This is a genomic window from Methylobacterium sp. ARG-1 (assembly GCF_001262595.1).
GTDB classification, from domain to species: Bacteria; Pseudomonadota; Alphaproteobacteria; order Rhizobiales; family Beijerinckiaceae; genus Methylobacterium; species Methylobacterium brachiatum.
This window is the reverse complement of sequence record NZ_LHCD01000006.1, coordinates 1-55,594: the sequence shown is the minus strand read 5'-3', so window position 1 is coordinate 55,594 and position 55,594 is coordinate 1. Positions and strand designations below refer to the sequence as shown.

55 protein-coding genes, 1 tRNA gene and 1 other annotated feature (1 of these 57 cut by a window edge) are annotated in these 55,594 nt (G+C 69.8%); of the genes, 35 read left to right on the top strand and 21 right to left on the bottom strand.

What is annotated here, in order from left to right; genetic code table 11:
* The 6 genes from hslU to AKJ13_RS08730 form a co-directional block, all read right to left on the bottom strand.
* Positions 1-193 carry the start of an ATP-dependent protease ATPase subunit HslU gene (gene hslU, locus AKJ13_RS08755; RefSeq protein ID WP_050732993.1) on the bottom strand. 1,121 nt of this gene lie to the left of the window's left edge, so 193 of the gene's 1,314 nt are visible here — the first part of the coding sequence; it begins with the start codon at positions 191-193; the stop codon falls past the left edge of the window.
* 118 nt (positions 194-311) lie between these two features.
* Positions 312-1,808, bottom strand: a complete 1,497-nt coding sequence (locus tag AKJ13_RS08750; RefSeq protein ID WP_050732992.1) for a SulP family inorganic anion transporter — start codon at positions 1,806-1,808, stop codon at positions 312-314.
* Between the two features lie 63 nt (positions 1,809-1,871).
* Positions 1,872-1,927: a sequence feature (sul1 is cis-regulatory element that is thought to sense ions involved in sulfur or methionine metabolism; They are found in Alphaproteobacteria), on the bottom strand.
* 52 nt (positions 1,928-1,979) lie between these two features.
* Positions 1,980-3,650, bottom strand: a complete 1,671-nt coding sequence (locus AKJ13_RS08745; RefSeq protein WP_050732991.1) for a HAMP domain-containing methyl-accepting chemotaxis protein — start codon at positions 3,648-3,650, stop codon at positions 1,980-1,982.
* Positions 3,651-3,757: 107 nt separating this feature from the next.
* Entirely contained in the window at positions 3,758-4,288 is a 531-nt protein-coding gene (hslV, locus tag AKJ13_RS08740) for an ATP-dependent protease subunit HslV (protein WP_050733083.1), read from the bottom strand.
* A 112-nt stretch (positions 4,289-4,400) separates the two neighbouring features.
* Positions 4,401-5,135 (bottom strand): GDSL-type esterase/lipase family protein, encoded by a 735-nt coding sequence (locus tag AKJ13_RS08735; protein ID WP_244471564.1) that lies wholly within the window; start codon positions 5,133-5,135, stop codon positions 4,401-4,403.
* Between the two features lie 253 nt (positions 5,136-5,388).
* The gene (locus tag AKJ13_RS08730; RefSeq protein ID WP_144426214.1) at positions 5,389-5,838 is read right to left on the bottom strand and encodes an anaerobic typically selenocysteine-containing protein; all 450 of its coding nucleotides are present in this window, start codon (positions 5,836-5,838) and stop codon (positions 5,389-5,391) included.
* Between the two features lie 337 nt (positions 5,839-6,175).
* Between AKJ13_RS08730 and AKJ13_RS08725 the strand changes: the two genes are divergently transcribed.
* The 3 genes from AKJ13_RS08725 to AKJ13_RS08715 all read left to right on the top strand — a co-directional run bounded on the left by AKJ13_RS08725 (position 6,176) and on the right by AKJ13_RS08715 (position 8,083).
* Positions 6,176-7,402, top strand: coding sequence for an MSMEG_0565 family glycosyltransferase (locus tag AKJ13_RS08725; RefSeq protein WP_050732989.1), 1,227 nt, complete (start codon positions 6,176-6,178; stop codon positions 7,400-7,402).
* Entirely contained in the window at positions 7,395-7,673 is a 279-nt protein-coding gene (locus AKJ13_RS08720) for an MSMEG_0570 family nitrogen starvation response protein (protein WP_050732988.1), read from the top strand. The genes AKJ13_RS08725 and AKJ13_RS08720 overlap by 8 nt, the downstream gene beginning before the upstream one ends.
* A 110-nt stretch (positions 7,674-7,783) precedes the next feature.
* Positions 7,784-8,083 (top strand): hypothetical protein, encoded by a 300-nt coding sequence (locus tag AKJ13_RS08715; protein WP_050732987.1) that lies wholly within the window; start codon positions 7,784-7,786, stop codon positions 8,081-8,083.
* A gap of 16 nt (positions 8,084-8,099) precedes the next feature.
* Here the strand turns inward: AKJ13_RS08715 and selB are convergent, their stop codons facing one another.
* Positions 8,100-10,046 carry a selenocysteine-specific translation elongation factor gene (gene selB, locus AKJ13_RS08710; protein WP_050732986.1) on the bottom strand — a complete coding sequence of 649 codons (1,947 nt, stop codon included), beginning with the start codon at positions 10,044-10,046 and terminating at the stop codon, positions 8,100-8,102.
* A gap of 338 nt (positions 10,047-10,384) precedes the next feature.
* Between selB and AKJ13_RS08705 the strand changes: the two genes are divergently transcribed.
* The 10 genes from AKJ13_RS08705 to AKJ13_RS08660 all read left to right on the top strand — a co-directional run bounded on the left by AKJ13_RS08705 (position 10,385) and on the right by AKJ13_RS08660 (position 20,812).
* Positions 10,385-11,899 (top strand): CYTH and CHAD domain-containing protein, encoded by a 1,515-nt coding sequence (locus tag AKJ13_RS08705; RefSeq protein WP_082316894.1) that lies wholly within the window; start codon positions 10,385-10,387, stop codon positions 11,897-11,899.
* A 428-nt stretch (positions 11,900-12,327) separates the two neighbouring features.
* Positions 12,328-12,789 (top strand): tellurite resistance TerB family protein, encoded by a 462-nt coding sequence (locus tag AKJ13_RS08700; protein WP_050732985.1) that lies wholly within the window; start codon positions 12,328-12,330, stop codon positions 12,787-12,789.
* Positions 12,790-12,889: 100 nt separating this feature from the next.
* Positions 12,890-14,170 carry a Zn-dependent hydrolase gene (locus AKJ13_RS08695; RefSeq protein WP_050732984.1) on the top strand — a complete coding sequence of 427 codons (1,281 nt, stop codon included), beginning with the start codon at positions 12,890-12,892 and terminating at the stop codon, positions 14,168-14,170.
* Positions 14,167-15,459 carry an allantoate amidohydrolase gene (locus AKJ13_RS08690; protein WP_244471554.1) on the top strand — a complete coding sequence of 431 codons (1,293 nt, stop codon included), beginning with the start codon at positions 14,167-14,169 and terminating at the stop codon, positions 15,457-15,459. Before AKJ13_RS08695 ends, AKJ13_RS08690 begins: the two co-directional genes overlap by 4 nt.
* The gene (locus AKJ13_RS08685) at positions 15,456-16,739 is read left to right on the top strand and encodes a beta-ketoacyl-ACP synthase (RefSeq protein WP_050732983.1); all 1,284 of its coding nucleotides are present in this window, start codon (positions 15,456-15,458) and stop codon (positions 16,737-16,739) included. The genes AKJ13_RS08690 and AKJ13_RS08685 overlap by 4 nt, the downstream gene beginning before the upstream one ends.
* Positions 16,736-17,494, top strand: a complete 759-nt coding sequence (locus AKJ13_RS08680; protein WP_050732982.1) for an SDR family NAD(P)-dependent oxidoreductase — start codon at positions 16,736-16,738, stop codon at positions 17,492-17,494. Before AKJ13_RS08685 ends, AKJ13_RS08680 begins: the two co-directional genes overlap by 4 nt.
* A gap of 111 nt (positions 17,495-17,605) precedes the next feature.
* Entirely contained in the window at positions 17,606-17,896 is a 291-nt protein-coding gene (locus AKJ13_RS08675; RefSeq protein ID WP_050732981.1) for a peptide-binding protein, read from the top strand.
* Positions 17,897-17,904: 8 nt separating this feature from the next.
* Positions 17,905-18,927, top strand: coding sequence for a zinc-binding dehydrogenase (locus AKJ13_RS08670; RefSeq protein ID WP_050732980.1), 1,023 nt, complete (start codon positions 17,905-17,907; stop codon positions 18,925-18,927).
* Positions 18,928-19,014: 87 nt separating this feature from the next.
* Positions 19,015-20,031, top strand: a complete 1,017-nt coding sequence (locus AKJ13_RS08665) for a lipid A biosynthesis lauroyl acyltransferase (RefSeq protein WP_050732979.1) — start codon at positions 19,015-19,017, stop codon at positions 20,029-20,031.
* A gap of 7 nt (positions 20,032-20,038) precedes the next feature.
* The gene (locus AKJ13_RS08660) at positions 20,039-20,812 is read left to right on the top strand and encodes a DUF1223 domain-containing protein (RefSeq protein WP_050732978.1); all 774 of its coding nucleotides are present in this window, start codon (positions 20,039-20,041) and stop codon (positions 20,810-20,812) included.
* A gap of 10 nt (positions 20,813-20,822) precedes the next feature.
* Here AKJ13_RS08660 and AKJ13_RS08655 read toward each other — a convergent pair whose 3' ends face one another.
* On the bottom strand, positions 20,823-21,044 hold the full coding sequence (locus AKJ13_RS08655) for a hypothetical protein (RefSeq protein ID WP_050732977.1): 222 nt from the start codon (positions 21,042-21,044) through the stop codon (positions 20,823-20,825).
* Between the two features lie 183 nt (positions 21,045-21,227).
* Here AKJ13_RS08655 and AKJ13_RS08650 point away from each other — a divergent pair, with 183 nt between their 5' ends.
* Together AKJ13_RS08650 and AKJ13_RS08645 are read left to right on the top strand one after the other, a co-directional pair.
* Entirely contained in the window at positions 21,228-21,944 is a 717-nt protein-coding gene (locus AKJ13_RS08650; protein WP_050732976.1) for a DUF1194 domain-containing protein, read from the top strand.
* 134 nt (positions 21,945-22,078) lie between these two features.
* Positions 22,079-23,602, top strand: coding sequence for an altronate dehydratase family protein (locus AKJ13_RS08645; protein ID WP_050733080.1), 1,524 nt, complete (start codon positions 22,079-22,081; stop codon positions 23,600-23,602).
* Positions 23,603-23,746: 144 nt separating this feature from the next.
* On the opposite strand, the gene AKJ13_RS32590 is transcribed toward AKJ13_RS08645, so the two are convergent.
* Both AKJ13_RS32590 and AKJ13_RS32585 read right to left on the bottom strand, forming a co-directional pair.
* Positions 23,747-24,403: a hypothetical protein gene (locus tag AKJ13_RS32590; protein ID WP_244471553.1), complete on the bottom strand. Its 657-nt coding sequence runs from the start codon at positions 24,401-24,403 to the stop codon at positions 23,747-23,749.
* 69 nt (positions 24,404-24,472) lie between these two features.
* Positions 24,473-24,793: a saccharopine dehydrogenase NADP-binding domain-containing protein gene (locus AKJ13_RS32585; protein WP_244471552.1), complete on the bottom strand. Its 321-nt coding sequence runs from the start codon at positions 24,791-24,793 to the stop codon at positions 24,473-24,475.
* Between the two features lie 2 nt (positions 24,794-24,795).
* Between AKJ13_RS32585 and AKJ13_RS08635 the strand changes: the two genes are divergently transcribed.
* Complete coding sequence (locus AKJ13_RS08635) at positions 24,796-26,346, top strand: aldehyde dehydrogenase family protein (protein ID WP_244471551.1); 1,551 nt, start codon at positions 24,796-24,798, stop codon at positions 26,344-26,346.
* 57 nt (positions 26,347-26,403) lie between these two features.
* On the opposite strand, the gene AKJ13_RS08630 is transcribed toward AKJ13_RS08635, so the two are convergent.
* The 5 genes from AKJ13_RS08630 to AKJ13_RS08610 form a co-directional block, all read right to left on the bottom strand.
* Positions 26,404-27,996 (bottom strand): ABC transporter substrate-binding protein, encoded by a 1,593-nt coding sequence (locus AKJ13_RS08630; protein ID WP_050732975.1) that lies wholly within the window; start codon positions 27,994-27,996, stop codon positions 26,404-26,406.
* Positions 27,997-28,396: 400 nt separating this feature from the next.
* Entirely contained in the window at positions 28,397-28,690 is a 294-nt protein-coding gene (locus AKJ13_RS08625) for a DUF2218 domain-containing protein (RefSeq protein WP_039902563.1), read from the bottom strand.
* A 386-nt stretch (positions 28,691-29,076) separates the two neighbouring features.
* Positions 29,077-29,931 (bottom strand): Brp/Blh family beta-carotene 15,15'-dioxygenase, encoded by an 855-nt coding sequence (locus AKJ13_RS08620; RefSeq protein WP_050732974.1) that lies wholly within the window; start codon positions 29,929-29,931, stop codon positions 29,077-29,079.
* Between the two features lie 104 nt (positions 29,932-30,035).
* The gene (locus tag AKJ13_RS08615) at positions 30,036-30,785 is read right to left on the bottom strand and encodes a bacteriorhodopsin (protein ID WP_050732973.1); all 750 of its coding nucleotides are present in this window, start codon (positions 30,783-30,785) and stop codon (positions 30,036-30,038) included.
* A gap of 716 nt (positions 30,786-31,501) precedes the next feature.
* Positions 31,502-32,926 carry an FAD-binding oxidoreductase gene (locus tag AKJ13_RS08610; protein ID WP_050732972.1) on the bottom strand — a complete coding sequence of 475 codons (1,425 nt, stop codon included), beginning with the start codon at positions 32,924-32,926 and terminating at the stop codon, positions 31,502-31,504.
* Between the two features lie 139 nt (positions 32,927-33,065).
* Between AKJ13_RS08610 and AKJ13_RS08605 the strand changes: the two genes are divergently transcribed.
* The 3 genes from AKJ13_RS08605 (at position 33,066) to AKJ13_RS08595 (ending at position 34,419) form a co-directional block, all read left to right on the top strand.
* Positions 33,066-33,761, top strand: a complete 696-nt coding sequence (locus AKJ13_RS08605) for a fumarylacetoacetate hydrolase family protein (protein WP_050732971.1) — start codon at positions 33,066-33,068, stop codon at positions 33,759-33,761.
* A 10-nt stretch (positions 33,762-33,771) separates the two neighbouring features.
* A complete protein-coding gene (locus AKJ13_RS08600) occupies positions 33,772-34,236 on the top strand; it encodes an NUDIX domain-containing protein (protein ID WP_050732970.1) in 465 nt (154 codons plus the stop codon).
* 108 nt (positions 34,237-34,344) lie between these two features.
* Positions 34,345-34,419: transfer RNA gene (locus tag AKJ13_RS08595), tRNA-Gly, on the top strand.
* Positions 34,420-34,603: 184 nt separating this feature from the next.
* Here the strand turns inward: AKJ13_RS08595 and AKJ13_RS08590 are convergent.
* Positions 34,604-34,804, bottom strand: a complete 201-nt coding sequence (locus AKJ13_RS08590) for a hypothetical protein (RefSeq protein ID WP_050732969.1) — start codon at positions 34,802-34,804, stop codon at positions 34,604-34,606.
* A gap of 252 nt (positions 34,805-35,056) precedes the next feature.
* On the opposite strand from AKJ13_RS08590, the gene AKJ13_RS08585 reads away from it, so the two are divergent.
* The 3 genes from AKJ13_RS08585 to AKJ13_RS08575 all read left to right on the top strand — a co-directional run bounded on the left by AKJ13_RS08585 (position 35,057) and on the right by AKJ13_RS08575 (position 36,920).
* Complete coding sequence (locus AKJ13_RS08585) at positions 35,057-35,299, top strand: hypothetical protein (RefSeq protein ID WP_050732968.1); 243 nt, start codon at positions 35,057-35,059, stop codon at positions 35,297-35,299.
* A gap of 40 nt (positions 35,300-35,339) precedes the next feature.
* Complete coding sequence (locus AKJ13_RS08580) at positions 35,340-35,555, top strand: hypothetical protein (protein WP_007561630.1); 216 nt, start codon at positions 35,340-35,342, stop codon at positions 35,553-35,555.
* Positions 35,556-35,639: 84 nt separating this feature from the next.
* Complete coding sequence (locus tag AKJ13_RS08575) at positions 35,640-36,920, top strand: O-acetylhomoserine aminocarboxypropyltransferase (RefSeq protein ID WP_050732967.1); 1,281 nt, start codon at positions 35,640-35,642, stop codon at positions 36,918-36,920.
* A 92-nt stretch (positions 36,921-37,012) separates the two neighbouring features.
* Here the strand turns inward: AKJ13_RS08575 and AKJ13_RS08570 are convergent, their stop codons facing one another.
* A complete protein-coding gene (locus tag AKJ13_RS08570) occupies positions 37,013-38,800 on the bottom strand; it encodes an acyl-CoA dehydrogenase C-terminal domain-containing protein (protein WP_050732966.1) in 1,788 nt (595 codons plus the stop codon).
* A 290-nt stretch (positions 38,801-39,090) separates the two neighbouring features.
* Here AKJ13_RS08570 and AKJ13_RS08565 point away from each other — a divergent pair, with 290 nt between their 5' ends.
* Complete coding sequence (locus AKJ13_RS08565) at positions 39,091-42,291, top strand: SEL1-like repeat protein (RefSeq protein ID WP_050732965.1); 3,201 nt, start codon at positions 39,091-39,093, stop codon at positions 42,289-42,291.
* Between the two features lie 190 nt (positions 42,292-42,481).
* Positions 42,482-42,919 carry a DUF3429 domain-containing protein gene (locus AKJ13_RS08560; protein WP_050732964.1) on the top strand — a complete coding sequence of 146 codons (438 nt, stop codon included), beginning with the start codon at positions 42,482-42,484 and terminating at the stop codon, positions 42,917-42,919.
* 72 nt (positions 42,920-42,991) lie between these two features.
* On the opposite strand, the gene AKJ13_RS08555 is transcribed toward AKJ13_RS08560, so the two are convergent.
* The gene (locus tag AKJ13_RS08555; protein ID WP_050732963.1) at positions 42,992-43,222 is read right to left on the bottom strand and encodes a hypothetical protein; all 231 of its coding nucleotides are present in this window, start codon (positions 43,220-43,222) and stop codon (positions 42,992-42,994) included.
* A gap of 202 nt (positions 43,223-43,424) precedes the next feature.
* On the opposite strand from AKJ13_RS08555, the gene AKJ13_RS08550 reads away from it, so the two are divergent.
* The 3 genes from AKJ13_RS08550 (at position 43,425) to AKJ13_RS08540 (ending at position 45,073) form a co-directional block, all read left to right on the top strand.
* A complete protein-coding gene (locus AKJ13_RS08550; protein ID WP_244471550.1) occupies positions 43,425-44,114 on the top strand; it encodes an autoinducer binding domain-containing protein in 690 nt (229 codons plus the stop codon).
* 153 nt (positions 44,115-44,267) lie between these two features.
* Complete coding sequence (locus AKJ13_RS08545; RefSeq protein ID WP_007561654.1) at positions 44,268-44,891, top strand: acyl-homoserine-lactone synthase; 624 nt, start codon at positions 44,268-44,270, stop codon at positions 44,889-44,891.
* Between the two features lie 14 nt (positions 44,892-44,905).
* Positions 44,906-45,073 (top strand): hypothetical protein, encoded by a 168-nt coding sequence (locus AKJ13_RS08540; protein WP_244471549.1) that lies wholly within the window; start codon positions 44,906-44,908, stop codon positions 45,071-45,073.
* A 301-nt stretch (positions 45,074-45,374) separates the two neighbouring features.
* Here the strand turns inward: AKJ13_RS08540 and AKJ13_RS08535 are convergent, their stop codons facing one another.
* Entirely contained in the window at positions 45,375-46,589 is a 1,215-nt protein-coding gene (locus tag AKJ13_RS08535; RefSeq protein WP_050732960.1) for an NADP-dependent isocitrate dehydrogenase, read from the bottom strand.
* 197 nt (positions 46,590-46,786) lie between these two features.
* Here AKJ13_RS08535 and AKJ13_RS08530 point away from each other — a divergent pair, with 197 nt between their 5' ends.
* Positions 46,787-47,560, top strand: a complete 774-nt coding sequence (locus AKJ13_RS08530; protein ID WP_082316893.1) for an RNA methyltransferase — start codon at positions 46,787-46,789, stop codon at positions 47,558-47,560.
* Here the strand turns inward: AKJ13_RS08530 and AKJ13_RS08525 are convergent, their stop codons facing one another.
* A complete protein-coding gene (locus AKJ13_RS08525) occupies positions 47,561-47,743 on the bottom strand; it encodes a hypothetical protein (RefSeq protein WP_050732959.1) in 183 nt (60 codons plus the stop codon).
* A 107-nt stretch (positions 47,744-47,850) separates the two neighbouring features.
* Between AKJ13_RS08525 and ccmA the strand changes: the two genes are divergently transcribed.
* The 6 genes from ccmA to AKJ13_RS08495 all read left to right on the top strand — a co-directional run bounded on the left by ccmA (position 47,851) and on the right by AKJ13_RS08495 (position 53,692).
* Positions 47,851-48,486 (top strand): heme ABC exporter ATP-binding protein CcmA, encoded by a 636-nt coding sequence (ccmA, locus tag AKJ13_RS08520; protein WP_050732958.1) that lies wholly within the window; start codon positions 47,851-47,853, stop codon positions 48,484-48,486.
* On the top strand, positions 48,483-49,151 hold the full coding sequence (gene ccmB / locus AKJ13_RS08515) for a heme exporter protein CcmB (RefSeq protein WP_050732957.1): 669 nt from the start codon (positions 48,483-48,485) through the stop codon (positions 49,149-49,151). The genes ccmA and ccmB overlap by 4 nt, the downstream gene beginning before the upstream one ends.
* A gap of 236 nt (positions 49,152-49,387) precedes the next feature.
* The gene (gene rpsT, locus AKJ13_RS08510) at positions 49,388-49,654 is read left to right on the top strand and encodes a 30S ribosomal protein S20 (protein ID WP_007561677.1); all 267 of its coding nucleotides are present in this window, start codon (positions 49,388-49,390) and stop codon (positions 49,652-49,654) included.
* Between the two features lie 487 nt (positions 49,655-50,141).
* Positions 50,142-51,635, top strand: coding sequence for a chromosomal replication initiator protein DnaA (dnaA, locus tag AKJ13_RS08505; RefSeq protein WP_050732956.1), 1,494 nt, complete (start codon positions 50,142-50,144; stop codon positions 51,633-51,635).
* Between the two features lie 217 nt (positions 51,636-51,852).
* Positions 51,853-53,061, top strand: a complete 1,209-nt coding sequence (locus AKJ13_RS08500) for an acetyl-CoA C-acetyltransferase (protein ID WP_050732955.1) — start codon at positions 51,853-51,855, stop codon at positions 53,059-53,061.
* Between the two features lie 121 nt (positions 53,062-53,182).
* On the top strand, positions 53,183-53,692 hold the full coding sequence (locus AKJ13_RS08495) for a hypothetical protein (RefSeq protein WP_007561698.1): 510 nt from the start codon (positions 53,183-53,185) through the stop codon (positions 53,690-53,692).
* Positions 53,693-53,725: 33 nt separating this feature from the next.
* Here the strand turns inward: AKJ13_RS08495 and AKJ13_RS08490 are convergent, their stop codons facing one another.
* Positions 53,726-54,505, bottom strand: coding sequence for an EAL domain-containing protein (locus tag AKJ13_RS08490; RefSeq protein ID WP_050732954.1), 780 nt, complete (start codon positions 54,503-54,505; stop codon positions 53,726-53,728).
* A 113-nt stretch (positions 54,506-54,618) separates the two neighbouring features.
* Between AKJ13_RS08490 and AKJ13_RS08485 the strand changes: the two genes are divergently transcribed.
* A partial coding sequence (locus AKJ13_RS08485) for an enoyl-CoA hydratase-related protein (RefSeq protein WP_200905606.1) occupies positions 54,619-55,594 on the top strand: 976 nt, incomplete at its 3' end.

Genomic DNA, 55,594 nt, shown 5'->3' with positions numbered 1-55,594 from the left:
CGGTCTTGCCGCAGCCGGTCGGCCCGATCATCAGGATGTTCTTGGGCGCCACCTCCTCGCGGAGCGGGCCGGTGAGCTGCTGGCGGCGCCAGCGGTTGCGCAGGGCGATCGCGACGGCGCGCTTGGCGTCCTGCTGTCCGACGATGAAGCGATCGAGTTCGGACACGATCTCGCGCGGAGAGAACGTCGTCACCGCTGGGCCATCCTATTTTTTTCCCGGCCCGACGAAACCACGAGCCCAGGCCGGGAATGGGGTCGCGGCGCGCGCGACGCAAGAGGCGGCGCGCGGCCGCAGGGGCCAGCTTACCGGCTCAGTGTCCCGCCGGCGACGCCGCGGCGCCGGGCTTGTCATGCGTTCCGAATCGCTCGACCAGCGTCGCGCTGGCTGCGTTCAGGCCGACGACCTCGACGATCCGCCCACGGCCGCGCGCCTTCAGGACCACGCGGTCGAGGGCGGTGACCGCCGAGATGTCCCAGAAATGCGCGTCCTGCACGTCGATGACGAGGCGATCCACCGGCTCCAGCACGTCGATCGCTTCCGAGAAGGTGCTGGCCGAGGCGAAGAACACCTGCCCGGTGACCCGGTAGGTCCGGGTCCAACCATCCTCCGAGAGCGTCGCGGTGACTTTGCTAAGCCTCGACACCTTGCCGGCGAAGAATACGCCGGACAGGAGCACGCCGGCCAGGACGCCCTGGGCCAGGTCCTTGGTCGCGACCACGACCAGCACGGTCGCCAGCATCACCGCCGAGGAGGGCAGGGGGTTGGTGCGCAGCTGCGCCAGCGACCGCCAGGAGAAGGTGTTCAGCGAGACCATTATCATCACCGCCGTCAGCGCCGCGACCGGCACCACCGCCAACAGGTCCTGCAGCGCGACGAGGAGCAGCAGCAGGAAGGCGCCCGCGACCAGCGTGGACAGCCGGCCCCGCGCCCCCGAGGAGACGTTGATGACCGACTGCCCGATCATCGCGCAGCCGCCCATGCCGCCGAACACGGCCGACGCCATGTTGGCCGCGCCCTGGCCCATGCATTCGCGGTTCTTGTCGCTACCGGTATCGGTCAGGTCGTCGACGATCTGCGCGGTGAGCAGGCTCTCCAACAGCCCGACGGCGGCGAGCGTCGCCGCGTAGGGCAGCAGGATCCGCAGGGTCTCGAAGGTGAAGGGAACGTCCGGCAGGGCGAAGCTCGGCAGCGTCGAGGGCAGGGCGCCCAGATGCGAGACCGTGCGGACGTCGAGGTGGAAGATCGCGGTCACCGCGGTCAGGACCGCGATCGCCACCAGGGGCGAGGGCACCGCCCGGGTGATCCGCGGAAAACCGTAGATGATCGCGAGCCCCAGAGCGATCAGCCCGTAGGTCGCCGGCGTCACGCCCGTGAGCTCGGGCAGCTGGGCGAGAAAGATCAAGATCGCCAGGGCATTGACGAAGCCCGTCATCACCGATTGCGAGACGAACCGCATCAGCCGGCCGAGCTTCAGCAGGCCGGCCAGGATCTGGATCACGCCCATCAGGATGGTGGCGGCGAACAAGTATTGGACGCCGTGCTCGCGGACGAGGTCGACCATGACCACCGCGGTGGCGGCGGTGGCGGCCGAGATCATGGCCGGGCGCCCGCCCGCGAAAGCAATCGTGCAGGCGATGACCACCGAGGCGTAAAGCCCGACCTTGGGATCGACCCCGGCGATGACCGAGAAGCCGATCGCCTCCGGGATCAGCGCCAGGGCGACGACGATGCCCGACAGGGTATCGCCGCGGATATTGGACACCCACGACCCGAGAGGGCCGCCGGTTCCGGTTGTGCTGCGTTGCATGTGATGAAAATCCGCACGAGACGCGCGTCCGCTCAAGGGGCGGATCGTGTGGCGTCTCGGATGCGTGGTCCGGCGGATCGGCGGCCGGAAGAGCCACCCGGGCTTTCACCGGGTCCTTGCGAATGGCTCAGACCCTACGGGTCCTGGCATCGCGATGCAACATCGGCGGCATCAGGCGGCCCGCACCTGAGCCACGAAGCCCGCGACCTCGCCGCCAAGCCCGTCGGACCGGCGGGCGATGTCGGCCGCCGCGTCGAGCACTTGGCCCGCGCTGGCCCCGGTCTCGTGGGCGGCCTCGAGCACCAGCGACATGGTCTCGGTCACCGCGCGGGTCCCGCTCGCCGCCTCGGCGACGCTGCGGGCGATCTCTTGCGTCGCGACCTGCTGTTGCTCCACGGCCGAGGCGACCTCGATCGCGATGCCGTGGACCTGCTCGATCGTGCCGCCGATTTCTTCGATCGCGGTGACCGCCTCGTGGGTCGCCGCGCGCATGGCGGCAATCTGCCCGGCGATCTCGTCGGTGGCCCGGGCGGTCTGGGTCGCCAGGGCCTTCACCTCGGTGGCGACGACCGCGAAACCGCGCCCGGCCTCGCCGGCGCGGGCCGCCTCGATCGTAGCGTTCAGTGCCAGCAGGTTGGTCTGGCCGGCGATGGTCGAGATCAGCGACACGACCTGCCCGATGCCGTCGGCGGTGCGGGCCAGGGCCTGGACGCTCGACCGGGTCCGCCTCGTCGCCTCGACGGCGCCGGCTGCAGCCTCGGAAGTCTGCGAGACCTGGACACCGATCTCGCTGGCGGTAGCTGCAAGCTCTTCCGTGGCGGCGGCCACAGCCTCGACATTGTGCGCCGTTGTCTCTGCGGCGCGGGTCACGGCCCGGGATTGCTGGTCGGTGCGCTCGGCATTGCCGGCCATCGCGGCGGCGGCCCGCTCCATGTCGGCGGCGGCGCTGGCGAGATGCCCGACCAGACCGCCGATGCTGCCTTCGAACTGGTTGGCCAAGCCGACCATTTCGGCGCGCTTGCGGGTGGCCGCCTCGGTGCCGGTCCGCTCACGGTCCAGGCGCAGGGTTTCGGCCTCCCGCATTGTCCCAGCGAAGACCGCCATGCTCGTCCAGATCGCCCCGATCTCGTCGCGGCCGGCCTTGACCGCCGGGAGGGTCAGGTCGCCCCGCGAGAGGCGCTGGATCGCCTCCGAGACCGCCCGCAGCGGCCGGGCGATCTGGCGTTGCCCCACGAGGAGCCCGAGGGCGGCGCAGGCGAGGGTGCCCAGGAAGGCGAGCCCGAGCAGGAGGCGGGTACGCGCCACGAACAGATCCTGCGTCTGCGCCTTCACGGTCGCCATCTCGGCGCGTCCGCGGCCTACCAGCGCGTCGATGCCGGCCTGGAACGCCTTGCGGTTGGCCCGGTTCGCGTCGTTGAAGCCGAGATCGGCAGCGGCGCGTGGGCCGATCGTCTCGCCGGCCTGCGCGATCGCGGTCCGCATCGTCCGGTAGGCGTCGGCGTTGCGTGCCATGGTCTCGAAGAGTGGCCGCTCGTCCTCTGTGACCAGCGGCTCCCAGGCGGCGCGGAGCGCGTCCATGTCGGCGAGGCCCTTGCGGACGCCGGCGGCATACTTGGCGGCGTCGGTGGCGTCGGCGGCCGCGTAAACGCCGCGGGAATCCATCGTCACTTCGGCAGCGAGGCGATTGAAGTTGGCCGCGTAAAGCGCGCGGGTCGAGGCACCCTCCACCTGCGCCAGCGAACGCTCGAAGCTCTGCAGCGTGGCGACGCTCACGCCGGCAACGACCAGCGTCGTCAGACTGCAGGCGCCCACGAAGGCCAGGAGTTTCCCGCCGATGTTCATTTTAGTTCCAGTCCGAGCATGCGCGGGCCGAAACTAAGCAGCATTGTTCAATGTCGCGTTAAGCAGCCCCGATCGCGGTTCACGCCCGAATCGTGGGCGGGAGTCGATCAACTCTGGTCGAGCGCTTCGATCACCAGATTCCCGTTGGTGTAGACGCAGATCTCGGCGGCGATCGCCATGGCCTTGCGCACGATCGCCTCGGCGTCGAGGTCGGTATCCTCGAGGGCGCGGGCGGCCGCCAGGGCGTAGTTGCCGCCGGAGCCGATCGCCATGACGCCGCTTTCCGGCTCCAGCACGTCGCCCGAGCCAGACAGGAGCAGGCTGACGTCCTTGTCGGCCACCACCATCATCGCTTCGAGGCGGCGCAGGTAGCGGTCGGTCCGCCAATCCTTGGTGAGCTCGACGCAGGCCCGGGTGAGTTGGCCAGGATACTGCTCCAGCTTGGCCTCCAGCCGCTCGAACAGGGTGAAGGCGTCAGCCGTGGCGCCCGCGAACCCGCCGATCACCGCGCCCTTGGCCAGGCGCCGGACCTTGCGGGCATTGCCCTTCACGATGGTCTGGCCGAGGCTCACCTGCCCGTCGCCGCCGACGACGACGCGGCCGCCCTTGCGGACCATCAGGATCGTGGTCGCGTGCATCTGGGGCACGGAGCCCCGCTCGTCGTACCTGAAGGCGTCGTGGCTCAAGGTTTCAGCTCCGATCTCGGTCCGGCCGAGATGGGGAGCTTTGCCGGCCGCGTCCAGCCGTTGGCTACTCGGCAACCGCCTCGGCGGTGTGGACCGAGCCCGCATCGGTGAGGATCGAATCCGCCGCCGCCTGGGCGAGCAGGGCGTAGCCGCCATCGGCCATGTGCAGCCCGTCCGAGGCGAAGAGTTGCTTGGCGGTGAGTTTCCCTTCGCGGACCCAGCCATGCATCAGGTCGGCCCGGCGGATCACCGGCACGTCGAGCTCATCCCCGATCGACCGCACGGCATCCCGGAACCGCGAGGAGCCGGGCGTCGAATCGAGCTTCGGGCACCATTGCGGCTCCATCAGCACCACGTCGATGCCGGCTTCGCGGATCCGACGGATGGCCGCGGCGGTGGCGTCGCGGAAATGGTCGAGCGAGACACCGCGCAGCGGGTCGTTGCTGCCGGTCTGCCAGATCACGAGCTGCGGCTCGGCCGCGATCACGTCGCGATCCAGGCGCTTCAGCATGTCGTCGACATGCTCGCCGCCGATGCCCCGGTTGATCACCGAGACATCCATGCCGCGCAGTTTCTTGCGCAAGTCGACCTGCAGGCGGGACGGGTAGGAATTGGCCGGGCTCGAGGCGCCGATACCCTCCGTGGAGGACGAGCCGAAGGCCACAATCTTGAGCGGCGCGCCGATGGCGATCTGCCGGGCGACATGCGGCAGGTCGGGGCTCTCGCTCAGATCGATGCCGAGCAGGTCGAGCGAATCAGGCAGCAGGTCCGCGTAGGCGAGCACCGCGGTGGGCACCATCAGCAGGCCGCACAGAATCAACACATCCCGAAGCCGCTTACGGCGCGGCTTGGCGGGACTGAAAGATGTCGGTTTCTGGGACACGGGACCGATTGCTCCGCCGCTCGTAAACGACAGATACATTCTGACACAGGGACTTGAAAAGAGCCGTTCCGCCGGTCCCTTGAAGGCAAAGTGAATTCGTAACGCAAAATTAATAGCGGACGACCGCGCGGCCGGAACCGCGCGGCGGCATAAGCAGACGCGTAAGGCTTCAGCCGGCCGGGGGGGACAGAACCATTTTGCCGACGAACGGCGCGTCCCGCTTGTTGTTCGCGGTGCAGCCGTAGCTGTGCTCGCCGGCATCGAGGGTGCGCAGCTTGAGCGTGCCGCGGCCATTGGCCTTCACGGTGTAGCCCTTCTCGCTCATGACGTGGACGAGATCGCCGTCGGCGTGCAGCAGGTGGCCCTGCTCGAACTGGCCCTCTGCGGTGATCGTCACCGGCACGTTGGCCTGGCTGACGACCTGAAGCATCACGTTGGTGTTGGCCGGCAGGCGGATCTCGGCAGGCGCGCAGACCGGCTTGCCATCCTGCAGGGTGATGGTCAGCTCGACCGGCGGCAGGGCGTTGCTCGACGGCTTGCCGAGTTGCGGGTTGTCGGCGGCGCCCGCCGAACCGGCGAGCAGCGTGGCCATGGCCGCGGCGATGAGGGTGTTGCGCAAGGCTGGGATTCTCCACCGTCTCCCGCGACCCGAACATCGTCCCGAAAGGGGTATACCCTCTTTCGGAGCAAGACGATGCCCTCGTTGCCCGGGTGTCTCCCCGGCAATGACGCCGCCGGGCCACGGTTCCGGTGCGCGACGCCGTAGCTCAGACCAGGGGGCGTTATTGCGAGGACAGCGAAACCTGACGTTTTATTGCCGATGCCACCGAGCGGGACCGCGTTCGGCACGATCGATGCGTTGCGTCGGCACGGGTCCCCGAGAGGGCGGCGGGGATCCTGGTCCGGGACGTCGAGCGCGATGTCCGAACCGGCTGCAGGCCTCGGTGAGCCGTCCCATGGTCGCCCGCTTGCGCATTGCAATCCTGACGCACTCGACCAATCCCCGCGGCGGCGTGGTCCATGCCCTGGCGCTCGGCGAGGCCCTGTGCAGCCTCGGCCACGAGGCGGTGGTCCACGCCCCCGATCCCACCGGCCGCGGTTTCTTCCGGGACGCGCGCTGCCCGGTCGTGTCGGTGGCGGCCAAGCCGGTCGCCGAGCCGACGGTGGCGATGGTCCGGTCCAGGATCGCCGACTACCTGTCGCATTTCTCGACGCCGGCAGCCTGCGATTTCGACGTCTTTCACGCCCATTGCGGGATCAGCGGCAACGCCCTCGCGACACTGACCCGACGGCGGCTGATCCCCGGCTTCGTCCGCACGGTCCACCACATCGACATGCTTCCGGATCCGCAGCTCAGCCAGTGGCAGGATCGGGCCATCCTCGATGCCGGACGGCTGCTCTGCGTCAGCCGAGGCTGGGCCGCCGCCATCGCCGCGGAATACGGCGCCCAGGCCGAGGTCGTCGGGAACGGCGTGGACGGCGCTGTCTATACCCCGGAGCCGGCGCCCGGAGATTCCAAGCTGCGCGACCGCCTTGGCCTCGGGGCCGGGCCAGTCTTCCTGAGCGTCGGCGGGTTCGAGGCCCGCAAGAACACGCTGGCGATCATCGAAGCCTTCGCTCGACTGCGCGGCCGGATCCCCGATGCCCAACTCGTCGTGGCCGGCGGCGTCTCGCTTCTCGACCATGCCGGCTACGAGGCCCGGTGCTGCGCGGCACTGGAGCGCGAGGGCCTGGAAGTCGGCGCGGGCAAGCCGGTGATCCGGACCGGGCCGATCGTCCAGCGCGACATGCCGGGTCTTTACCGGATCGCCGACACGCTGGTCTCTCCCTCGATGAGCGAGGGCTACGGGCTGTGCGTGCTGGAAGCGATGGCCTGCGGCACGCCGGTCATCGTGTCGGCGCGCCCGCCGTTCACCAACTACCCTACCCCCGGGGAGGCGCTCGCGGTTGAGCCCGACGAACCGGACGCCATCGCGGATGCGATGCAGGCGAGCCTGGACCCCTCCCGGCGCGTCCGCCTGCGGGTCGCCGGCTTCGAGGTCGCCCGCGCCCATGCCTGGGAGTCCTGCGCAGCCCGACACCTGCCGACCTACGCATCCCTGGCTCCGGGACCCGCGCCGGTCGCGGCGATCGCCACGGGATCCGCCGCCTGGAACACCACGCGGATCCCCGGCGATGCCTGAGATGCGCTTCCACATCCGCTGGCCGGATGGTAGCCGCGAGGCCTGCTACTCGCCGTCCCTGGTGATCAAGGACCACCTCGCCGTCGGACAGGATTACGCCCTCGACGAGTTTCTGGCGCTGACCCGCCTCGCCCTCGGCAGTGCCAGCGCGCGGGTGCAGGAGCGCTACGGCTTTCCCTGCGGTCGGGCTGAGGCGCAGCTCGCCCGGATCGAGGAGACCGCCCGCCGCCAGGACCCGGGCACCGTCCATGTCGAGGCGTTCGAGGAGTAAGGAGGTCGCCGGGCCCGGGCCATGCCGGTCCGTGGCGAACCGACACAGCGCAAGTCTCGGATCCGGTCGCGTTGTCCTGACATGTACGCCGATCGAGCCAGGCACACCCGATGATGATCCGGATCGCCACGGCCGCCCTGATGGTCGCGGCTCCCGCCGCGGCGCAGACGCGCCCGTCGAGCACCACCATGACCTGTCAGCAGGCGGCCGGACTGGTCCAGGCCCGTGGCGCGATCGTGCTCGGGACAGGAGGTCAGACCTATGACCGCTTCGTGCGGGACCGGTCGTTCTGCGAAATCACCGAGATCGCCCGGCGCGCCTTCCGGCCGACCCGGGACAACCCGGCCTGCCTGATCGGATACACCTGTTACGAGCCCGGCATCGGCGACTGGCCGGGCGAGGGCTACTAGCCCCGGTATCGGCGCCTCAACGCCCGCCCGGCTCCAGATCGACGATCACCCGCCGGTCGCCGGTCCGGCGGCTGAAGCCGACGGCGTCGAGATGCTCGAGGAGCGGGATCGAGAATTTCCGTGAGATTCCCAGGGCGGCGCCCGCCTCCCGGGCCAGGAAGCCGGTCTCGGGCGTCGTGGCGTTCGGGAACGCTTCCGCGAGCCGCGTCCGGGCCACCGCCACCGCCTCCCGGTGGAACAGCACCGCCCGGCGCTGAACCCGGTCGATCGCGCGGATGACCGTTCCGGCCCCGACCAGATAGGTCAGCGCCTCGCGCCGGCGGACATCGCGGCCCACCGCCTCGCTCTCGTCGGGCGGGTTGAGGCCTGCCCGGCGGAACAGCTGCTCGAGCTTGCGCGCGGTGTCGCTCTCGTTGCGGGCCGGGTCGAAATCGGATCGGCGCCACAGCGCGCCGGCCTGGACCGTGCCGCCGGTCGCGGCCAAGTCGCGCAGCACCAGTCCGGTCAGGGGCTCGGGAAGCGACAGGAGCTTGGCGAGGCGTTCGAGCGCGATGCCGTGCTCCATCGGGTTGTCCCGATGATGCCTGGACAGGGCCGTCAGCGCGGCGGTGCGCAGCGACGCGAAGGCCGGGGCCCCGATGAACCGGTTGCCGACCTCCCGGGCGCCCGAGGCGGCGAGGATCTGCCGCGCCCGCTCGAGGCTGGTGCCGGCCGCGCGGGCGAGGTCGGGCAGCGTCGCGCCGGCCGCACCGGCCTGGACCAGGCGAACCGCCACGGCATCGGACGGCTTGCCCGTTGCCAGCGCGTCGAGGTCCGCGAGAACCCGGGCATCGTGCCGCCGCCGACGGCGGCTTGCCGGATCGAGCACCCGGCCGCCCGCCACCGTGGCGGGCGGCGAATCGAGACGCAGCACGAAGGGCTCGCGGGCCGGCACGGTAACCGGTTCGGCGAGGTGCAGCTGCGCCAGCGCGGTCGCGCCCGGTTCCAGCGCATCGCGGTCGAGGAGCCGCAGCCGGGCCTCGACCTCAGTGGTGCCGAACAGGAGCCGGCAGGCGCTCCCGCCCGCAAGCGGGGCGTCCGCGCTCGACGCGGCGGTGAGCGCGACGTCGAGCCATTGCGACGGGGCGAGAAGGTTCGGCACCGTGAGGGCGTCGCCGCGGGCGATCTCGTCGAGGCCGACGCCGCGCAGGGCCACCGCGGTCCGCCGGCCAGGCTCGGCGCACTCGACCGGGCGGCCGTGGATCTGGAGGCTGCGCACCACGGCGCTGCGACCGCCGGGCACGATCTCCAGCGTGTCGCCGACCGCCAGCGTCCCCCGCCGCAGCGTGCCGGTCACCACCGTGCCGAAGCCCGCCCGGGTAAAGACCCGGTCGACCGGCAGGTAGGGGAACCCGTCATCGACCCGCGGCTCCGCCTCCGCCAGCAGGGCGGCGAGGGCTTGGGCGAGGTCCGGGATCCCGGCGCCGGTGAGGGTCGAGGTGGCGATCACCGGCGGCGCCTCGAGTCCGGCGCGGGCGGCGGCGGCGGCGATCTCGGCGGCGCGCGCCGCGATGGTGGCGGGGGTGGCGAGATCGGATTTCGTCAACGCCAGCACGCCGCGGCGGACGCCGATCAGACGGGCGATCTCCAGATGCTCGACCGTCTGCGGCTTGATGCCTTCATTGGCGTCGACCGCCAGCAGCACGGCGCGCATGCCGGTCGCGCCGGAGACCATGGCGCGGACGAATCGCTCGTGGCCGGGCAGGTCGACCAAGTCGATCTCGCCCTGCTCGGAGGCCAGCAGCGCGAAGCCGGGGACGATCGAGACGCCGCGGTCCCGCTCCTCCTTCAACCGATCCGTCTCGACTCCCGTGAGCGCCCGGACCAGGGCCGTCTTGCCGTGATCCACATGCCCGATCACACCGACCAGAAGTGTCTTCAAGGGAGCCACCGACCCGACGATCTCCGCGGCGCAACCGTCCACGCGGGGCGCACCGCTCTCACAGTGAGGGATTCCGTCTACCTGGCACCGCGTCGTGCCGTTCGCCGCCGAACGGGCGGGGCCGGAGCACAGGAGGCAGATCAATTGTGGACAATCGGTTTTGCCACGGCCTCCCGATTTGGGAAAGCGTAAATTTGGAGCGCTTCAAGATCTGCACCCGGGCCCGGGCCGGGCGACCCGGCGCGGTTTGACGCCCAAATTACGCCGGCCCGCGATTGCAACGCCGCGAGGGCCCGGCCTAGACCGATTATCGTGACGCTCGGATGCAACCCGGTGGGCGCTCCGCCGAGTTAAGAACCGGACGTTTCGAAGAGGAGAGCATGAGCGAGACCGATAGCCACGACGTGGCAGACCCCCGCGAGATCGAGCTGAAGCTTGATTGCGCAGGTTCCGACCTGACCGCGCTGGCGGCCCATCCGCGGCTCCAGGGGGCCGAAGGCATCGAGCCCGAGCTCCTCGTCAGCACCTATTACGACACGCCGAATCAGGACCTTCGCGCCGCCGGGCTCACCCTGCGGGTGCGCAATCAGGGCGGCCGGCACATCCAGACCGTGAAGGCCGGGCAGGGCGGCGTCGGCCTGTTCGACCGGTCCGAGTGGGAGACCGAGATCGCGGGCGAGACGCCCGATCCGGCGGCCTGGGCCGACACCGCGGCCGAGAAGGTCCTGCGCAAGGCGGATGCGCCGCTGGAGCGCCTGTTCTCCACGATGATCACCCGCCGGGTGATCTCGGTCCGGCAGGGTGAGTCGCGGATTCTCGTGACCCTGGACGAGGGACGGGTCGAGAGCCCGTCCGGCGCTTCTCCCATCTGCGAGGTCGAGCTCGAGATCGCCGAGGGTGAGCCGGCCGACCTGTTCGCCCTGGCCCAGACCCTCGCCGAGACCGTGCCGCTGCGCCTGAGCGCCACCGCCAAGAGCAGCCGCGGCTTTGCCCTGATCGACGGCACCGGCCCGTCCGTCGTCAAGGCCGAGCCGGTCGAATTGCCGGACGATGCGAGCGCCGGCGAGGTGTTCCGCCGGGTGGCGCGCGCGTGCCTGCGCCATATGCGGTTCAACGAGACCGCCTTCCTCGCGAGTCACGCCCCGGAGGCCCTGCACCAGATGCGCGTGTCGCTGCGGCGGCTGCGTTCGGCGCTGTCGCTGTTCGCCCCGATCCTGGAGAGCGACCCGCGCGCGATCAGCTTCGGCGACGAGATCAAGCGCGTCACCGAGCCCTTCGGTCACGCTCGCAACCTCGACGTGTTCCTCAGCCAGACGCTGCCGCGCTTGGCCAAGGAACGTCCGGGGGACGCGGATCTCGACGCGTTGCGGGATCTGGCCGAGACCGAGCGCGCCAAAGCCTACGATGTCGTGCTGGCGACCCTGGAAAGCCCGCAATGGCGCGGGCTGATCATCGACTTCGCCGGCTGGATCGAGGCCGGCGCCTGGGCCAAGCAGGAGGCCGCCGCCGAGGGCGGCCGAGCCTTCGCGGCCCATGTCCTCGACCGCGCCCGCGAGCGCCTGAAGAAGCGTGGCCGCGGCTTGAAGAAGCTCGACCCGCATACCCGTCACCGGGCGCGGATCGCTGCGAAGAAACTCCGCTACGGGGCGGAATTCTTCGCCGAGTTGTTCCCGAAGAAGAAGGCTCGACGCCGTCAGGACAAGTTCGGCGCCGCGCTGTCGGACCTGCAGGACCATCTCGGCGCGCTGAACGATATCGAGACCGCTCGGTCGATGACGGAAAGCCTCGGCGGGCGGCCGATGCCGGCTCTGGACGATGCAAGCACCCAGGACCTGCTCAATGCCGCCGCGGAGGCGCGCTCCGAACTGCTCGACGTGAAGCCGTTCTGGCGCTGACGCTGCCCCGCAGGCGCACCGCTGCGGCGTGAGACAGCTGATCCGCGCCTGGTCCTGAGCGGACCGGCACGAATCGCGCGGTGCCCTGCACAAGCGGGACGCACGCTCGGCGATCGCAGATGCGAGACCGCCGTCGGAACGGCAGGCGCGGTTGGGGCCACCCGCGCGCCGTCCCGACGGCGTTGAGATGGATCCGGGGCCGCCCGAGGGGGGATGGCGGACCCGGGCTCCCGCCCACCGCGCTGGGGACGCGGTTGGATGCATGATTCACCTACGCATGTTGCCGGAGAATTTCTGAAACGCGTCCGCGTCGAAATCCTGTCGGGAAGCCGGACCCGCGTCGCGTCGTCCGGGTTCTTCCAGGCGGCTTCCTTCCAGACCGCACTCTGCTATCCCTCGCTTTCCGGCGGACACCTCGAATATTCGGCATGAGCCTTCTGAGCGACATTTTCAGCCGTGTCGGCCGTACCGTGACGGCCTATGCGGGCGACAAAGCCCTGATGCTCGCCGCCGTTTCGGCCGCGGCCAACGTCATCGTGGCCGATGGCGAGGTAGCCGGCGAGGAATTCGACGCCGCCCTGCACGGACTGCGTGCCGATCCGGTCCTGGTGAAGGGCTACGACGCGCTGATGCTGGAGACGGAGCTGTACGAGGGCATTGCCCGGGCGCGCACCCGCCTCGGCCGCGCCGAGAATCTGCGCCACGTCTCGGCAATCGTCGAGCGGCCGGCGAGCCAGCGTGAGAACGTCTTCCTGATCGCCGCCGACGTGGCCGACCAGGATGGGATCAGCGGCATCGAGGCGAATGCCCTGGGCGAGATCGCCGTCGCTCTGCAGATCGATGGCGAGGGTCTGCTGCGCGCCAATCCGGTGCGGCGTCCGCCGGTGTGACCGGGGCGCCTGGCATCACCGTTGCTCCCGGCCGGCGCAACGCCCGATAAGGGCGTTCGATGATCTTGCCGCACGGCGTCGCGCCGTGAGAGGACCCGCCATGGCCGAAACCAATCCGAGCAAGACCCACAACCTGCGCGCGGACGGCGCACGGCTCTGGGCCACGATCCTGGAGACCGCCGCTTTCGGAGGCACCCCGGCCGGTGGCATCAACCGGTTGACGCTGTCACCTGAGGACGGCCGGGTCCGCGACTGGTTCCGGGATGCCTGCGAGGCGGCCGGGCTTACGGTGACGGTCGATGCGCTCGGAACGCAATACGCCGTCCGACCGGGCCGCGACATGAGCCGCCCGCCGATCGCCTTCGGCTCGCATCTCGACACCCAGCCCACCGGCGGCAAGTTCGATGGCGTGCTCGGCGTCCTGGCCGGGCTCGAAGTGATGCGCAGCCTGAACGATGCCGGCCTCGAGACCGAGGCGCCGCTGATGGTGGTCAACTGGACCAATGAGGAGGGCTCGCGCTTCGCCCCCGCCATGATGGCTTCGGCCGCCTATGCCGGCGACTTCACGACCGACGAGATCCTGGCCAAGCGCGACGCCGCCGGCATCACCGTGGCCGAGGCGCTCGACGCGATCGGCTATCGGGGTGCCGAAGACGTGGGCGCCCGCGCGATCGGGGCCTTCGTCGAGCTGCATATCGAGCAGGGCCCAATCCTTGAAGCTGAGGGCAAGACCATCGGCGTCGTGGAAGGCGGCCAGGGGATCATGTGGTTCGACGGCCTGATCACCGGCTTCGAGAGCCATGCCGGTACGACCCCGATGCCGCGGCGCCGGGATGCGCTGCTGGCGCTCTCAGAATTCGCCCTGGCGGCCGAGCGGATCGCCCTGGCGCACGCGCCGTCCGCGGTGGCGACGATCGGCGAGGCCCAGATCCTGGCGCCGTCCCGCAACGTCGTGCCGGGCCGCGTCGCCTTCACGGTGGACGTGCGCGACCCGCGCTCGACCGCCCTCGACGCCATGGAGGCAAGCCTGCGCGAGGCCGCCACCGAGATCGCCGAGCGCCGCCGGCTGGAGATCGCGCTCACCCGGATCTGGCGCAAGGAGCCGGTGCCGTTCGATCCTGCCATCGTGGCGGCGGTGGACGAGGCTTCCGAGAGCCTCGGCCATGCAAGGCGGCGGATCATCTCGGGGGCGGGGCACGATGCCTGTAACCTCGCCGCCAAGGTCCCGACCGCGATGATCTTCGTGCCGTGCAAGGACGGCGTAAGCCACAACGAATCGGAATCCGCCACCCCGGGCGATTGTGCGGCCGGCGCCGACGTCCTGCTGCAGACGGTGCTGCGGCTCGCCAACGCGCCGCGGATGGAACCGCCGGCGCAATGATCTTCGCCCCGCGCATCCAGGCGCGCCTCGACGCGCTGGCGGCGATCACGGCCGAGCCCGGCACGATCACCCGCCTCTACCTGACGCCCGAGCAGGCCAGGGCCGAGGCCCTGGTCGCGGGCTGGATGCGCGAGGCCGGGATGGCGGTGCGCCACGACGCCGTTGGCAACCTGATCGGCCGGGTCGAGGGGCCCGAGCCCGGCGGTCCGGCCCTCGTCGTCGGATCGCATCTCGATACGGTCCGCGACGCCGGCCGCTACGACGGGCCGCTCGGCGTGATCACCGGGATCGCCTGCGTCGAGGCGCTGGCCCGCGACGGGATACGCCTGCCGCACGCCCTGGAGGTGGTGGCCTTCGCCGATGAGGAGGGCGTGCGCTTCTCCGCGACCCTGATCGGCAGCCGCGCCTTCGCGGGCCGTCTCGAGCCGGCTGTGCTCGATGTCGCCGACGCGGACGGGGTCACCCTCGCCGCGGCGATGCGGAATTACGGCCTCGATCCCGCGGCGATCGCATCTGCGGCACGATCGCCGGATGCGGTTCTCGGCTATCTCGAACTGCATATCGAGCAGGGGCCGATGCTGGAGAAGGCCGACCTGCCGGTGGGCGTCGTCACCGCGATTTCTGGCGCCAGCCGCCTGGATTTCACCCTGACCGGCGAGGCCGGCCATGCCGGCACGGTCGCCATGAGCGAGCGGCGCGACGCCCTCGTGGGCGCCGCCGAATGCGTGCTCGCCGTCGAGGCCCGCTGCCGGAGCGAGGCGCATCTGGTCGGGACCGTCGGCCGGATCCAGGCGCTTCCCGGTGCGGTGAACACGATTCCCGGCGCGGTGCGCTTCTCCCTCGATCTGCGTGCCCCCGACGATGGCCAGCGCCTCGCCGCGCTCGCCGACATCACAGCGGCCTGCAAGGGAATCGCGGAGCGCCGCCACCTCGATCTCCACATCCGCCCGCTGCATGAGGCCGCGGCAGTGCCGTGCAATTCCGCCCTGACCGCGCTGGTCCGGGACGCGGTGGCCGCTGAGGGCCTGCCCGTCCTCGCCCTGCCGAGCGGCGCCGGCCATGACGGCATGGCGGTGGCGGCGATCGCGCCAATCGCCATGGTGTTCGTGCGCTGCCGGGGCGGCATCAGCCACAACCCCGCGGAATTCGCGAGCCTGCCGGATATCGAGGCCGGGGCCCGAGTGCTGTTCCGAGCGATCACGGGTTTTGCCGCCGCGCGGCGCGGGGCCTGGACGGCGCACGCGGAACGGGTGTACGCCGCCCCAAAATCCCGTACAGACGCACCATGAGCGCGCGATCCTATCGCGACGCCAGGGGCCGGCCGCTGATCGCGGTGACGGGCATCGGCGTCGTCTCCTCCCTCGGTCAGGGCCAGGTCGACACCTGGGCGGCCATGAGTGCGGGCCGCTCCGGCATCCACGCCATCGGCCGGTTCTCCACGGAGGGCCTGCGGACCCGGATCGCCGGCACGGTGGATTTCCTCGATACCGAGCCGCTGGTCGCGCCGCTCCTGTCTGAGCGCTTCGCCGCGGAGGCCGCCGAGGAGGCGGTCGCGCAGGCCGGGATCGGCATGCCGGGTGATTTCCCGGGGGCGCTGTTCATCGCGGTCCCGCCGGTGGAGATGGAATGGCCGCAACGCCAGGCCTTGGCCGAGGCGGCCGGCGGCGATGGCGACGTCGATTATGCCGGCCTGCTCCGGGCCGCCGCGACCCGGCGCTTCGACGCCTGGCATGACCTGTTCATCTTCGGCACCGTGGCCGACCGCATTGCCGACCGCTTCGGCACCAAGGGCTCGCCGATCTCGCTCTCCACCGCCTGCTCCTCGGGCGCCACCGCGATCCAGCTCGGCGTCGAGGCGATCCGCCGGGGCGAGACCGCGGCGGCGCTCTGCATCGGCACCGACGGCTCGGTGAACCCGGAATCGCTGATCCGCTTCTCGCTGCTCTCGGCGCTCTCCACGCGCAACGATGCCCCGGGAGAGGCCTCCAAGCCGTTCTCGAAGGACCGGGACGGCTTCGTGATGGGCGAGGGCGCGGCTGCCCTCGTCCTGGAGGAGGCTGAGGCTGCCGTGGCCCGGGGTGCCAGGATCCTCGGCTACGTGCTCGGCTGCGGCGAGAAGGGCGACGGCTTCCACCGCACCCGGTCGAGCCCGGACGGGGCGCCGGTGATCGCGGCGATCCGGGCCAGCCTGGACGATGCCGGGCTCGGACCCGAGGGGATCGACACGGTCAACGCCCACGGCACCTCGACGCCGGAGAACGACAAGATGGAGGCGTTGGGGCTCGCCGCGGTGTTCGGCGCCCGCGCGCCGTCCCTGCCGGTGACCTCCAACAAGTCGATGATCGGCCACACGCTGACGGCGGCCGGCGCCATCGAGGCGGCGGTGTCGCTGCTGACGATCCGGAACGGCCGCATCCCGCCGACCATCAATTACCGGGTGCCGGACCCGGCGATCGGCCTCGACGTCGTCGAGACCGCACGGGATCTGCCGGTCCGCACCGTCCTGTCGAACTCCTTCGGGTTCGGCGGCCAGAACACCTGCCTGGTGTTCGGGGCGGAACCGGCGTGAGCGCCGCCCGCCGCGTCCTCGTCACCGGCGGCGCCTCGGGCGTCGGCGCAGCGATCGTGCGCGCGCTGGCCGGTACGGGCCATGCGGTCGACTTCACCTACCGCGCCTCTGGGGATGCCGCCGAGGCGCTGCTCGCCGAGCTGCGCGCCGCCTATCCCGATCGCCGCTTCACCGGGCACGCCCTGGACCTCGCCGACAAGGCCGCCCTCGACGCGTTCTGCGCAGCGGCCGAGGATTCCAGCTATCACGGCCTCGTCCACAATGCCGGCCAGCCGAGCGACGCCCTTGCGGCGATGTTCGATCAGGACAGGGCCGAGACGGCCATGCAGGTCAATTTCTTCGCGCTGACCCGCCTGGCCAAGGCCCTGGTCCGCCCGATGACCCAGGCGCGCACTGGCCGCATCATCGCGATCGGCTCCGTGGCGGCGCTCCGCGGCAATGCCGGCAACGCGGCCTATGCGGCGACCAAGGGCGCGCTGATCGCCTATTGCCGCACGCTCGCGATCGAGACCGCCAAACGCGGCGTCACAGTCAACGTCATCGCGCCGGGCTTCGTCGATACCGCCATGATGGCCCGCTACGCCGCTTACCGGGCCGGGATGGAGCGCCAGATCCCCGCAGGCCGGTTCGCCCAGCCCGAGGATGTCGCCGCCTTGGCCGCCTTCCTGATGGGTGACGCGGCCGCCTACATCACGGGCGCGGTCCTGCCCGTCGATGGCGGCCTCACCGCGATGATGGGCGTCCACCGCACCTGATTTCTTTCGTGATCGCGCGCCACCGTCGCGGGCTCACGGCTATCGCCCCGGCCGTGATAAGTCCGCAGCCCGGACTTCCCCTCGCACGCGCCCTGTTTGAGCGACCTGCCGATGCGCGCCCGCCTTGCCCTCCTCGCTGGATTTTGCCTCTCGGCGCCCCTCGTCCCGGGCGGCGCTGCCGCCGAACCGGAATCGTACCGGATCTCTGGGCTGCCCCCCGGCGAGCCCCTATCGATCCGCGCCGAGCCGGATCCCGCTTCCGAGCAGGTCGGCGAGATCCGCACCCGCGCCCTGGTCTTCGGCTGCACCAACGACACGCCGAGCCGGACCACGTGGTGCCGGGTCAAGGCCGGACGCGCTGTCGGCTGGGCGCGGCGGCGCTATCTGGCGCCGGAACAATGAGAGACAGTATGCGAGCCCTGCAACTATTCGGCGACCGCGACCTGCGCCTCACCGAGGTCGAGGCCCCCGGCGCACCGGGGCCGGGCGAGGTGCGGATCCGCATCCGCGCGGTCGGCCTGAACTTCATCGACGTCTGGGGCTTTCGCGGCATGGCCTTCGCCAAGCGGAAGATGCCGCTCATCGTCGGCGCCGAGGCGTCGGGCGTGATCGAGTCGGTCGGCCCCGATGTCACCGCGCTGGCCCCGGGCGACCGGGTCGTACCCTACGGAGCCATGACCTGCGGCCGGTGCCGGGCCTGCCGCGAGGGCCGCGACAACCTCTGCGAGGACGTGTCCGGCGTCATGGGCTTCCACATCGACGGCTTCGCCCGCGAGCTGGTGACTATGCCGGCCCGCCTTGCCGTGAAGGTGCCGGACGGGGTCAACGACACCGACGCCGCCTGCGCGGGCATCGCCTTCGGCACCGTCCAGCACATGCTGTTCGACAATGCCCGGCTGGAGCCCGGCGAGAGCGTGCTGGTCCATGCCGGCGGGTCCGGCATCGGCACCGCGGCGATCCGCATGGCCAAGGCGATCGGCTGCACGGTCTTCACGACGGTCGGCGACGATGAGAAGGGCCGCAAGGCGGCGGAGCTCGGCGCCGACCACGTCATCAACTACCGGACCGAGCGGTTCGAGGGCGAGGTGCGGCGGCTGACCAAGCGCAAGGGCGTCGACGTGGTGTTCGAGCATGTCGGCGCCGATACCTGGAACGGCTCGCTGCTCTGCCTGAAGCGCGGCGGCCGGCTGGTGACCTGCGGCTCGACCTCGGGGGTCTCGGCCACCATGAACCTGATGCAGCTGTTCCAGCAGCAATACCGCATCACCGGCTCGTTCGGCTGTTCGCTGGCGAATATTGCGCAGGCGCTCGACAAGATGGCCCTGGGTATCCATCCGGTCGTTGACACGGTCTACCCGCTCGGCGACTTCGCGCAGGGGCTCGAACGCCTCGAATCCCGCAAGGTCTTCGGGAAGATCCTCGTCAGCCTCTGAAACGTATCGCACGGCGCGGAAGATGGGTTAAGCTTCGCCTTATACGCGAACTGCCGGGCCTGCCCGCATCGTGCCCGGGAATCCAACGTGCTGCGCCTCGCCCTCATCCTTCGACGGTCCTTCCCGCGGCTCGCGGGTTTCGCCATGATCCCGCTGATCCGCGGCCTGGTCTGGCTGGCGCGCGCGCTCGGGCCGGATCGCGCCACCGCGTTCGGCGCCGTGCTGCTGCGCACGGTCGGGCCCCTGTTGCCGGCGCATCGCACCGCGATGGCGAACCTGCGCGGCGCCTTCCCCGACATGCCGGAGGCGGAACGGAAGCGGATCGCCCTAGAGGCCTGGGATAATCTCGGGCGGACGGGAGCCGAATACGCCCATCTCGACGCGCTGTTCGATTTCGATCCCGACTCGACGGAGCCGATGCGCACCGAGGTCGCCGGGATCGAGCACTTCGCCACCCTGCGCGATGACGGCCAGCCGGGGCTGATCTTCTCGGCCCATCTCGCGAACTGGGAGCTTCCGGCGATCTGCGCGGCCAAGTTCGGCCTGGATGCCACCGCGGTGTTCCGGCCGCCGAACAATCCCGCCGCCGCCCGGCTCGTCCAGGAGGTCCGCCGTCGCTCCATGGGCGGCCTCGCCGCGTCCACGCCCGGCGCCGTCTTCGCCATGCGCGACGTGGTCGAGAATGGCGGCCATCTCGGGCAGCTGATCGACCAGCATTTCACCCGCGGCGTGGTGGTCGACTTCATGGGCCGACCGTGCCTCGCCAACCCGCTGCTCGCCAAGCTCGCCCGGCACTACGATTGCCCGGTCCATGGCGTCCGCGTCGTCCGCCTGCCCAAGGGCCGCTTCCGCCTGGAACTGACGCCGCCCCTAAATCTGCCGCGGAACGCAGACGGGGTGATCGATGTCGCCGGCGCCATGCAGGCGATGACCGCGGTGGTGGAAGGCTGGGTGCGCGAGAATCCGGGCCAATGGCTCTGGATGCACCGCCGCTGGCGCCCGGACATGTTGCCTAAGACGAGAAAACAGCCCAATCAACCGCAACCGATAGTAGAACCTTCTCAAGCCAACGTGATTTCCCAGACAGCTTCCCAGACGCTCTGATGGCTTGATGACGCATCGGCACCGCGACCGTATCTGGATCGGCGAAAGCGGCGCGCTGTGCGTTGCCGCGTTGCTTTGCGCCGTCTCGGCCGCGGCCGAGGCGCGGGCGGAGCCGGTCCGCGCCGTGGTGGAGCTGTTCACCAGCCAGGGCTGCGGTGCCTGCCGGGGTGCCGACCCAATTATCCGCGACCTCGCCCGCCAGCCGGGCGTGGTCGCCCTGACGCTGCCGGTGACCTATTGGGACTATCTCGGCTGGAAGGACACCCTGGCCCTGCGGCCGCTGACCGAGCGCCAGCGCGCCTATGCGCGGGCTCGCGGGGCCCGGCAGGTCTTCACCCCGCAGGTCGTGGTCGATGGCGGCGGCTTCGCCGTGGGCTCGGACCGTCCGGCCCTCGAGCGGCTGATGCGGGAGGCCACGCAGCGCGGCGGATTGCCGATCCCGGTCCGCGGCGAGATCAAGGGCGACCGGATCGCCGTAGAGGTCGGGGCCGCGCCGGAGGCCAGGCCCGACACGCGCGGCGATGTCTGGCTGGTGCCGGTGCTGCGCAGCCGGGCCATCGCGATTCAGGCCGGCGAGAATGGCGGCCGGACCGCGACCTACGTCAATGTCGTGCGCGGTATCCAGCGCCTCGGCAGCTGGACCGGGCAGCCGACGCGCTTCGACGTACCCTGCACCCTCGCCGAGATCGCCGAGGCCGACAGCTGGGTAATCCTGGTCCAGGGCGCCGCGGAGGGCAGGCCCGGCCGCATCCTCGGCGCCGCCAAGGGACCGGGCCTGTAAGGTCTGGTGCCTAATCCAGCGTGATCGGGTTCAGGGGCCGACGGCCCTCCCGGCGGCGGCGTTCGTCCGACGCTCGCGCCAAGCCGCCGAGTTTCGCGTCGAGGCGCTCGGATGAGCGGCCGACCAGCCCAATCAGCGCGTCGAGCCCGCGGCTCAGCAGCGCGACGCTCCCGGTGACGCCTGCAACGAGCACGCGATCCGCGGCGCGATCGATCCAGTGAAAAATCCGCATGGTCCGTGTGTAGCCTTCGAGATCTGTGCGATGCCGGATGCATCCTGTTCCGTCCGCAGATAGCGCGGACCGGTCGGTGCGCTCTGCGACCGAACGCGGCATCGAACCGCCCGGGTGGCCGGGTCGTTGCCTGCGTGAGGCCGTCCGCCGAACCGCGTGGGCGCCCATCACCGAGTGTCGGCCATGCGGCGACGCCATCTGCTCTCCGGGATGCTCGCCGCCCTGTCCCTGGTCGGACGGCGCGCCGATGCCGCGGAGACTGGTGTCGACGTCCTTCTCGTGCTGGCGGTCGACGTCTCGCTCAGCATCAGCGCGGAGCGTTTCGCCCTGGAGCGGCGGGGTTATGCGGAAGCCTTCAGCGATCCGCGCGTCCTGCGGGCGATCACCGAGGGCAAGCGCGGACGCATCGCGGTGGCGCTGTTCGACTGGGCGGGGCCCGGGGAGCAGCAGGTCGCGGTCGATTGGATGGTCATCGCCTCGGCCGCGGATGCCGCGGCTTTCGCGGGGCGCCTCGCCGCGGTGCCGCGCCCCTTCTACGGCCGGACCGCCATCGGCTCGGCGATCGGCTTTGCCGCCATGCTGCTGGACCGCTCGCCCTACGCCGCCGAGCGGATGGTCATCGACATCTCCGGCGACGGCACCGGCAATGCGGGCCGCGCCATTGCGGAGGCCCGGGATTCGGCCGTGGCGTCGGGCATCACCATCAACGGCATCGTGATCGTCACCGACCCGGCCGGGATGCCGGGCTACCTGCGCGAGCACACCAATCCCCCGAGCGGGCTCGCGGCCTATTACCGGGAGACCGTGATCGGCGGCGAGGGCGCCTTCGTCATGACGGCCGAGGGGTTCGAGGCCTTCGGCCGGGCCCTGATCGCCAAGCTGGTGCGCGAGATCTCCTGACACCCGACGACATCCGGGCTCCCGCGTCACCCTCGCTGCTCGCGCCCTGCCTGCCGGGGCGCTAGGTTTCCCGCGCACGCACCCGGCGAGGCGCGGCCCAGGGAGGAACCACGATGCCGATCACGGTCGACAGGCTGTCCGCCTATCCCGTCATCACCCTGCGGCCGGACGACGGCGTGGCGGTCGCCCGGACGGCGATCGAGCCGGGCACGCCGGTGGCTCCGGGCATCGCCGCCGCCGAGCGGATCCTGCCGGGTCACAAGGTTGCGATCCGGCCGCATCGCTCCGGCGAGGCGGTGACCAAGTACGGGCAGATCATCGGCTTCGCCAAGGACGACATCGCCGCCGGCCGGCATGTCCACGTCCACAATCTCGGCATGGGCGAGTTCGCCCGCAACTACGCCTTCGGGGTCGATGCGCGCCCGACCCGGCTGGTCACGCCGCCGGCGACCTTCCAGGGCATCCGCCGGCCGGACGGGCGCGTGGCGACGCGCAACTATGTCGGCATCCTGACCTCGGTGAATTGCAGCGCCCACGTCGCCGACCTGATCGCCGACGCGTTCCGGCGCCACCCGATCCTCGGCCTCGATCCGCTGGCCCCCTATCCGAATGTCGACGGCGTGGTCGCGCTGACCCACAAGACCGGCTGCGGCATGGCGATGGGTGAGCCGCTGAAGCTCCTGCGCCGGACGCTCGCGGGCTATGCCCGGCACGTCAATTTCTCGCACATCGTGATGATCGGACTCGGCTGCGAGGTGAACCAGATCGGCGCCTTCCTGGAGGAGCAGGGCCTGGGCGACCGGATCCGCAGCATGAACATCCAGACGCTCGGCGGCACCCGCAAGACCGTCGAGGCCGGCATCGCATTCGTCACCGGCATCCTGGCCGAGGCCAACGTGGTCCGCCGAGAGCCCGTGCCGGCGAGCGAGCTGATCGTCGCTCTCCAGTGCGGCGGCTCGGACGGCTATTCCGGTGTCTCGGCCAACCCGGCGCTGGGGATCGCCAGCGACCGCGTGGTCGAGAACGGCGGCACCGTGATCCTGTCGGAGACCACCGAGACCTACGGAGCCGAGCATCTGTTCACCCGGCGGGCCGTGAGCCCGCTTGTCGGCCAGAAGCTCGTCGACCTCATGCGCTGGTGGGAGGAGTATACCCGCCGCGAGGGCTCGGAGATCGACGCCAACCCGTCGCCGGGCAACAAGGCCGGCGGCCTGACCACGATCCTCGAGAAGTCGCTCGGCGCCATGGCCAAGGCCGGCAGCACCAACCTTGTCGATGTGGTGCGCTACGCCGACCCTGTGACCGCCAAGGGCTTCGTGTTCATGGACACCCCTGGCTACGACCCGGTCTCGGCCACCGGGCAGGTGGCCGGCGGGGCCAATCTCGTCTGCTTCACCACCGGGCGCGGCAGCGTGTTCGGCTGCAAGCCGTCGCCGTCGATCAAGATCGCCACAAACTCGGCGATGTACCGGCGGCTGGAAGAGGACATGGACGTGAATTGCGGCACGATCCTCGACGGGGAGGAAAGCGTCGAGCAGGCCGGCCAGCGAATCTTCGAGCTGATCCTGCAAGTCGCGAGCGGCGAGCGGACCAAGAGCGAGCAGTTCGATTTCGGCTCGTCGGAATTCGCGCCCTGGCAGCTCGGGGCGACGGTGTGATCCGACTGCGGTCAGACGGCGTTTCGGGCCAGGGAACGCCGCTTTCCGTCATTGCGCTCAAAGCGCAGCAATCCACGGACACACCACGTTCGGAAATCGCGCGCAGCACTGGGTTGCTTCGCTGCGCTCGCAAGAACGGAGGGGTCAGAGGTCCGTCCGCACCACGTTCGGAAACCCCATAACGAAATCCGGTCCGAAAGCGGTGACGGGCGTATGGAAGCCGGCCGGCACCGCGCCCGACGCGACACGCCGGGCGATCTCCAGGGCGGTCAGGACCGTCAGCGTGTAGCCCTCGGGGGTCTCCATGCGGCTCGCCGCGCTTTTGCCGGTCCCATCCCAGGCCTCGGCCAGAAAGGTGCTGCGCGCCGTTGCCCGCGCCGTCTCGGAAGGGCCCGGCGGCAGCCGGTCAATGCCGCGATTGATCAGGCGCTGTACCGTCGGGCCGGCGATGATCCGGCGCAGGTCGGACGGCAGGCCCGCGGCGGCGGCCATGGCGGGAAACGCCTCGAAATAGACCGCGATGTTGGGGACCCGGGTCGAGTACCACGCGCTCGACACATCGCCCCAGCCGAGCCCGACCGTGCGCCGGGCGCCGCGGCCGAAATCGGCGCTGCCGCGGGGCGGGCTCGGCAGTTCGACGATGCGGCCGTCCCGGCGAACCCGCGTCCCCCAGGCGATGCCCTCGACCATGGTGCGCGCGGTCCCGCGGCTGAAGCCGCCGAATCCGCCAATCGAGATGCGCAGATGCGTGGCGCTCGGTAGCCGCTTCGCCACATGGGCGGCGAGGCAGTCGCTCGGCACCACGTCGAAGCCCGCCGCCGGAAGCAGGACAATGCCGGCGGCCTTCGCCTCGGTATCCCGGGCGGCCAGCTATTCCAGCACGTCGATCTCGCCGGTGATGTCGACGTAATGCGCCCCCGCGGCGAGGCAGGCCTCGGCCATGGGTTGCGCGGTCTTCGAGAACGGTCCGGCCGCGTGGATCACCGCGGCGATGCCGGCGAGCATTTCGCGCAGGCGGCCGGGATCGTCGAGGGGCGCGGCGCGCCAGTCGAGGCCGAGCCGGGCGGCCAGCGGCCGGAGCTTGTCGGGGTCGCGCCCGGCCAGGATCGGGCGCAGGCCCTGCGCGACGGCGTGTTCGGCGAGCAGCGTGCCGGTGTAGCCGGAGGCGCCGTAGATCAGGATCTCGGTCATGGATGCCCCTGTACCATGGCGGGTGTCCGTCTCCGCAGGGGCGACCGCTGGCCAAGCCCGCCGCGGAGACGCCGCTGATCGCCGCCGAGGCGATCCGGGTGCTGCACGCGGCTGGCGTGCCGGAAGCTGCGCTGCAGTTTCTGCCCGGGCCCGGCGAGGTCGGCGCGGCGCTCATTGGAGACGCGCGGGTGCAGGGTGTGATGTTCACTGACTCCACTGCGGTGGCCAAGATGATCCAGCGCCGCCTGGCCGAGCGCCTGACCCGGGACGGCGAGCCGGTCCCGCTGGTGGCCGAGACCGGCGGTCAGAACGCCATGGTGGTCGATTCCTCGGCGCTCGCCGAGCAGGTGGTGGCCGACGTGATCGCCTCGACCTTCGATTCCGCCGGCCAGCGCTGCTCGGCCCTGAGCATCCGGTGCCTGCAGGAGGAGATTGCCGACCGCACCCTCGCGATGCTCAAGAACGCCATGCGCGAGCTGGTTCTGAGCGATCCGCGCCGGCTCGCGGTCGATGTCGGGCCGGTCATCACCCGGGTGGCGGCCGAGCGCATCGACGGGCATGTGGCGGCGATGCCGGCGCGCGGCTTTCCAGTCCATCAGGTCTCAATGCTGGCCGAGGCGGCGCACGGGACCTTCGTGCCGCCGACGCTGATCGAGATCGCCCGCGCCGCCGACGTGGAGCGCGAGGTGTTCGGGCCGGTCCTGCATGTCCTGCGCTACGCCCGCGCCGACCTGGACCGGCTGCTGACCGAGATCGACGCCACCGGCTACGGCCTGACCTTCGGCCTCCACACCCGCATCGACGAGACCATGGCCCTGGTGCTCGGGCGCATCGGCGCCGGCAACCGCTACGTGGACCGCAACGTCATCGGTGCCGTGGTCGGGGTGCAGCCCTTCGGCGGGGCCGACCTGTCCGGCACCGGGCCGAAGGCCGGCGGCCCGCTCTATCTCGGCCGCCTGCTGAAGCGTCCCCCGGCCGCCGCCCTCCACGGGCTCACAGGCAACGAAGGCTTGAGCCGGCGCTACGGCGCCTGGCGGCGCGCCCGGGGTCACGGGGCGCTGGCGAATCGGCTCGCCGCCGAGGGCTGTCCGCACGGCGCCGGAGTCGAGCTGGCCGGACCGGTGGGTGAGCGCAACCTCTACACCCTGCATCCAAGCGGGCGAGTCGCGGCCGTCGCGGAGACCGAGACCGGGCTGCTGGCCCAGCTCGGCGCGATCCTCGCGACCGGCGACCGGGCGGTGGTGATCGGCTCCGGCCACGTCGTCGATCTGCTGCGCGACCTGCCGGAGGATTGCGCGACCCGGATCGAGCGGGCATCCGACCTCGACCGGGCCGGCGCCGTGCGGGCGGTGCTGTACGAGGGCGATGCGCCGGGCCTGCGCGCGCTGAACCGCACCCTGGCCGAACGGCCCGGGCCAATCGTCCAGGTCCAGGGCCGCACGCAAGAGGCGCTCGCGGCGGGTGATCTCTACGCGCTGCCCGGCCTGATCGAGGAGCGCGCGACCGCAATCGATACCGCGGCCGGCAATGCCAGCCTGATGGCGATCGGCTAGGGTATCGTCCCGACAGTGGGGCGCCGGCTTTCGGACCAAGACGATGCGTCGAACCGCTCACGCCGATCGACGCAGGTTCCAGAACAGCGGCAGGCCGGTGAGCATGCCCTCCAGGTCGCGCCGGTAGGCGGTGGGCTGGAAGTATTGGCAGCAGGGGATGTAGGCGCCGACCTCGAGCGCCCGGGCCTGGATCTTGGCCGCCAAGGCCTTCTGCCCGCCGAGGTCCGGGGCTGCGAACCAGGCGCCGCGCAGCTCCTCCAGAGGCGCGTCGGTGAGCCAGCTCGGGACGCCGGCGCGGCCGTTGCCGCGGGCCGCGAGGTGATAGGCCGGCGAGATCATGTCGAGGCCGCCGGAGAAGATGCCGAACATCGACCAGCCGCCCTGGTCCAGCGGCTTCGCGTTAAGGATCCGCTGGTTCACCGTGCCCCAATCGGTGGCGACCACGTCGAGGTTCATGCCGAGCTTGCGGCAGAGATCGGCCATCACCTCGCAGACCGCGTTGATCCGCGGCACGTCGGTGCCGGCGAGCAGGACAACCTTCTCGCCGTTGTAGCCGGCCGCCGCCAGTGCCTTCTTGGCGGCGGCGAGGTCGCGTTTGCTGGTGAGCACCTCCATCCCCACGTCGGAGGCCATCGGGCCGCCGGCGGTGAAAATGCCGACCGGGCCGCGCCGGATTGCAGGATCGCTGCCGGCCACCGCGTCCATCATCTCGGTCTGGTCGACAGCCGACAGCAGCGCGCGGCAGATCTTCGGGTTGTCGAAGGGCGGCAGGGTGTGGTTGAGCCGGATCTGGCCGATCAGCCCGGTGGTTTCCACGAGCTCGACGCGCACGTCCCGCTGGCGCAGCAGGTCGGGCACGAGATCCACCAGGGGCTGCTCCCACCAGTCGATCTCGCCGGAGCGTAAGGCTCCAGCCGCCGTGGCGCCGTCGGGAATCGTGCGCCACTCGACCCGGTCGAAATGGGCGATCCGCGGCCCGGCGGTGAAGCTCGGCGTGCCGTCCTGGCGCGGACGGTAATCCTCGAACTTGCGGTAGACGTTAAGCGAGCCCGGCACGCGCTCGGCCGCGACGTAGCGATAGGGCCCGCTGCCGATCATCTCCGGCACGGCCTGGGTGGCGGGCGTCGCGCTCAGCCGCTCGGGCATGATCACCGGCAGGTAGGAAGTCGGCTTCGCCAGGGCGTCCGGCAGCAGCGGGAACGGCCGCTTCAGACGGAACTGCACCAGGGTATCGGACGGCGCGGACAGCTCGTCGACCGTCGCGAACAGGGCGCCGCCGAAGGCATCGCGTTGGGACCAGCGCTTGAGGCTCGCGACCACGTCGCGAGCCAGCACCGGCGTGCCGTCATGGAAGCGCAAGCCGTCGCGCAGGGTGAGGCGCCAGGTCAGCCCGTCCGGCGACACGTCGTGGCCCGCCACCATCTGGGGCTGGGCGCGGTAGGACGCGTCGAGGCTGTAGAGGGTGTCGAACACCATCAGCGCATGCGTGCGCGTGACGTAGTTGGTGGTGATGATTGGATCGAGGAGCGCCAGGTCGGCGTAGGGCACGAAGCGCAGCGTGGTGGCCGAGGCGGCCCGGACCAGGGCGGGGTGTGCCACCGCACCGGCGATCATGGCGCCGGCGCCTTGCAGCAGGGTGCGTCGCTTCATGCTGTCGTCCGCTCATATCCTGGGGTTGCCGACGCTGCCGCGCGCGGCTCACCCCAGTTGCAAAGCCTACGCCAGCAACCGGCCGAGGGATATTGTAGGGCCGAAAGAGGCCACCCGGTCTGTTCTCGGACGGATCACATCCACACGACGGAACGCTCCGCAAACGCGGCGCCCGCTTTTCCAGGGCGGTCTCTCGTACCCAGACGGACGATGGGACGACCGGCCTCTCCCGCTGCGGGAGAGGGAACCTGAGCCTCGCCCTGCGGCGCAAGTGCGACGGTGGCGGCGCCGGCGCTCACCGCAACGCGGGGCGACGTGTCGTCGGCCGAAAGGCGGACGGAGTCGCGAGGGGCCGATCGCCACCTTTCCGACGTTGCGCCGTCGCCAATGCCGAAAAGAATCAGGCTGCGCGGGACCAGCGGATGTCGCCGAGGCTCTCGCGGAAGGCAAAGCGGGCTAGGTGGTCGGCGACCACGTTCTCAAGGCGGGTGAGGTTGACCGGGTCGGCGCTGTCGATGCGCATCACCAGGGCGTCGGGCTCCGCGTCGAAGGTGCAGACGCGGTCCTCGCCGAACGGCACGGTGCCGTGCTCGGGGGTCGCCTCGACCTTGAACTTATGGCTCCAGTGCCGGCAGAGCTGCTGCAGGTAGCGGCTTGCCTCGGCGGTCTGCACACGGGCCTGGGAGGTAGGCATTCCGTCGGTCTCCAGAAAAATCAAAAGCTGTCTGCGGTGGCCGTCTGATCACTGATCTCGCATATGCGAAATGAATGAACCCTGAGCAAGGACCATGCCTAGGCGGGCGCGGGCGTCCCCGGCATCTGAATTGAGGGTCGGCCCGAAGCGTTAGCAGGCGCTTAATGCCCGGTCCGGCGGCGGCACACCGTGCCGTCACGGCAACTCCTGCACCCGCCGCCGTGCCGAATTATGGCGCGCCGCACAAATTTTGTCCCGGGCTGCGACGGTGATCCTCGGCCTGCGAAGTTCGAGGATAAGTCCGATCGCAGAGGGAAGGGCGGTTCGCACATTCAGGTGGCGCAACACATGACAGCCTCAACCGCTGCGACAACTGAAGGGTGCCCTCATCGGCCCGGGAAAGACGTGGCCGGCTGCCCGGCCGCGATGCGGTCCAGGATGACGTGGGGCACGGTCAGCGCGGACAGCATCTGCAGGGTCAGGGTGAGCAGATTGGCCACGTCATCGTGGGCTCCTGGGGCGTAAAGCGGCCAAAGCCCCGCACCGATCAGAAGGGTCAGCGCAAAGACCGGCAGCGAGGCCAGACTTGCGCGCCGCATCGTATCGATGCCGGGTGCCTTGATCGGGTCCTGCACCAGCGCGCGCATGTGCCGTGGGCCGTGCAGGCCGACGAAATACAGGGTGAAGGCGGTCAAGGGCGGTAGCACCCAGAAGGCAACGGCCAGAAGGATCATCTCGGTCAGGACGGCGCCACGCGGACGATGTGTGAGGAGCCAGCACGCCGTGACGGCGAGCCAGAGCCACGCCGATGCGGTCCACCAAGCCGGCAGATGAGGCATCCACACACGAGCGACACAGGCAAAGATGTCCGCCGTCTCATCGGGCCGAAGCAGGGCCGGCAGGGCGACCGGGAGTCCCCCACGCACGATCGCCTCGAAGGGCCGGCCGGGGCCCGCATCCTCCTCACCGAAATGCAGGACCGAGAGGGCCAGGAAACCCGCGAGGGTCGCCAGGGGTGCAACCTGCCAGGCCAGGAGGACCAGCGCCGAGAGCCCGAGATACGGAATGGCGAAGATTCCGAACCACGCCCGACCGTAGCGCGGGCGCAGCAGGGGCGCCGCGATGGCGCCGTCGAGGGCCCCGTGGGGAACCCCAAGCAGGATGACGACCGTCAGCGCCACGAGCCAGGCGATGTCGCGGGGCAGGAGCGCCGAGGCCGTGAGCCCGAGGACGAGCAGCACGCCAGGGACTCGTCGGAGCGCAGCCCCCGGCGCTTGGATGCGTCGACGGCTCGCCCGGACAGCCTCCCGTTCGGAAAGGATGGACGACGCGGCCGCCATCTGCGTCAGGCCGCCCGGCGCAGCGGTGCCGCGGGGCGTCCCTCCGCGAGATCGCGGTCGACGGCGCGGGTCGTCTCCATCGTGGCGAGGATGCCGTAGACGACCTTGGCCGTGAGATCGAGGATCGCGATCACCGCCAGGGCGAGGGTCGGCGACAGGAAGCCCAGGCCGTCCTGGCCGACCAGCAGAACCACGGGGTAGGCGCACCAAACCGCGGTGAGGAAGACCGCGTTGCGCCGGAAGGCGGTGCGCACGTCGGCGCGCTCGCCGGCATTCTCCTCTCGCAGCTGCACGAAGATTCCGTAGAACACAGCTCCGAACGCGCCGCAGGAGATGGCGAACCAAGTCCACTTCACTGCCGCGACATCGGACAGGCCGAAGGCCAGGGCCGTCACGATCATGATCAGGTCGGAGCCTATCAGCCCCCAGACGACGGCCGGGCGGCGCATCCCGGAATGCATCGCCGTACGCGAGAGCCCGACAAGCAGTAGCGGCGTCGTGAACGTCCAGTCGATGTATCGGGCGAAGTAGAAATGGCGCGCCGCCTCGGCCGCATCGGGGCCGGCGGGGAGGACGAGACTGCCCTGGCCGGTCGCCATCGCGAAATAGGAGCAAGCCGCGATGATCGGCACGATCCCGTGAATGATCCCGTCGGCTTCCTCGGCTGGCGTCCGCCGCTTTGCCAGGAACAGGATGACGGCTGCACCGGCCGCCATTCCTACAAAGCCCAACCAGAGCCAGAACTGAGGCGTCATCAAAATCTCGTTTGCACAGGGATGGAAGTCACGCCGCTGGACGTGCGGCCCCTGCCCAATCGGCCTGGATGAGGATCGTTGCGTAGGACCGCGGTCACAGTCGAGTGAGATGCCACTCCTAGCGGCCTGTCCGGCGCGGTTCGGAAACGCTCCCGCTCAGCTGCGGAGAAGGCGACAGGCCGGCGATTCCACGATCGCCGAGCAGGGCTCCCCGCGAGTATATTTTATAGTTTGGTCAACCGTTTGGCCTAACGCGACGCTGGTCGCGCGACATAGGCGCGTCTTCCGGCGTGACGACGGACGAGCGGACGGCGTGGCAGGACGAAGGGTCGCGGAGGCATCCGCCGCTTCGGATGGCGGATGTTCGAGGGCTTATCAGCCGTTTGGCAATCTGCGTCGCTCTCGCGAGCCCGACATCGAGTGCTGCCAAGGGCGCAAGCTTGCGGTTTCGCGGTGGTTCTGGATCCGAGCCTATATTGTGCGGCTTCGGAAGATGGAGCGGCGTCCAGAACGGTCTCCACCAGAAAAATCTTCCGTCGGCGGGCAGGCGGAACGATCCTCTGTCCACCTGTTCGGATCGGGAGGTCCGACGCGCTTCGCCCCAAGGCCGCCGAAGTCGCTCGCCGGATCTACGGCGACGCGGCCGAATGCGGCCTGCGCCCCGTGGTCCTCGCAACAGAATTCGGCTGTCAGGCTCGGTCAAACGGCTGAGCAGCTCAGCTCGGGATAACCTTCCCGGGATTCATCAGATCCGCAGGGTCGAGCGCGGCTTTAACGCGACGCATCAGGTCGAGCCCGACGGGATCGCCGTAATGCGCGAGCTCGTCGCGCTTGATCAGGCCGACGCCGTGCTCGGCCGCGATCGAGCCGCCGAGCCCATGCACGATGTCGTGGACGATCCGGTTGAACCGGCCCCATTCCGCCAGGAACGCGGCGCGGTCCATCGCTTCCGGCTGTGTCAGGTTGAAGTGGATGTTGCCGTCGCCGAAATGTCCGAAGCCGCAGGGGCGCAGGCCCGGCAGCGCCGCGACGCAGGCCGCACTCGCCCGCTCCAGAAAGTCCGGCAGTTTCGACAGCGGCACCGACACGTCATGCTTGATCGAGGCGCCCTCGCGGGTCTGAGCCTCGGGCACGCCCTCGCGCAGGCTCCAGAGCGCGGTGTTCTGGGCGCCGCTCGTCGCGATGGTCGCGTCGGCGATCAGGCCGGCTTCCAGCGCGTCGCCGAGGGCGGCTTCCAGCTCGGCCCGGGTATCGGCATCGGGCCGCGCCGACGAGACCTCGATCAGCGCGTAGGCGCCATGCTCCCCGGAGAGCGGCCGGACCGTGCCTGAGACGTGGCGCAGCACGATCTCCAGGGCGAAGGGCGGCAGGTACTCAAAGGCCGTGAGATCCCGGTCCATCCGGGTCCGCAAGGCCACGAACAGGTCGAGGGCGGCGCGCGCCGAATCCAGCCCCACGAAGGCGACGCTGGTAGAGCGCGGCCGCGGGAACAGCTTCAGCACCGCCGCGGTGACGATACCCAGCGTCCCCTCGGAACCGATGAACAGCTGCTTGAGGTCGTAGCCGGCATTGTCCTTCCGGAGCGCCTTCAGCCCGTTCCACACCCGGCCGTCGGCCAGCACGACCTCCAGCCCGAGGACGAGATCCCGGGCATTGCCGTAGGCCAGCACCGCGATGCCGCCGGCATTGGTGGCGATGCCGCCGCCGATCCGGGCCGAGCCCCGCGACGCGTAGGAGAGCGGGAACAGCAGGCCGGCCCGCTCGGCCGCATCCTGCACCTCCGAGAGGATCATCCCAGCCTCGACCGTGATCGTGGAATCCACCGGATCGACCGCGCGCAGGCGGTTCATACGCTCCAGGGACAGAACTACGCCGCCCTGTGGGATTCCGCTTCCGGTGAGCCCGGTATTGCCGCCGAGCGGCACCACCGCGATGCCGGCCTGCGTGCAGGCCCGGACTGCGAAGGCCACCTCCTCGGTGCTGCCCGGGCGCAGCACCGCCAGCGCCGAACCGGTGAACAGCTTGCGGCTTTCGACGAGATAGGGGGCGAGATCTTCGAATTCGGTCAGCACATGGCGCGCGCCGAGCCCGTCGCGCAACGCGCTGAGCAGCGTATCGTGGGTGGAGGCTGGCAGCGTCATCGACGAAATTTTGTAGACCAGGCCGGGCGGGTTGCAAGCGTCGGGATGGCGCGGGCCTTTGCACGCCTTACAACGCTCCTGTAACCCCCCGGGGCCGCCACGCGCCCGGATCCCCGCACGCCCGAAAGCCGAGGCCGCGATGCTGTCCGTCATCCAGAACCCACCCCGCATCGCCCTGCCGATCGCCGGCAGCGGCGACCTGTTCCCGGTGCGCCGGGTCTATTGCGTCGGGCGCAACTACGCCGCCCATGCCCGCGAGATGGGCGCCGATCCCGATCGCGAGCCGCCGTTCTTCTTCATGAAGCCGGCCGACGCCCTGCAGATTGTCGGGCCTGAGCCGGCGCCGCACATCTACCCGCCGCAGACGCGGAACTACCATTTCGAGGTTGAGCTGGTGGCGGCTCTGGCGGGCGGCGGCAGCGACATCCCGGTGGCGGACGCCCTCGACCACGTCTACGGTTACGCGATCGGCCTCGACATGACCCGGCGCGACCTGCAGGACGAGGCCAAGAAGCTGTCGCGGCCCTGGGACCTCGGCAAGGCCGCCGACCATTCAGGCCCGATCGGTGCGCTTTTCCCCGCCTCGGCGATCGGCCATCCGGCCAGGGGGGCGATCACCCTCGCGGTGAACGGCGAAATCCGCCAGACGGGCGACCTCGCCGACATGATCTGGTCGGTGGCCGAGCAGGTCGCCTACCTGTCGCGCTACTTCACCCTGCAGCCCGGTGACCTGATCTTCACCGGTACGCCGTCGGGCGTCGGCCCGGTTCAGCGCGGCGAGCGCATGGTGGCGGCAATCGCCGGCCTGGGTGAGATCACCCTCGACGTCATCTGACGCGCCGAGGATGCTCCTCGACCGCCCGTTCCTGCGGCGCCTGTTCCACCTCGGGTCGCTCGCGTCCCGGGGGATGACGCTGGGCGTGCGCGGTGTCGCCCTCGACGGCCAGGGCCGCGTCGCCCTGGTCCGCCACACCTACATCAGCGGCTGGCACCTGCCCGGCGGCGGCGTCGAGCGCGGCGAGACCGCCGTCGGCGCGATGGAGCGCGAGTTCCGCGAGGAGGCCGAGATCGTCCCGAAGGCGCCCCTGCGGCTGCACGGGCTCTACCGCAACGCCGCCGCCGCACCCCGCGACCATGTCGCGGTGTTCGTGCTGCCGGCCTTCGCGGTGATGCGCCCCAAGATACCCGATCGCGAGATCGCCGCCTGCGCCTTCTTCCCCGCCGACGCCCTGCCCGAGGGCACCACCCGGGCGACCCGCGCCCGCCTGCGCGAGATCCGAGAGGGCCTCCCGCCGGACCCGATCTGGTGAATCGTCACGAACCCGAAAAAGGGCGCTTGCGTCGCCCGGCGGAATGGTGTTTAGAGAGCGCCGCCGGGGGCCGCCGGCACGCAAGTCCAGGCGGCCAGGCACTAGTGAGCGGGTGTAGCTCAGGGGTAGAGCACAACCTTGCCAAGGTTGGGGTCGAGGGTTCGAATCCCTTCGCCCGCTCCAGTTTTCCTTCCCAACCAGGATCTCGCAAAACGCCCACACGGGCGTTTTTGCTTTTGAGGCCGAGCGCGTCGTCGTCGTGCGACTTGCGGAAACCTTCGAGCGGACCGCAGGATCCGCGTGTGAGATGAACGCAATCCGCAGAAGCGGAGCTGGATCCCGTCTCGCTTCTGCGAAGGCGACCGGCTCAGCCGCGCACGCCGTCCGCGAAATGTTCGCGGATCCAGCACTCCCCCGAGATTCGGGCGCCGTTCTGCGTCACGAACGCGTACGGTGAGTGCTCGACGACCGCGCCCCCGCCGGCCCGGATGATCCAGCGGAAGCACCGCGGATCGCGCGCGCAGGGAATGACTTCGACGCTGTGGGCGGGTATCAGATCACTCGACATGGTGGATTAACGTGTCACGCCGGAGATCCGCTCCAACCGACGTGGCGGCGCAGTTACTTAAGTGTGCAACCGCACGCTTGTCGGAGTTGCATCGGCAAGCTGGTTCTTTCGGAGATCCGTTTGCCGTGACCGCCCGACGAGAGGACGGCGCGGCGAGGACCGCCTGCAAAGTCCCGCGTCCCCGCAAGGATTTATGCGGCCGCGCACCAGCTTGGTGACCATTTCCCATCCTTCCGCGACAGAGGACCCGGCATGCCGATCAAGGCGCTCAACGACCGCAAGAAGCTGTCGAGCGATTTTAACGAGGCCAACGACGCGTTCATCGACGAGGTGCTGAAAGCCCTCCAGTCCGGGCAGATTCCGATGGATCTCGCCCGCGCCTACCTCGCGCATCCGGTCGCGATGATGCACACGGATGGCGCCCAGGCGGTCGCCAACTACTTCGACCGGATGCTGGCGCAGCGGCCGAACATCGACTGGACGCCGGGCGACTGAACGGCTCGGGCCGGCACTCGGGCCTTGAAAAGGATAGCGGATGACCGTCGACGAGGTCGAAGACCTGAAGCGCGCACGCGGTGCCCTGGCGCGGCAGAGGAACGCCATTGCCAAGCGTCTGGGCGGGATCGACGTCGCCCCGATCTCCATGGCCGAGGACCTGACCCGGACCTTGCTGGCGATCGAGGCCGTGGACCGCGCGCTGGTCGATGCCGGGCAGCCGCACGTCGATATCGGCGCCTCGCACGACGCGTAGCCGAATCGGGCCGGGCGCCGGTGGGAACCTTGCGCGCCGCACCGGGCCGGGCATACAGGCGGGACGGTGCGAGGAGACCAGACGATGACCGACCGCCTGCCCGGCTTCAACACCCTTGCGATCCATGCCGGCGCCGCGCCCGACGCAGCCACCGGCGCGCGGGCGACGCCGATCTATCAGACCACGAGCTTCGTGTTCGACGATGTCGACCACGCCGCCTCGCTGTTCGGTCTCCAGGCCTTCGGCAACATCTACACCCGCATCACTAACCCGACCAACGCGGTGCTGGAGGAGCGCATCGCGGCGCTGGAGGGCGGCACCGCGGCGCTCGCCGTGGCCTCGGGCCATGCCGCCGAGTTCCTGACCATGCACGCGCTGATGCAGCCGGGGGACGAGTTCGTCGCCTCGAACAAGCTGTATGGCGGCTCGATCAACCAGTTCAACCACTCGTACAAGAACTTCGGCTGGTCGGTGGCCTGGGCCGACAACGACGACCCGGCCTCGTTCGAGGCGGCGATCACGCCGCGGACCAAGGCGATCTTCTGTGAGTCCATCGCCAATCCGGGCGGCGTCATCACCGATATCGCGGCGCTGTCGCAGGTCGCCAAGAAGCACAACATCCCGCTCGTCGTCGACAACACCATGGCGACGCCGTACCTGATCCGGCCGTTCGAGCACGGGGCCGACATCGTCGTGCACTCGGCTACCAAGTTCCTGGGCGGGCACGGCAACTCGATCGGCGGCCTGATCGTCGACGGCGGCTCGTTCCAGTGGGCCGGCGATGCCCGCTACCCGATGATGAGCCAGCCCCGGCCGGAATATTCCGGCATGGTGCTCGCCGAGACCTTCGGCAATTTCGGCTTCGCGATTGCGTGCCGGGTGCTCGGCCTGCGCGATCTCGGCCCGTCCCTGTCCCCGTTCAACGCCTTCCTGATCCTCAACGGGATCGAGACCCTGCCGCTGCGGATGCAGCGCCATTCCGATAACGCCCTCGTGGTGGCCAAGCACCTGGCGCAGCACGAGGCGGTGGCCTGGGTGAGCTATCCGGGTCTCGAGACCGACCGCTACCACGCACTCGCCAAGCGCTACACGCCCAACGGTGCCGGCGCGGTCTTCACCTTCGGGTTGAAGGGCGGCTACGAGGCCGGGGTGAAGCTGGTGTCGAACCTCCAGCTGTTCTCACACCTGGCCAATATCGGCGACACCCGGTCTCTAGTGATCCACCCGGCCTCGACCACGCACCGCCAGCTTACCGATGCGCAGAAAACCGCCGCCGGCGCGGGCCCCGAGGTCGTACGGCTGTCGATCGGCCTTGAGGATCCGGCCGACCTGATCGAGGATCTGGACGGCGCGCTGCGCGCCTAAGGTGCCGATCCGATCACGTCGCCTCATCCTGAGGTTCGCCCGCGGAGCGGGCGTCTCAGGATGACGGGTCGAGGAGGGACTGCAGGTCGGGGTTAGAAGGCCTCGTCCGCCAGCGCCATGGTGGTCTCCGCCCCGGCCTTGATCCGCGCGAGGCGCAGGCCGGTCTCCGGCAGCATCCGCTCCATGAAGAAACGGCCGGTCGTGAGCTTGGAGTCCCAGCGGGGCGAGGCCGACTCGGCGTTGCGCGCCTGGGCTGCCTTGGCGATCCGCGCCCACATGTAGCCGAGGGCGACCAGGCCGAAGAGGTGCATGAAGTCCGTGGCGCCGGCGCCGGCATTGTCGGGCTTCGAGAAGGCGTTCTGCATCAGCCACATCACGGCGCCCTGGAGGTCGTTCAGCCCGGCCTGGAGCGGCTGAGTGAACGGCGCCATCGCTGGATCCTCGCCGTGGTCCTTCAGGAAGGTCTGGACCTCGCCCAGGAAGGTCATCATCGCCCGGCCGCCGTCCTTAGGCAGCTTGCGCCCAATCAGGTCCATGGCCTGGATGCCGTTGGCACCCTCATAGATCATGGCGATGCGGGCATCGCGCACGAACTGCGACATGCCCCATTCCTCGATATAACCGTGGCCGCCGAACAGCTGCTGCGCATCGACCGCGTTGGCGAAGCCACGGTCGGTGAGCACGCCCTTCACCACCGGGGTGAGCAGGCCGAGATGATCGTCGGCGGTCTGGCGCTCCTTGGCGTCCTCGGACCGGTGCAGGATGTCGGCCTGGAGGGCGGTCCAGAGCATCAGGGCGCGGGCGGCTTCGTTGAAAGCCCGGATCTGCATCAGCGTGCGGCGGACATCCGGGTGGACCAGGATCGGATCGGCGGCCTTGTCGGGGGCCTTGGCGCCGGTCAACGCCCGGCCCTGGAGCCGCTCCTTCGCGTAGGCGACGGCGTTCTGGTAGGCGACCTCGGACTGGCCCAGCCCCTGGACGCCGACCGCGAGCCGCGCCTCGTTCATCATCACGAACATGGCGTTGAGGCCGCGATTCTCCTGGCCGACCAGCCAGCCCGTGGCGCCGTCGTAATTCATCACGCAGGTGGCGTTGCCGTGGATACCCATCTTGTGCTCGAGGGAGCCGCAGGACACGCCGTTGCGGGCGCCGAGCGAGCCGTCCGGGTTCACCAGGAATTTCGGCACCACGAACAGGGAGATGCCCTTCGTGCCGGCCGGGGCGCCCTCGATCCGGGCGATGACCAGGTGGACGATGTTCTCGGCGAGGTCGTGCTCACCGGCCGAGATGAAGATCTTGGTGCCGGTGAGGCTGTAGGAACCGTCGCCGTTCGGCACCGCCTTGGTCTTCAGGAGCCCGAGATCCGTGCCGCAATGCGGCTCGGTCAGGTTCATCGTGCCGGTCCAGGCGCCCTCGACCATCTTGGGCAGGTAGAGCGCCTTCTGCTCCTCGGTGCCATGGACGAAGAGCGCGGCCATCGCGCCCTGGGTCAGGCCCGGATACATCCCGAGTGCGAGGTTCGCCCCCGAGGCGAATTCCTGCATCGCCGTGTTGATGGTGTGCGGCAGCCCCTGGCCGCCGAACGCTTCCGGGACCGCGAGGCCCATCCAGCCGCCCTTCGCGTAGGCGTCGTAGGCCGCCTTGAAGCCGGTCGGCGTCCGGACGCTGCCATCGGGCTCGCGGCGACAGCCTTCGAGGTCGCCGGCCCGGTTCACCGGGGCGAGGACTTCTTCGGCGAGCTTCGCGCCCTCGCGCAGGACAGCCTCGACCACGTCCGGCGAGGCGTCTGCGAATCCGGCGAGGTTGTCCCGGTTATGGAAGCCCAGGACATCGTTGAGCAGGAACAGCGTGTCGTCGACCGGAGCGCGGTAGTGCGGCATGGCGGGATCCCCCCTCGCTCAGGCTGATGCCACCACCGGCCTGCCCGTTTGCGAGCATCTAAGCGCGCCGTCGCGCCAGGAGCAACGGTTTTGCCGTCGCGGCCGAGCGATCTGTCACGCCTCCGCGTCGCCGCTGAAGATTACTGGGTCAACCGCACTTTAACCGTGTGTTTACCAAGAAAGTTAAAGGTCCCCTCGAACGATCCGGCGCCCGCGTTCCGTGGATACCGTCTCTCGGTCCCGTCCCGCGAACAGGATCAAAGCCGAACGCTGCCGACGACAGGCCATCGATGACCCGCAACGCCATGCCGCAGCTCGACAGTTTCGACCCGGAGGTGCTGGACGCCGCCCGGGACGTGGCCGCGCGAGCCGGCGTTCCGCTCGAGACCTGGATCGCCTCGGTGGTGCCGCAGCAGCAGGGCCTCCAGGGTAACCGCCGCCAGCGCCGCCGGCAGAGGGCCGAGCAAGCCGCCCGCCTGGATTCGCGACACGAGATCGACCAGCACGAGGCCACCGCGGATCAGGGCGCCGCCCGGTTCGAGCGGCATGCCGAGACCCACCCGGACGCCGCACCGGATGCCTACGGCCAGGGCTTCGCCGCCCTGATGAGCCGCATCGACGGTCTCAACCGGACGCTCGACGAAGAGCGGCGCCTGGCCCAGGAGGCGGAGGCCCGGCGTTTGGCCGAGATCGAGGCCCGGATCGAGCGCGCCCTGAAGACGAATCCGGTCCAGCAGGTGACCGAGCGACTCGGCGACATCGAGCGCCGGATGTCGCAGCTCGGCGAGCAATTCGCCTCCGCGCGTCCCTCTTCCCGACGCGGACGCCCGGACGCGGTCGAGATCCGCAACGCCGTCCAGGATATCCGCCAGCGCCAGCGCGAGCTGTCGGAAGGCGTCGGCGAGCGCGCGCTCACGGGTGGCCCGGCCGATGGCGGCGTGGTCGCGAGCATGCGCATGGACCTCGCCCGCCGCCTGGAGGCGCGGGTCGAGGAGATGTCCGGTCCCTCGGCGGCCGTGTCCGAGCTGCAGCGCGAGACCGTGCGCCTGCGCGAGGCGATCAATCAGCTGGCGACCAGCCGGGATGTCGGAGCCTTGGAACAGGCGGTCACGACGCTGGCCCACGGCATCGAGCGGGCGCAGGTCGGCACCGATCTCGCCGCCATCGCGGCTCCGGTCGAGCAGGTCCGGGCGCAGGTCGAGCGCCTGGCCGAGGAGGTGGCCGAGAACGTCCACACTCGGGTCGCCGACGACGTCCGTCGCCTGGCCGAGCGTCTCGACAGCGTCGCCGCGACCGGCCCGGCCGGGTCGGACGGCCATACCCTGGCCGGACTGTTCGCCGAGCTCGAGGAGATCCGCCGGCTCATCGGGGCCCTGGCCGGTCCGGAGCGCATCCAGGGCCTGGCGAACAGCCTGCAGGCTGTGAGCGCCCAGATCGCGCAGCTGCAGCGGACCGGGACCGAGGCCAGCCTGCGCCCGCTTCTGGAAGAGATTCGCAGCGACGTGCGGACCGGCGCGCCCACCGCCATCGCCGAGCAGATCCAGACGCTCGCCGACAAGGTCGATGGCCTGTACACGCGCGATCAGAAATTCGATCGCGTCGGTGAGCCGGATTCGGCCCAGTCGAATGACATGGCCTCGATCCACGCCATGCTGCGCAGCCTCGCCGACAAGGTCGACCAAGTCGGCAGCCGCTCGGAGCACGAGGGCCTCGATGCGCTGGAGAAGCAGGTCGTCTCCCTGGCGGGGCGGCTCGATGCGCCCCGCGGCGGCGATCCGGCCCTGGCCGGGCTCGAACGGACCATGGACGACCTCCTGCAGCAGGTCGCGGCCCTGCGCGAATCGGCGCCGAGCGAGGCCGTCGTGGAGCGCGCCGCGCGCAATGCCGTCGCCCAGACCCTGAAGGGATCCACCCTCCCCAGCGCCGATCTCGGGGAGATCGGGCTCCTGCGGGCGAGCCTCGCCGACATGCAGGCGCGCCAGATCGCGTCGGACCAGCGTCTCGGCGCCACCCTGGAGGGCGTGCAATCCGCCCTCGAACGCCTGGTCAACCGGCTCGGCCCAGCCGAAGCCGCGAACCCGCGCATGCCCTCTCTCGACGAGCGGCTGATGGCCTCGACGAGCCCGGAGATCACCCGCGGCGCCGCGCCGGAGGCGTCGCGCCTGACCGACGATCTGCTGGAGCCGGGCAGCGGACGTCCGGGCCGTGAATCGCGCATGTCGCGCGAGACCGCGGCACGCCGTCCGAACCGCGAGCCGTCCCGCCCGCGCCCGCTGCCGGAGGCCGGCGAGACTGACATCAAGACCAGCTTCATCGCCGCGGCCCGCCGCGCCGCCCAGGCCGCTCAGGCGGAGCTCGCCGCGGAAGCCCCGACCGATCGCAGGGACCTGCGCGCCGGCAAGGGCGAGGTAGAGGCAGCGGCGACGGGCGAGAGCCGTTTCGATCGTCTGCGCGCCGAGATCAACCGCCGCCGCCGGCCGCTGCTGCTCGGGCTCGCGGCGATCGTGCTGGCGCTCGGCGCGCTCCAGGCGATCAGCCTGCGCGCGCCCGAGGAAGCGCCTCGCCCGGTCCAGACCTCGCAAGTCGCCCCGGCGCGCATCGAGCCGGCCCGTGAGCCGCGTCAGGAAGCGGTCGCCGAGACTTCGGCGTCGAAGCCGGCCATCGCCGACCCGGTGACCACGCAGGCCCTGCCGACTCCGCTTCCCGCCGAGGCGCGTCCGGCCAATGCCAAGGCAGCCGTGCCCCAGGTCTCGGGCATGAACACGATGCAGGCGGATCTCGGCGCCCTGCCGACCGCCCTCGCCAAGGTGAAGCAATCCGCGCTGGACGGCGACGGGACGGCGATCTGGGATCTGGCGACCCGCGAGGCGGATGGCCGCGGCATGCCGCGCGATCTCGCGGTGGCGGCAAAGCTCTTCGAGAAGCTCTCGGTCGCCGGCTACGCGCCCGCCCAGTACAAGCTCGCCGGCCACTACGAGAAGGGCTCGGGGGTCGTCCGCGACCTCGACAAGGCCAAGCTCTGGTACGGACGCGCGGCCGAGCAGGGCCATGCCCGCTCGATGCATAACCTGGCGGTGCTCTATGCCGAGAACCCCGCCGCCAACGGCAAGCCCGATTTCGCCTCCGCGGCCTCGTGGTTCCGGCAGGGGGCCGAGTTCGGCGTCCGCGACAGCCAGTACAATCTCGCGGTGCTCTACGCCCGCGGCCTCGGCCTGACGCAGGATCTGGTGCAGTCCTACGCATGGTTCTCCGCCGCCGCGGCACAGGGCGACGACGACGCCGCCAAGAAGCGCGACGATGTGGCCAACAAGCTGAGCCCCACCGACCTCGCCAGCGCGAAGAGCCTGGCGGCGACTTTCAAGCCGCGCAAGATCGACGCGGCGGTGAACGAGCCGCCCGCTCCGAAGGACGGCGTCACGGCACCGATGTCGCTGCTGGGTGCGCCGACGCCGAACCCGACGGCCTTCACCGCGCCGTCGCGCAAGTCCTAGCATCGCGCGTTCACGGGATCCGAAGCATCCTCCCGGACATCCGTCAGCGGCCTCCCGGGACGATGCTCGCTTTTGCCGCCCTGGTCGCAGCTTGACCGCTCCGCTCCGATGCGGGAACGCTTGACCTGGGCGGCACCCGCCTGCGTTGAAGAAGGCGTGGCCGTTGCTCGTGCGGCGGCTCGGAGAATGGATGGCGCACCGGAACTCGGTCCCGATCAGCGCGCTCGTGCTGGGCGTGGCCGGCCTGATCCCGTTCCTGGGCTTCGCGGCGCTGGCTGTCTCGGGCACCGATGGCGGCTTGAGCAGCATCGGTCTCTCGCCGCGGACGATCCTCTCGGCATACGGGGCGGTGATCGCGTCGTTTCTAGGCGGCATTCGCTGGGGCGCGGCGGCGGCCCGCAATTCCGGCAACGGCGATTACGTGATCGCGATCGTCCCGTCCCTGGTTGCCTGGGCGGCCTTGGCCGCGCCCGCGCCTTGGGATCTGCGCGTCCTGGGCGCCCTGGTTCTGGCCTGGGGCCTGATCGATCAGGACCTGCCACGCCGCGGCCTCGTGCCCCTCTGGCTCGGCCGGTTGCGGCTCGTTCTCTCGGGCGTGGCCGGCGCCGCCCTGCTGGTCTCGGCCTGAACTGCCGCGCGGATCTTCGGTGACGCCGGTTTCCGGCTCACCCGTTAGCCGACTGTGGTTTGTGGGTCCTGCTCACGAATCGGCCGCCATCTCCCGCAGCAGCTTCAACACCGCGCCGCGGCGGGTCGGCGACTTGATGGCCCGGAACAGGGATGCGGCCTCCTCGCATTGCGCCGCGCTCGGTCCGGTCGGATCGACCGTGACCGAGTCGACGCGGAAGAAGTAAGACGGCGGCACGTCCAGCGTCTCGGCGATGCGCTCGAGCAGGTAGCGCGTGGTTGGGGGCGTTTCATCATCGATCATTGGTTCGGTGCTCGCACCCGACCGTGTTACATATTGAGGCCGAAAAGATTTCGGCCACGGGGGAGATTTCGCCGACAACCTATCGCCGAAGCGCCGCAGATGCCATCCTCAGGTTGTGGTGATCTGCGATTTGTCGCGCAACGTGCAAAAACCCGGGTCGAACATGCCGCATTCGAGACATTTAGACCGGACGTTCAATATCTTGCGTGATCTTGACCGCGCCGCGACTCCGCACGAGATCGCCGGCCTGCTGGTCGGCGCCTTCAAGGACCACGGGGTTTCCTACGTCATGGCCGGCATCGTGCCGGAGCCGAATTTGCCGACGCGCCGCCATGCGGGCTACGTCCTCGCCAGCACGATGCCCGAGGAATGGGCCCGGCGCTACGTGACCCGCGGCTACGCCCTGCACGACCCAACCGTTCGCCGGCTCTGCACTACAGCCTCCCCATTCGATTGGAGTGCCGTGCAGCCCGACACCCCGGTTGCCGGTCGCGTGATGAACGAAGCTAGCGAGTTCGGCATACGGGCCGGGCTCACAATCCCGTTCGTGACGCTCGATGGCGAGCCGGGCGGTATCAGCTTCTCCGGCGCGGCGATCGAGATAGAGGCGGCCGACCGCATCGCGGTCAATCTGGTGGCGACCTACGCAGTCGGGCAGCTGCTCCTGATGAACGCCCGTCCGGTGCCCGGTGAGCCGGTGCGCCTATCGCCCCGGGAACGCGAGACTCTGCAATGGGCCGCGGAGGGTAAGACCGACGCCGAGATCGGCGTGGTGATGGGCATCACCGCGTCCGGCGTCGATTACCACCTGCGCTCGGCCCGCACGAAGCTCGACACGGTGAACAAGGCACACACCGTCGCGCAAGCCCTGCGGGCCGGCCTCATAACGTAGAGTTCGCGCCGCTCCGTCGGCTCGACCTCGATTCGCGATCGAAATTCACGGTTGCATCGAGCCTGCGCGCTGCACGCAACCCTACGGTTTCACGTAGTACACACGCGACCGCGAAGGCGAGACACTCACGGCATAGAGACGTGAGGTTGTTTCATGATCCATGTGGTCACCCCAGCCAACGCGCATCGCTACGGCGACGCGATGGAGCAGGCTTGGCGCCTGCGGCACCAGATCTTCGTCGAGGAAAAGGGCTGGACCGATCTCGCCCGGCCGGACGGGCGGGAGATCGACCAGTTCGATACGCCGCACGCGGTGCATTTCCTCGCCATGGAGGGCGACACCGTCATCGGCTACAGCCGCCTCCTGCCGACCACGCGACCGCATCTCCTATCGGATGTCTATCCGCAGCTCTGCGAAGGCGAGCGCCCGGTGGGGCCGCATCTCTGGGAATGGACCCGCCAAGGCGTCGCCCGCTCGCATCGCGCCCGCGGTCGGGTGGTCAACCCGGTCTCGATCGCGCTGCTCACCGGCATCGTCGAGTGGGGCAGGGAACATGGCCTCACGGCGCTGCTGTTGCAGATGCCGACCCTGTACATGATCCACGTCATTCAGCTGCATTTCCGCGCCCAGCCGCTCGGCCTGCCGATCCAGATCGGCGGCGAGGAGATCATGGCGGCGACCGCCGCCTTCGACGACCGCACCCTGGCGCGGCTGCGCACAGTCCACGGCGATAGCCGGTCCGTCCTCGTATCCGAGCCGGCTTACCTGGCCGCGTGATGAGAAACCCCGACATGAACGATACCCCGCTGGACGCCCTTGCGGCGCAGTGCCTCTCGGTGCGCGACCTCATCGATTCGGTCGGCGATCCGCTGATGCGGGCGGCCATCGACCTGCTGCTGATCGAGGTCGGCAAAGCCCTCGCCGAGAATTGCGCGCCGGATCACCGCGCCGAAGCCTGATCGTGCGCCGCAATTGGCGCGGTCTCATTCAGTGGGGCCACGCTGATCAATTCCGGTCCGAGGCCGATCGCCCCGATCGGCGTCAGAGCCACCGGCGGACAGGTGCCGCTTACGCTGCTCAGGGGCGCCGTTATCGCCGTCTGGCTCGTTGGCCCGGGGGCGCGGTCCGGGCTGGCCTCATGGCCTTCAGTCCGGTCACCGCCGTCCTTGTAGGCCGCAGCGTCGCCGGGGAGTGGATCGACATGAAAACGGCGGGCGCCCCGAGGCGCCCGCCGCACAAACACGAACGGGGTAGGGGCGTTCAGACGCCCATCGCGGTCTTCAGGTTCTGATCGACCTTGTCGAGGAAACCCGTGGTCGAGAGCCACTTCTGGTCCGGACCGACCAGGAGCGCGAGATCCTTGGTCATGTGCCCGGCCTCGACGGTGTCGACGCAGACCTTCTCGAGCGTCGCCGAGAACTTCGCCAGCGCCTCATTGTTGTCGAGCTTGGCCCGGTGCGACAGGCCGCGGGTCCAGGCGAAGATCGAGGCGATCGAGTTGGTTGAGGTCTCGCGGCCCTTCTGGTGCTCGCGGTAATGGCGCGTGACGGTGCCGTGGGCGGCCTCGGCCTCGACGGTCTGGCCGTCCGGGGTCATCAGCACCGAGGTCATCAGGCCGAGCGAACCGAAGCCCTGCGCGGCGGTGTCCGACTGCACGTCGCCGTCGTAGTTCTTGCAGGCCCAGACGTAGCCGCCCGACCATTTCAGGCAGGAGGCGACCATGTCGTCGATCAGGCGGTGCTCGTAGGTGATCCCGAGCGGCTTGAACTTGGCCTCGAACTCCTCCTCGTAGACCTTCTGGAACAGGTCCTTGAACCGGCCGTCATAGGCCTTGAGGATGGTGTTCTTGGTCGACAGGTAGACCGGGTATTTGCGGGCCAGGCCGTAGTTCAGCGAGGCCCGGGCGAAGTCGATGATCGACTGGTCGAGGTTGTACATCGACATCGCGACGCCGGCGTCCGGGAACTTGAACACTTCCTTCTCGATGACGGTGCCGTCGTCGCCCTCGAACTTGATGGTCAGGCGCCCCTTGCCGGGCACCTTGAAGTCGGTGGCGCGGTACTGGTCGCCGTAGGCGTGGCGGCCGATCACGAAGGGCTGGGTCCAGCCGGGCACGAGGCGCGGCACGTTCTTGCAGATGATCGGCTCGCGGAAGATCACGCCGCCCAGGATGTTGCGGATCGTGCCGTTGGGTGAGCGCCACATCTCCTTGAGGCTGAACTCCTTCACCCGCTGCTCGTCGGGGGTGATGGTCGCGCACTTCACCCCGACGCCGTGGCGCTTGATCGCCTCGGCGGCATCGACCGTCACCTTGTCGTTGGTGGCGTCGCGGTGCTCCACGCCGAGGTCGTAATATTCAAGGTCGACGTCGAGATAGGGATGGATGAGCTTGTTCTTGATCTCGGCCCAGATGATCCGGGTCATCTCGTCGCCGTCGAGTTCAACGACGGGGTTCGCTACCTTGATCTTCGCCATGGACCGATGCCTTCTCGCGTTGTCCCCGCGCACGGTTTGCAAGTGCCGTGCGGCCGCCTGCCCGAATATCGATCGGGTACGTATCGCTCGGGCGACATAGCGCGGCCCTTTCGGCAGCGGAAGCCGCGGGCTGTCATCCGGGCGGCTTCGTTACCCGACCCTCGACGGGCGGTCGCCCCCTGTGCCAGAGGGCCGGCATGACGACCCCAGATCCATCCGGCGAGACGCCGACGAAGATCACCGAGCTGCCGCCGGGACTCGCCCCGGTGGTCATCCTGGTCGAGCCGCAGCTGGCCGAGAATATCGGCATGACTGCCCGGGCCATGGCGAATTTCGGCCTCTCGGAGCTGCGTCTCGTCAACCCCAAGAACGGCTGGCCCAAGAAGGGGGTGCGCGAGGCGGCCTCAGGCGCCACCCATGTGCTCGATCGGGCGACGATCCATGGCAGCGTCGCCGAGGCGATCGGCGACCTCCAGTACGTTCTGGCGACCACGGCGCGCGAGCGCGGTCAGATGAAGCGGGTCTTCGCCCCCGAGGCCGCAATGGGCGAGCTGGTCGCCCGGGAGGGGCAGCGCACCGCGGTGATGTTCGGCCGCGAGCGGGTCGGGCTGACCAACGATGAAGTCTCGCTCGCCGACGCGATCATCACCTTCCCGGTCTCACCGGACTTTCCGTCGTTGAACCTCGCGCAGGCGGTGCTGCTGGTCGGCTATGCCTGGCGCCAGGCCAGCGGGCGGGCGGTCCTGCCGTTCTCGGGCGAGCTGCTGTCGCCGCCGGCCACCCGCGAGGCCCTGGTGGCCCTGTTCGGCAGCCTGGAAGCGGCCCTCGACGAAGCCCGGTTCTACCCGCCGGAGAAGCGCGACATCATCGCCCGCAACATGCGGGACATGCTCCACCGCATGAGCCTGACCGAGCAGGATGTCCGCACCTTCCGCGGCGCGCTGCGGGCCCTGACGCGGAAAGGGTCCTGATCAGTCGGCGGCCTGCATGTCGGGCGGCGTGCCGCCGCCGAAGCAGCGGCCGACGGCCTCCCAGAACGCCGCCTGCTCCTCGAGCGTGCATTGCGCCACCCGTGCCTCGACCAGGGCCCTTCCCGCGACCGCATCCGCCGTCGCGGCGACGTCGGCCTCGCTCGGGTGTCTCGCCTCGTTCATCGGAGCCTCCGTATCGTGAGGAAAGTTGGAGCGTGACGGCACGGTTCCGTTGCGCGTGGCAATCAGGCATGGAGGCGCCGCGGGTTGGCGAGAGGGCGGGGTATAGGGTGCGGCTCAGCGTGGACAATCTCGCCTGCCGCCGCTCAGGGCGCCGCATCTTCTCCGGCTTGACCTTCGCCCTCGGGCCGGGGGATGCCCTGACGGTGACCGGGCGGAACGGCGCCGGGAAATCGAGCCTGCTCGCGATCCTGTCGGGCCGGCTGCGGCCCGATGCCGGACGTATCGACCTGGCCGAGGTCGGCGAGGCGAGCCTGCCGGAATGCCTCCACGTCGTCGGCCATCGCGACGGGCTCAAAAGCGCGCTCACCGCCGGGGAGAACCTGCTCTTCGCGCAAAGGCTCCTCGGCGCGCCGCGCCTGTCGCCCCGGGATGCGCTGGAACGGCTCGGCCTCGGACACGCCCACGACCTCCCGGTCGGCTACCTCTCCGCCGGCCAGAGGCGGCGGGTCGCTCTGGCGCGACTGCTGGTCTGCCACCGCCCCCTCTGGCTCCTCGACGAGCCGACCGCCGCCCTCGACACCGCCTCGCAGGCTTTGCTGGCCGACCTGATGGCCGCGCATCGGGCCGATGGTGGCCTCGTGATCGCCGCGACCCATCAGGCGCTCGGCCTCGACGGGGCAGCGGAGTTGCGCATCGAGGCCTCCGTCGCCCCGGAGCCCGAGCCCATGGAGGATTGGGCGTGACCGGTGCGATCTTCGCCCTCATCGCCCGAGACCTACGCCTGGCCGGACGGGTCGGCGGCTCCGGCGCCCTTTCGCTGGTATTCTTCTTGATGATCGTCGCCCTGGTGCCGTTTGCGCTGGGGCCCGACCTCAACCTGCTGTCGCGGATCGGCCCGGCGATCCTCTGGCTCGCCGCGGTGCTCTCGACCCTGATCGGCCTCGACCGCCTGTTCCAGGCCGACGAGGAGGACGGCTCCCTCGACCTGATGAGTGCCGCCCCGGTGCCGCTCGAGGGCATCGTGCTCGCCAAGGTCACAGCACATTGGCTGACCACCGGGTTGCCCCTGGCGCTCGCCTCACCGCTCTTCGGCCTGCTTGTAGCCCTCGACGGCACTGCCATGGGCGCTACGGCGCTGACCCTGCTCGCCGGAACCCCGGCGCTCAGCTTCATCGGCGCAGTCGGAGCGGCGCTGACCGCCTCGATTCGCCGGGGCGGGCTGATTCTCGCCGTCCTGGTCCTGCCGCTGATGATTCCGAGCCTGATCTTCGGCGTCTCGGCCGCCCAGGCGGCGACGGGCGGAACGGTGCCGTTCCTGGTCCCGCTGGCGGTATTAGCGGCGCTGACCCTGATCGCCGCCGTGGTCGGCACGCTGGCGGCGGCGGCGGCGTTGCGCTGGCCGGAGTGATCGTTCGCCGACGGAAGCCCTTCGAGCGCGGCACGGCCATTTATAGGCTGCCGGGTAGTCTTGAAGCTTCGCCCGCGTTGACGCGCCGCATCGCGCTAACTATAGAGGCCGCTTCGCCGAGGGGCCGCGCTTTCGCGCGCGCTGCGTCTCGGCCATCGCCTGACAACCTGATGCGACGACCGATTTCCGGCTGAGCCGGCCCGTCGGCATCGCCCGACGAAGAGAACGAGGACTCCATGGCCAACACCGCTTCGGCCAAGAAAATGACCCGCAAGATCGCCAAGCGTACGGCGATCAACCGCTCGCGCCGCTCCCGCATGCGCACCTTCGTCCGCAAGGTCGAAGAGGCGATCGCCACCGGCAACCAGCAGGACGCGCTGGCTGCCCTGCGCGCCGCCGAGCCCGAGATGATGCGCGCTGCCCAGCACGGCATCGTCCATAAGAACAACGCCTCGCGGAAGGTCTCGCGCCTGGCCGCCCGGGTGAAGGCGTTGGCCGCCTAAGCCGCCACCGCATCACTGGACGAGATGAAGCCCGGCCTTCGCGCCGGGCTTTTTCGTGCGCGCTTTCCAGAGGCCCGTTTCCGATCCGGATGCGCCGGCCTCGCGAAGCGTTAACCCTAGACCAGAATTTCGCGCGTTGCAGAGTCTAGGGGCGGCGTGTAGCTTAACAGAAACTAACTGGGTTCAAGCAAAAACTGCCGATATCGGGACGAGAGCGAATCAATCCGATTCGCCAAGACTCTAGCAAGCGGCTTGGTTGGGTCAGGAAACACTTGCGGTTGGGAATCTGGGCCGTCCCCACAAGTCCCACTGTTAAAGGAACTGTAGGTAATTGTTGATAGGCTCTTCCAATCGGCAAAAGTTCCTTGGTGGGGAGTTGACTCCGCCAACGGAGTCTGTCCCGCCCGGTCATGCGGGACGCTGAGGGCGTAAATCGTGCGTACGCGCTGCCTGCGGGTTTCCGTCGGCGGCGTCGGGAGAGCCAGTGATGCGTGTCGACGGAACGGTGGCGAGCGACGACGAGGGCGGCCGCGGCGGCGGCAACACGGATTTCGGATCCGCTTGGGCGCGGGTGAAGCGGCGGCTGCGCGCCGAGCTCGGTGAGGACGTGTTCGCCAGCTGGTTCGCCCGTCTGGAACTCGAGGGCGTGGCGGGCGGCACGGCACGGCTGACCGTGCCGACGCGCTTCCTCAAGAGCTGGATCGAATCGCATTACCTCGACCGGGTGCTGGGTACCTTCAAGGCCGAGGCCGAGGAGATCGCCCGGATCGAGGTCGGGGTGCGCGGCACCGCCGCCCCGGTTCGTCCGGCGGCGATCGGTGCCCCGAAGGCCGGCCCGGCCAGCGGTCCGCTCGCCCGGCTCCACGCGACCGGAACGCCGGCCCCCGTGGCGGCGGTCGCGACGCCGTCGGAACATCGCTCCGCCGATGCCGGGGGTGACCTCAGCGGCACGCCGCTCGATGCGCGTCTGACCTTCGCGAGCTTCGTCATCGGCCGCTCGAACGCGCTGGCCCATGCCGCCGCCGAGCGGGTCGCCCGGCACCAGGGCGAGGGCGCCCTCTACAACCCGCTTTACCTCCATGCCGGCGTCGGCCTGGGCAAGACCCACCTGCTGCACGGGATCGGCCACGCCGCCCGCGAAGCCGGCCGCCGGGTGATCTACCTGACCGCCGACCGGTTCATGTACGGCTTCGTCAACGCCCTGAAGACCCAGTCGGCGTTGGCCTACAAGGAGCGGCTGCGCGGCATCGACCTGCTGATCCTGGACGACGTCCAGTTCATCCAGGGCAAGTCGATCCAGGCCGAGTTCGGCCACACCATCAACGCGCTGATCGATGCCGGCCGCCAGGTCGTCGTCGCCTCGGACCGGCCGCCGACCGAGCTTGAGGCGCTGGACGAGCGCGTCCGCTCGCGCCTAGGCGGCGGCCTCGTGGTCGAGATCACCGCCCTCGACGAAGCCCTGCGGGTCTCGATCCTGTCGGCTCGTCTCGCCGCGGTGCGGGCGGCCCATCCGGGCTTCGACGTGTCGCCGCAGGTCGCGACCTACGTGGCCCGGGCGATCACCGCCAACGGCCGCGACCTCGAAGGGGCGGTCAACCGCCTCCTGGCCCATGCCACGCTCACCGGCACGGCCGTGACCATGGAGACCGCCGAGAGCGCGATCCGTGACCTCGTGAAGAACCGCGAGCCGAAGCGCATCAAGATCGAGGATATCCAGAAGCTGGTCGCCTCGCGCTACAACGTCTCGCGCTCGGACATCCTGTCGGAGCGGCGCACCGCTGCGGTGGTCAAGCCACGCCAGATCGCGATGTACCTGTCGAAGGTGCTGACCCTGCGCTCGCTGCCCGAGATCGGCCGCCGGTTCGGCGGGCGCGACCACACGACCGTGCTGCACGCGGTCCGCAAGATCGAGAAGCAGATCGGCGAGGACGCGGTTCTCGGCGATGAGGTCGAGCTCCTGAAGCGCATGCTGCAGGACTAGGATCCCGGACAGGCCCCGGGCCGCCCGTCAACCGTCCTCCCGAGCGCGCCCGATCGAACCCCGATCGGGCGCGCTTCTGTTTCACGGGGCTGCAGGCTGACCGTTTCGCGGCGGACCGGGATGGTCTGAGGCGCCCCCGCCGTGGCAGACTGGCGCTCAGCGAATCGACCCGTTAAGGCCGCGTCGCCAAGAGGCAAGAACACGCTGGGGAACGCCGATGCCCGAAGCCTTCATCTACGATCACGTCCGCACGCCGCGCGGCCGTGGAAAGGCGGACGGCGCGCTGCATGAGGTGACGGCTTTGCGCCTGGCCGAAACGGCCCTGCGGGCGCTCAAGGACCGCAACGGCCTCGATACGGCGCTCGTCGATGACGTCATCCTCGGCTGCGTCGACCCGGTGGGCGAGGCCGGCGGCGACATCGCCCGCGCCGCCGCCCTGGTCGCCGATTACGGCGACCATGTTCCGGGCGTCCAGATCAATCGCTTCTGCGCCTCGGGCCTCGACGCGGTGAATTTCGCCGCCGCGCAGGTGATGAGCGGCCAGCATGCGATGGCGGTGGGCGGCGGCGTCGAATCCATGAGCCGGATCGGGATCGGCGCCTCGGGCGGCGCCTGGCCGGTCGATCCGGCGATCGCCATCAAGTCGTATTTCATGCCGCAGGGCGTCTCGGCCGACCTAATCGCCACCAAGTACGGCTTCTCGCGGGACGATTGCGACGCCTACGCGGTGCGTTCGCAGGCGCGCTCGGCCAAGTCCTGGGCGGACGGGCTGTTCGGCGGCTCGGTGGTCCCGGTGCGCGACGTGAACGGTATCACGCTGCTCGACCGCGACGAGCATATGCGGCCGGGCACCGACATGCAGTCGCTCGCCGCGCTGAAGGCTTCCTTCGTCCAGATGGGGCAGATGGGCGGGTTCGATGCCGTTGCGACGGATGCGCATCCGGATGTCGAGACGGTCAACCACGTCCACCATGCTGGCAACTCGTCGGGCATCGTCGATGGCGCCGCCGCGGTGCTGGTCGGCTCGAAGGCCGCCGGCGACGCGGCAGGGCTGCGGCCGCGGGCGCGGATCCGGGCGTTCGCCAATATCGGCTCGGACCCCGCCCTGATGCTGACCGGCCCGGTGGACGTGACCCGAAAGGTCCTGGACCGGTCCGGGCTGAGCCTGTCCGACATCGACCTGTTCGAGGTGAACGAGGCCTTCGCGGCGGTGGTCCTGCGCTTCTGCCAGGCCTTCGATCTCGATCCGGAGGTCGTCAACGTCACCGGCGGCGCGATCGCCCTGGGCCATCCCCTCGGCGCCACCGGCGCGATGATCCTCGGGACGGTGCTCGACGAGCTGGAGCGCACCGGCAAGGAGCGGGCGCTGGTCACGCTCTGCATCGGTGCCGGGATGGGCACCGCCACGATCATCGAGCGCATCTGAGCGGGGGTGCGGCGCGGGGGCGGAACACGGCCGCTCCCCAAAGCCCGGGAACGCTGCTAGAGGCGCGGGCGACGGTCGGCCCAAATCGGGTCCGGACGATAAAACATTGGGAGTCGAGCCCTTGAACCGCCTGATCGCGACGCTCTGCCTGGGCGTCTCCCTGAGCCTGCCGCTCGCCGCACGTGCCGACGAGGCGTCCGACCGCGTCGCCGAGGCGACCTCGCTCGTGAACAAGACCCTGATCAAGAACCTGCAGACCGGCTTCAACGTCGCCCTGGAGAAGACCGTGGCGCCGATGCCGGAATCGCGCGCCGAGGCCGTCCGCAAGGAGCTCTCCGACGAGTTCGAGAAGCAGCGCGGCCTCATGATCGAAGGCCTGTCGAAGGAATACGCCCAGAAGTTCACGCTCGCGGAGCTGAAGCATCTGGACGAGATCTATTCCGATCCGACCTACCTCAAGTTCCAGACCATGAACGCCGATCCCAACTCCGCGGTGACCGCGATCTCACAGAACTCGGTGACGAAGCTGCTCAACATGCTGGCGGTGGCCGCAGCCACCGACAACGCGCCCAAGACCGGCGCGCCGCCGGTCCCGCCGCCGGCGGCTCCGCCCGCCCCGGCGCCGAAGTAGCCGGTGCCGTCCCCCGCGCGCGATGGGCTGGCTTCAGGCCGCGCGCGCGGCCGCCCGGGGTGTGAACCCCTCCACCTCGGGCAGCGCTTCGAGCTGAGGCTTGGCGAAGTGATAGCCCTGCATGAGCGTGATCCCGAGCCCGCGCAGGGCATCGCGTTCCGACGCGGTCTCGATGCCCTCGGCCAGAACGGTGACCCCGAGGGCGCGGGCGATCGCGATGATGCCCGCAACGATCGCGTGCCGTCCCGAGTCGGTATCAATGCTGCGCACGAGCTCCATGTCGATCTTGATGAGATCGGGCCGGAAATTCGCCAGCAGGTTGAGCCCTGCGAAGCCGGCGCCGAAATCGTCGAGCGCCGTCAGGAAGCCCTGCTGGCGATAGGCGGCCACGATCCGCTTCACATGCTCGATGTCCTGGAACCGCTCCTGTTCGGTGAACTCGAACATGATGCGCCGGTAGGAGAAGTCCACGCGCCGTGCGGCCTCCAGCGAGGCGCGGATGCAGGCATTCGGCTCGTAGACCGCGTTCGGCATGAAATTGATCGACAGGCGCGTATCGCTGTCGCGCGGCAAGAGGCGCCCGGCCAGCTCGATCGCCTTCACGCGCGCCGCCTGGTCGAACTGATAGCGCGTCGCGTCGGTGACCCGGTCGAGGATCGTGCCGGCCGGCTCGCCGTTGGGCCCGCGCACCAGCGCCTCGTAGGCCCAGACATGTCCGGACCCGACATCGACGATCGGCTGGAACGCCATCGTGAAGTCGAAATCGAGGGCGGCACCGTCGCGACAGGCGCGACAGCCTTTGTCCTTCGTCATAGAGCGGTCCCGTCGGTTCCCCCCGACCAGCGGATCATGCGCCTCAGCACTCAATGCAACCTTAACGTAAAAGCCTCGGCATTTAGACGGCGAGACTTTGGGAGGACGGCACCATGACGCTGACGGATTTCCGCTTCGAGACCGACGCCGACGGTATTGCGGTGGCGACCTGGGATATGCCCGGCCGGTCGATGAACGTGATCACCGAAGGGGTGATGGATCAGCTCGAGCAGATCATCGAGCAGGTCGCCTCGGACGCCGCGATCGAGGGCTGCGTCATCGCCACCGGCAAGGACAATTTCTCCGGCGGCGCCGACCTCACGATGCTGCAGGGGCTCGGCCGGGCCTACGAGCAGCTGAAGGCCGAGCAGGGCGAGGAGGTGGCCATGCGCCACTTCTTCGAGGCGTCGCGGCGCCTCTCACTGCTGTTCCGCCGGCTCGAGACCTGCGGCAAGCCGTTCGCCGCGGCGATCCAGGGCCTGTGCCTGGGCGGCGCCTTCGAGCTGGCCCTGTCCTGCCACCACCGGGTCGCCTCCGATGATGCGAAGACGCGGGTCGGGCTGCCGGAGATCAAGGTCGGTCTGTTCCCGGGCGGCGGCGGCACCCAACGGGTCGCCCGGCTGATGCAGACCGGCGACGCGCTCCAGATGCTGTTCAAGGGCGAGCAGATCCGCGCGCCGATGGCCAAGGGCATGGGCCTGATCCACGCGGTGGCGCCGCAGGCCGAGATCGTCGAGCGCGCCAAGGCCTGGATCCGCGAGGGCGGCTCCGCGGTCGCCCCCTGGGACGTGCCGAAGTTCAAGGCGCCGTCCGGCAAGGTCTACTCGCCCGCCGGCATGATGATCTGGCCGCCGGCCAACGCGATCTACCGCCGCGAGACCCACGACAATTACCCGGCCGCGAAGGCGATCCTGGCCTCGGTCTACGAGGGCCTGCAGCTGCCGATGGACCTCGCCCTGCGGGTCGAGAGCCGGTACTTCGCCCATATCCTGCGCTCGACGGAAGCGGCGGCGATGATCCGCACGCTGTTCATCTCCATGGGCGAGCTGAACAAGGGCGCCCGCCGGCCGAAGGACGTACCCGCCACCA

Coding starts and splice junctions, on each gene's coding strand:
- AKJ13_RS08750 (WP_050732992.1), bottom strand. CDS start 1,808: ATGCAACGCAGCACAACCGGAACCGGCGGCCCTCTCGGGTCGTGGGTG.
- AKJ13_RS08745 (WP_050732991.1), bottom strand. CDS start 3,650: ATGAACATCGGCGGGAAACTCCTGGCCTTCGTGGGCGCCTGCAGTCTG.
- hslV (WP_050733083.1), bottom strand. CDS start 4,288: ATGCACGCGACCACGATCCTGATGGTCCGCAAGGGCGGCCGCGTCGTC.
- AKJ13_RS08735 (WP_244471564.1), bottom strand. CDS start 5,135: ATGGTGCCCACCGCGGTGCTCGCCTACGCGGACCTGCTGCCTGATTCG.
- AKJ13_RS08725 (WP_050732989.1), top strand. CDS start 6,176: ATGGTCGCCCGCTTGCGCATTGCAATCCTGACGCACTCGACCAATCCC.
- AKJ13_RS08720 (WP_050732988.1), top strand. CDS start 7,395: ATGCCTGAGATGCGCTTCCACATCCGCTGGCCGGATGGTAGCCGCGAG.
- AKJ13_RS08715 (WP_050732987.1), top strand. CDS start 7,784: ATGATGATCCGGATCGCCACGGCCGCCCTGATGGTCGCGGCTCCCGCC.
- AKJ13_RS08705 (WP_082316894.1), top strand. CDS start 10,385: ATGAGCGAGACCGATAGCCACGACGTGGCAGACCCCCGCGAGATCGAG.
- AKJ13_RS08700 (WP_050732985.1), top strand. CDS start 12,328: ATGAGCCTTCTGAGCGACATTTTCAGCCGTGTCGGCCGTACCGTGACG.
- AKJ13_RS08695 (WP_050732984.1), top strand. CDS start 12,890: ATGGCCGAAACCAATCCGAGCAAGACCCACAACCTGCGCGCGGACGGC.
- AKJ13_RS08690 (WP_244471554.1), top strand. CDS start 14,167: ATGATCTTCGCCCCGCGCATCCAGGCGCGCCTCGACGCGCTGGCGGCG.
- AKJ13_RS08685 (WP_050732983.1), top strand. CDS start 15,456: ATGAGCGCGCGATCCTATCGCGACGCCAGGGGCCGGCCGCTGATCGCG.
- AKJ13_RS08675 (WP_050732981.1), top strand. CDS start 17,606: ATGCGCGCCCGCCTTGCCCTCCTCGCTGGATTTTGCCTCTCGGCGCCC.
- AKJ13_RS08670 (WP_050732980.1), top strand. CDS start 17,905: ATGCGAGCCCTGCAACTATTCGGCGACCGCGACCTGCGCCTCACCGAG.
- AKJ13_RS08660 (WP_050732978.1), top strand. CDS start 20,039: ATGACGCATCGGCACCGCGACCGTATCTGGATCGGCGAAAGCGGCGCG.
- AKJ13_RS08655 (WP_050732977.1), bottom strand. CDS start 21,044: ATGCGGATTTTTCACTGGATCGATCGCGCCGCGGATCGCGTGCTCGTT.
- AKJ13_RS08650 (WP_050732976.1), top strand. CDS start 21,228: ATGCGGCGACGCCATCTGCTCTCCGGGATGCTCGCCGCCCTGTCCCTG.
- AKJ13_RS32585 (WP_244471552.1), bottom strand. CDS start 24,793: ATGACCGAGATCCTGATCTACGGCGCCTCCGGCTACACCGGCACGCTG.
- AKJ13_RS08635 (WP_244471551.1), top strand. CDS start 24,796: ATGCCCCTGTACCATGGCGGGTGTCCGTCTCCGCAGGGGCGACCGCTG.
- AKJ13_RS08630 (WP_050732975.1), bottom strand. CDS start 27,996: ATGAAGCGACGCACCCTGCTGCAAGGCGCCGGCGCCATGATCGCCGGT.
- AKJ13_RS08625 (WP_039902563.1), bottom strand. CDS start 28,690: ATGCCTACCTCCCAGGCCCGTGTGCAGACCGCCGAGGCAAGCCGCTAC.
- AKJ13_RS08615 (WP_050732973.1), bottom strand. CDS start 30,785: ATGACGCCTCAGTTCTGGCTCTGGTTGGGCTTTGTAGGAATGGCGGCC.
- AKJ13_RS08610 (WP_050732972.1), bottom strand. CDS start 32,926: ATGACGCTGCCAGCCTCCACCCACGATACGCTGCTCAGCGCGTTGCGC.
- AKJ13_RS08605 (WP_050732971.1), top strand. CDS start 33,066: ATGCTGTCCGTCATCCAGAACCCACCCCGCATCGCCCTGCCGATCGCC.
- AKJ13_RS08600 (WP_050732970.1), top strand. CDS start 33,772: ATGCTCCTCGACCGCCCGTTCCTGCGGCGCCTGTTCCACCTCGGGTCG.
- AKJ13_RS08590 (WP_050732969.1), bottom strand. CDS start 34,804: ATGTCGAGTGATCTGATACCCGCCCACAGCGTCGAAGTCATTCCCTGC.
- AKJ13_RS08585 (WP_050732968.1), top strand. CDS start 35,057: ATGCCGATCAAGGCGCTCAACGACCGCAAGAAGCTGTCGAGCGATTTT.
- AKJ13_RS08580 (WP_007561630.1), top strand. CDS start 35,340: ATGACCGTCGACGAGGTCGAAGACCTGAAGCGCGCACGCGGTGCCCTG.
- AKJ13_RS08575 (WP_050732967.1), top strand. CDS start 35,640: ATGACCGACCGCCTGCCCGGCTTCAACACCCTTGCGATCCATGCCGGC.
- AKJ13_RS08570 (WP_050732966.1), bottom strand. CDS start 38,800: ATGCCGCACTACCGCGCTCCGGTCGACGACACGCTGTTCCTGCTCAAC.
- AKJ13_RS08565 (WP_050732965.1), top strand. CDS start 39,091: ATGACCCGCAACGCCATGCCGCAGCTCGACAGTTTCGACCCGGAGGTG.
- AKJ13_RS08560 (WP_050732964.1), top strand. CDS start 42,482: ATGGCGCACCGGAACTCGGTCCCGATCAGCGCGCTCGTGCTGGGCGTG.
- AKJ13_RS08555 (WP_050732963.1), bottom strand. CDS start 43,222: ATGATCGATGATGAAACGCCCCCAACCACGCGCTACCTGCTCGAGCGC.
- AKJ13_RS08545 (WP_007561654.1), top strand. CDS start 44,268: ATGATCCATGTGGTCACCCCAGCCAACGCGCATCGCTACGGCGACGCG.
- AKJ13_RS08540 (WP_244471549.1), top strand. CDS start 44,906: ATGAACGATACCCCGCTGGACGCCCTTGCGGCGCAGTGCCTCTCGGTG.
- AKJ13_RS08535 (WP_050732960.1), bottom strand. CDS start 46,589: ATGGCGAAGATCAAGGTAGCGAACCCCGTCGTTGAACTCGACGGCGAC.
- AKJ13_RS08530 (WP_082316893.1), top strand. CDS start 46,787: ATGACGACCCCAGATCCATCCGGCGAGACGCCGACGAAGATCACCGAG.
- AKJ13_RS08525 (WP_050732959.1), bottom strand. CDS start 47,743: ATGAACGAGGCGAGACACCCGAGCGAGGCCGACGTCGCCGCGACGGCG.
- rpsT (WP_007561677.1), top strand. CDS start 49,388: ATGGCCAACACCGCTTCGGCCAAGAAAATGACCCGCAAGATCGCCAAG.
- dnaA (WP_050732956.1), top strand. CDS start 50,142: ATGCGTGTCGACGGAACGGTGGCGAGCGACGACGAGGGCGGCCGCGGC.
- AKJ13_RS08500 (WP_050732955.1), top strand. CDS start 51,853: ATGCCCGAAGCCTTCATCTACGATCACGTCCGCACGCCGCGCGGCCGT.
- AKJ13_RS08490 (WP_050732954.1), bottom strand. CDS start 54,505: ATGACGAAGGACAAAGGCTGTCGCGCCTGTCGCGACGGTGCCGCCCTC.